Origin of the sequence: Aurantiacibacter spongiae (genome assembly GCF_003815535.1) — a bacterium.
GTDB classification, from domain to species: domain Bacteria; phylum Pseudomonadota; class Alphaproteobacteria; order Sphingomonadales; family Sphingomonadaceae; genus Alteraurantiacibacter; species Alteraurantiacibacter spongiae.
This window is the reverse complement of the sequence record NZ_RPFZ01000001.1, coordinates 845,489-903,159: the sequence shown is the minus strand read 5'-3', so window position 1 is coordinate 903,159 and position 57,671 is coordinate 845,489. Positions and strand designations below refer to the sequence as shown.

The following is a 57,671-nucleotide window of genomic DNA, read 5'->3' as shown; positions in this document are numbered from 1 at the left end:
CCGCAAGAACAAGCGGTCTTACACAGATGACGCGGGACGCATCCCGAAACTCGTGATGAGGACAAAACCGATGAAAAAGACAATTCTTACAACCGTATCGCTGGCCGCCCTGCTGACCGCAGGCCAGGCGCTGGCGCAGGCAAGCCAGTCGGACGTCGACCAGAACGGCACCGATAACGCCGTAGTCGTCATGCAGACCGGCAACGAGAACGTGAGCGACATCGATCAGGACGGCGAAGGCAATTTCGCCTCCGTCGATCAGGAAGACAACCAGCCCGGCATCGTCGGTTTCAGCGTACCGGCCGACGATTCCGTCATCGATCAGAACGGCGACGGCAACTTCGCCGACGTCGCGCAGTCCACTGCCGTCGCCGGCGGTCCCGGCAATACCTCCTCCGTCACCCAGTACGGTGTCGCCGGCGCGGCGGCGAGCAGCGGGTCGCCGGTGGTGGCCACGGCCGAGGGCGATTTCAACAATGCCGCCTATGTCAGCCAGCAAGCCGGCAGCGCGGGCGGACCCAATGTCGCGACCGTCACGCAGGGCGCCGATGGTGCTGCCGTCTTCGGCAACCTCGCGGATATCTCGCAAACCGGTGATGCCAACAGCTCGACGGTCGACCAGCAGGCGCTCGGCGCGAGCGCGTCCAACACGCAGGTCGGGTTCGGAAACACCTCCGAAATCACCCAGTCGGACGAGACGCTGACGCAGTCGATCGGTACCGCCTTCGATCCGGAAGCAACCGTGAACCAGACCGGCAACAATAACGGTTCGATCGTAGCGCAAAGCGCCCTCGGCTCGTCGCGCAATTTGCAGGCGACCGTTAGCCAGACGAATGACGACAACTTCTCCGACGTCATGCAGAGCGCGGGCGATCCGGGCCTGGGACTGAGCCTTCGCGCCAATGTGACCCAGACCGGCATGGCGACTTCGGACCTCGACCAAACGGCTAATGGCGGCGGCGCATCGCGCAACCTGAACGCCACCGTGGTCCAGGACGATTCCAGTTCGCAGATCATCCAGACCGCCAGCGGTTCGTCCGCCCGGGACCTGACCGCAAACGTCCGTCAGGCCAACGGGGCCGATTCGTTCATCTCGCAGACCGCTGCGGGCGATGACTCGAACAACATGGATGCGATCGTGACGCAAGACGGAGCCAGCGAATCGCGGATCACCCAGAATTTCGACAATGCCGGAGCGAACACGTTCGCCGCGACCGTCACACAGACCGGTGACGGACATCTTTCGGTCATCGATCAGGACGACAAGGCCCCCGAGAGCCAGGCCGATTCGAACCTGATCGCTACCGTCTTCCAGAGCGGAAACGGAAACGATTCGTACATAAACCAGGATAACAAGGCCGCTACCGCCTTCGTGACCCAGTCGGGCGACGACAACGATTCCGACATCCTCCAGGACGGTGCCGGTCTTTCCGCCAACGTCCTTCAGTCGGGTAACGCCAACGTATCCTACATCGAGCAGCTTGGCGGTCTGAACTCCAGCGTCGATGTCGATCAGCTCGGCGATCGCAACACGTCGAACGTCTATCAGAACTCCAATGCCCGCAACGACACCGCATCGGTTCGTCAGCTTGCATCGGGTTCGGATAATACGTCCACCATCACCCAGAACGGTGCGACGCCCAGCGCGCCGGCCTTCAACATGGCATCCGTCGAGCAGGGTGGTCTGTTCAACGACTCGTCGATCACCCAGTCGGGCGTGAACAACGAAGCCACTGTCGGGCAGTACGGCAACTACAACGAGAGCACCGTCACGCAGATGGGGTCGGGAATGGGCAACACTGCCACGGTAATGCAGTATTCCGACAACAACGTCTCCACTGTGACGCAGGATGGCTCGGGTAACTCCGCCACCGTGACGCAGGGCACGATGGCGCCCTAAGTCGCCCGCAGATCGCCGGGGCCGTTTCGTGTGGGGAACGGCCCCGGTTTTCGATGTATCCGGCTGCGGCCGGGGATCGCGTTCAAGATCTAGATCGAGTAGGATACGGCAATGAAAGCGGCTCTCTTCCTTCTTCCTTTCGTCATTTCCGGCCCCGCGACCGGGCTGGTTTCGGCGGACGCGGACGCGGAAGGTTGCCAGGGGAATTCGGCGATGACGAACAGGCAGGACGCGGCAGAGGCCGGCTCAACCACCATCATACGCAGCGGCGAAGGGCATACCGCCCACGTACTGCGCGAGGGTGACGGCACCGTCCGGATCGAGCAGCGCGGTAGCGACCACGCATCGCTCGCGGTGCAATCGGGTGACGGCAGCCATCTCGCCATCGAACAGACTGGCAGCGATGCGAACGCCGACGTTGCCCAGACCGGCACCTGCAATACGGCTACGCTCTCGCAATCGGGCAATGGCAGTACAGCGACTGTTTCGCAGAGCGGATCGGGCAACCGCGCCGTTGTGCGTCAGGGCGGTGGAGCCGACCGGTGAAAGCATTTCGGCTGAGCCTTGCCGCACTGGCGGCCACTGGCCTGATGCTGGGCGCGGCGCCGGTTCTCGCTTCGAACGGCAAGACGCCGCCAGGCAATCCGTGTGGCGCGGGACCGGGGCAGGGCACCGGCAATCCGTGCAACGGCAATAACGGAAACGAGGGTGCGAACGGCAATGCAAACAGGGAGCGGGTAACGGTCGATCCCGATCCCGCACCGTTCTCGCTCGAGCGTCCCGGGAACGACAGCGGAGCTTTCATCGCCCAGATTGGCAGCGGCAATATCGCGACGATCGGGCAACGCGCCTCCGTCCAATATGCCCGGATCAATCAGACCGGCGCCGACAACCAGGCTGTCAGCGCGCAGGAAGGCGGCGGGGCGCATTATGGCGCGGTCGAACAGGCGGGCAGTTTCAACGAACTCGACCTGGTGCAAGGGGGCGATGCCGCGCAGGTCGCGCTGTTGTCGCAGCTTGGTGACGGAAACAGACTGTCAGTAACCCAGCAAGGGTTGACGGAGGGAAACGGCGCTCTCGCCCGTCAGCTGGGCGACGCGAACAGCATCGAGCTTACGCAACTGGGTGACGATAACCAGGTCATGCTTACGCAGAACGGTTCCGGAAGCGCGATGACGGCCAATCAGCTGGGCACCGGAAACCAGCTGATCTGGACGCAGAACGGCGACAACCTCTCGGACCTTCGGATTACGCAGGATGGCAACCAGGCGATGCAGGTCACGCAGTCGCGATGACGAACCGGTTGATCCTTCCGGTCTCGATAGTCTGCCTGGCCGCAGCGCCACTCGCCGCGCAGCAAACCGATGAGCGCGCGCGACTGGACGATTTTGCCATCCCGGTGGAGCAGGATGCGAACAATACGCGGATCGACCAGCTGGGCGATCGCGGCTCTGCCGTGGTGCCGAGCGCATCTCAGTCCGCAAGGGATTTGACAGCGCCCGACGCGGGCAAACCGGCCAAACCGGCCTCCGGCCCGATGCGCCAGGTTTCTTCGAGCGACACGCGAACCGACGGTGAGCAACTCGTCGATCCGTCCAGATCCCGCGAAACCGCTGCTGCCTCCGTATCGAGTGCAGCCGACAGTCGGCCGGACGGTGCCGGGGCTATCCAAGGCAGTGATCGCTGCGATCCTTCGCCAGAGGTCGAGCGTGATGCGCGCTGTGCTGCAATTCTCGAAACCCGTGCCGCCGAGTTCGATGCGGTGGAACCGCCCCGCCTCAGCGCCGAGCAGGTGCTCCTCGCCGGGCAGGGCGACCGCGCCGACGTGCTCAGCAGCTATTCGAGCGAGTGGCGCGTGGCGCTGGCCCGCGACAATCCCGACGCCGACACGCGCAGCACGCAGGAGCTCGCCTCGCTCGTATTCGATCAGAATCCGGGCGCGCTCACCAACTCCGCCGATCCGGTACCCGAAGCGCCCGCCGAGTTGACGGCGATCCTCGAGGCGTTGCAGATCGACCTGCCGCCCTCGACCGGGCAGTAAGGCGGGAAAGGGGCTGGATGAGCGCACGGCACTCCGCAACGGCCCCAGCCCGCGCCGTCCGTCGCCAGCGCAGCGTACGCCCTGCAGGGCACGGCGCCTTCCATCCTTCGCGGACTCCGCCCGACTGGCGCAGGCACCTCGTCGTTCCCGCCGAACATCCTGCGCCGGAAAAGGGGGGCGGCGGTCTTTTTCAGCTTGTCGCGGGATTGCTTACCGGCGGCAGTATCGTGGCGCTGGCGGGGCTCGTCCCATCCGATCCTGGTCCGGTCATCGTTCTGCCGGCTGCGGAAAGCCAGACGCAGGCTGCGGGGCCACGGCCCGAACAGGTCCGGACGCGGCCTTCGCCGAGTGTCGCTTCTGTGCAGGTGACATCAGCCGACGAACCATCGAGGTCGCCGCGAAAGGTGCGGTCCGTCGAACAGATTGAAAAGCCTGCGTCGTCCACGTCGCCGGCGCCCCTGACATTCGCAGCGTCCGATCCGGAGGGGCCGATCCGGATCGTTCTGCCCGATGCGAAGCCGTCGCGCGAAGTCAGAGATGCAGGCGTTCAGGCGATTGGCGAACTGCCCGACGCGGCCCCGCTTCCCGCCCCGATCGCGCCAATGCCACCTGCTCGGCATTCACCCATGCAAACCGCGCGCGAGATGCGCAAGGTCGATATCGACCAGCTTACGCCCTCTCGTCTCGCAGTCGTGTCTGCCTCAGACGCGGGACCTGCCCGTCTCGCGCAGGCCGACCAAATCGCCGAAACGGGTCCGCAGCAAATGGCGGCGGCATACATTCCGCAGCTAAGCGATGCCGAACTCGATCTCTGGCGGGCCGAAATGCCCGCGCAGCTGGCGGTACGATTGAGCGACACGACCATCGGCCAGGTCGCCTTTCGCGTCGCCGACAACAGGGGCATCGAGATACAGCTGGCCGGGCTGATTTCTCTGGTGGCAGAAAGTCTGCCTCCGGGTGAGGCCGAACGTCTGGCCGGGGCCGCGGCGGCGCAGGATTACGTGAGTCTCGACGAACTGGCTGCGCGGGGCCTGCCCATGCGCTATAACGCCGCGTATGACGAGTTGCAGTTCGCGCTTTAGCCGCGGCGCACGCCCTGACGCCGAGCACGTCCGATCAGGCGGGCGGGGTCTTGCTTTGTGCACCGAAGGTGCCATGTCCTAAGGACGCGAGTTAGCGCTACCATAGACAGGAAAACGAGGAAAACCGAATGAATCAGGCCAGCCCGGAAACCTTTCGCGCCTTCGAAGCCGCTACCGGCAAACCGATCGAACCCGACTACAGTTCGAGCACGCTCGAGGATGTCGAGCGCGCCTGCGCGGCGGCGGAAGGTGCGTTCGACACCTATCGCGAACTACCCGCAGACAAGCGCGCCAGCTTCCTTGAAGCGATCGGTGACGAAATCATGGCGATCGGCGACGACCTGCTCGAGCGCGCGCACAAGGAAAGCGGCTTGCCAATGGCTCGCCTCACCGGGGAGCGCGGTCGCACGGTGGGCCAGCTCAAGCTGTTTGCCGAAGTCGTGCGGGAAGAGCGGTGGCGCGGCGTGCGCATCGACCCCGCCTTGCCCGATCGCGAACCCGCGCCGCGGCCCGATCTACGCCTGCGGATGATACCGCTCGGGCCGGTCGCAATCTTCGGCGCATCCAACTTCCCGCTCGCCTTTTCTACCGCCGGCGGCGACACCGCCTCGGCGCTGGCTGCGGGATGTCCGGTGGTCATCAAGGGGCACCCGGCGCACCCCGGGACCGACACGATGGTTTTCGAAGCAATGAAGCGCGCCGCCAGCAAGACCGGAATGCCCGATGGCGTGGTCAATCATCTGACCGGTGCGAGCAACGAGATCGGCGGAGCGCTCGTGCAGAATCCGCATATCGCTGCGGTAGGCTTCACCGGCTCGCGCGGGGGCGGCCTTGCGCTCCAGCGCCTTGCTCAGCAGCGCGACGTGCCCATCCCGGTCTACGCCGAGATGTCGAGCGTCAATCCCGTCGTACTCATGCCCGACGCCCTGGCAGCAGACGCCGAAAAGCTCGGCAAGGGTTTCGTAAGCTCGCTGGTCATGGGTGCGGGCCAGTTCTGCACCAATCCGGGGCTGATCCTCGCCATAGACGGCGACGATCTGCGGACCTTCGAAGCCGCCGCGGCGGAGGCCCTGAAGGGGCAGAAGGCACAGACCATGCTCACGACCGACATCGCCAAGAGCTATTCCGAAGGGGCGAAGCGGCTGTCCGGCGCTCCGGGTATCGAGGAACTCGCCCGCGGCGAGGCAGGCGACGGCGTCACCTGCGATGCGGCGCGCCTGTTCGCAGCGAGCGGAGCGGCCGTCAAGGATCACCCCGAATTGCTGGAAGAGGTGTTCGGCGCGTCGTCCCTGATCGTGCGTTGTGCCGATATGGACGAGTTGCGCGATCTTCTGCGTGACCTTGAAGGCCAGCTTACCGCGACGCTGTACATGAAGGACGGCGATGCCGAGGAAGCCGCGACGCTCGTACCGATTCTGGAGCGCACGTCCGGGCGCATCCTCGTCAACGGCTGGCCGACCGGCGTGGAGGTCGCACACGCCATGGTACATGGTGGCCCCTATCCGGCGACCACCGATGCACGCACCACATCCGTAGGCACGCTGGCGATCGACCGCTTCCTGCGACCGGTAAGCTACCAGGCTCTTCCGGAGCGATTGCTGCCTGCCGAACTGCGAGATGATTCCTCCGCCCCGCGAATGGTCGATGGCAAGCCTGCTTGAATGCCGGTATCGGCACCAGGTTCAGGGTCCGCTCGCGGATGCGGGCGGACCCCTTTTGCCAGGCCCCGATAATTTCGTTTGCGGCTCCCGGTTCGCGTCTCTAAGGTAGCGCTACCATGAGCGGCGAAAAACGCCGCCCGGCGGGAGGGATATTTTCGATGGAAGCGACAACTAACCGCGTCAACATGGCGCTGATTTCGGCGATCGTGGCGGTGGCGACGATCGGCGGCCTGCTGTTCGGTTACGACAGCGGCGCGGTTAACGGGACGCAAGGCGGCCTGGTCGCCGAATTCAACCTTTCGCCAGCCGCGCTCGGCTTCACCGTGGGGTCGCTGCTGATCGGCTGCGCAGTCGGTGCGTTCTTCGCAGGCCGGATGGCGGACCTCATCGGGCGCCGGAAGGTAATGATTGTCGCGGCAATGCTGTTCGTTATCGGCGCGCTGGTGCAGGGACTGACGGAGGTGCATACCTTCTTCGTCATCGCCCGTTTTGCCGGGGGGATGGCGGTCGGCGCGGCATCCGTGCTCTCCCCGCTCTACATTTCCGAGGTTGCGCCGGCAAACATCCGCGGCCGACTGACCACCATGCAGCAGGTGATGATCATCGGTGGCCTGACCGCCGCTTTCCTCGTCAACTACTTCCTCGCCCAGGCGGCGGGCAGTTCGCTCGGCGAGATCGGCGGGGCGCAAGCCTGGCGCTGGATGTATCTGGCGCAGGCGGTGCCGGCTGCCGTGTTCCTTATCGCGCTGTTCTTCATTCCCGAAAGCCCCCGCTATCTGGTGAGCAAGGGCAGAATCGAGGAGGCGCGCGGCGTTCTCACCCGCCTGTTCGGCACCGATACCGCCAACCGCAAGATCGGCGAGATCGAGGCGAGCTTTGGCGATCATCACAAACCCCGCCTGTCAGACGTGACACGCAAGGGCACGATCTTCCGCCCGATCGTATGGGCCGGCCTGCTACTGGCAACGTTCCAGCAATTCGTCGGCATCAACATCATCTTCTATTACGGCGAGACCTTGTGGAAACTGGCTGGTGTATCGGAAGAGGTCGCGCTGGAGCGCAACATCATCTCCGGCGTCGTTTCCATCGCAGCAGTGCTTGCCGCCATGGCCGTGATCGACAAGATCGGACGCAAGCCGTTGCTCATGATCGGGTCTCTCGGCATGGCCGCGACGCTGGGGGCGATGACCTGGGCGTTCAGCGGCGCGGGTACCGATGCGGCGGGCAATCTCATGCTCGACGAGAACACCGGCTACATCGCCCTCGTGGCGGCCAATCTCTACGTCATCTTCTTCAATGCCAGCTGGGGTCCGGTCATGTGGGTGATGCTGGGCGAGATGTTCCCCAACCAGATCCGCGGCAGCGCACTCGCCGTCGCCGGACTGGCCCAGTGGGCGGCGAACTATCTCGTCGTCCAGAGCTTCCCGTGGATGGCGGACAATCTCGGCCTGGCGACGACCTACGCGTTCTACACCGTGTCCGCGATTGTCAGCTTCTTCCTGGTGAAAAGCTTCATCAACGAAACGAAGGGCAAGGAGCTGGAGGAAATGGAGGGTTGGGAAGACCCCGTCTCCGCTGGAGACGCCATCGTGCCGGCGACCCGCATCGACTGAAGCGCGAAGCGCGCCTATCGTCTTTCGCATGAGCGAACCAGCCCGTCCCCCCTTGCGTGTCGTCGTCCTCGGCGGCGGGACGGCGGGGTGGATGACGGCGGCGGGGCTGGCAAGGTTGCTGCCCGGCATGGCGAACGTCCAACTGATCGAGAGCGAGGATATCGGGATCGTCGGCGTCGGCGAGGCGACATTGCCGCACATCCGCGGTTTCGTGGAGCGGCTGGGCATTGACGAGGCCGCTTTCATGCGCGCCACCCATGCGACCTACAAGCTTGGCATCGACTTCCGCGATTTCGGGCGTCTGGGCGAAAGCTACATTCACCCGTTCGGCAGTTTCGGAGAGGAAGTGGCTGGCGTCGGCTTTCACCACTGGTGGCTGCAATTGCAATCGCAGGGCATGGCTGGCGATCTCGGAAACTACTCACTGGCTGTGGCGGCGGCACGGGCCGACCGTTTCGCGCCGCCAGCAGGCGATGCGTCGCTCGCGAGTACGTACGGTTACGCCTACCAGTTCGATGCGACCTTGTTCGGCCCCTTCATGCGCGACTTCGGTCTTGGCATCGGCGTTGCTCGTCATGAAGGGCTGGTGATCGAGGTCGAGCGCGATGCCCAGACGGGCGATGTCACCGCCTTGGTGCTCGAGGACGGGCGGCGGATCGAGGGCGATTTGTTCGTCGATTGCTCTGGGTTTCGCTCGGTGCTTCTGGGACAGGAGCTGGGCGAGGAATGGGAAGACTGGACGCACTGGCTTCCCTGCGACCGGGCCGCGGCCATGCCATGCACGCATGCGACCGGCGCCATTCGTCCTTACACCACGGCCACCGCCATGCCGGCCGGCTGGCGCTGGCGGATCCCGCTCCAGCACCGCATGGGCAACGGCTATGTGTTCGCCAGTTCCTTCACCAGCGAGGACGAGGCGTGCGAAACCATCCGCAGCGCCGCGGACGGTGAACCGCTGGCCGACCCGCGTATCCTGCGCTTCCGCCCGGGACGGCGGCGTCGTTCCTGGAGTCATAACGTCGTGGGAGTGGGACTGGCGAGCGGCTTTCTCGAACCGCTCGAAAGCACCTCGATCTACCTCGCACAGATGGCGATCACCTATCTGATCGAACTGTTTCCCGAGGGCCCGGGCATCGACCCGCGGGACCGGAACGAATTCAATCGTCTGGTTGACATGGAATACGACCGCGTGCGCGATTTCCTGATCCTTCACTACCACGCGACCACCAGGGACGATTCCGATTTCTGGAATCATGTCCGCACGATGACGGTGCCCGACAGTCTCGCCGACAAGATGGAGTTGTGGCGGCGTGCGGGCAGGATAGAGAAATATTCGGACGGGTTGTTCTACGATGCCAGCTGGATCGCGGTCTATCTGGGGCAGGGCGTGTTTCCAGAACGTCACGACCCCCGCACTTCGCTGGCCGATCCCGCACGCGTTGAAGGGGCGCTCGAGAGGTTGAAGCGCACCATCGCCGACCATGTCGCCGCCATGCCGGCTCACGCCGACTACCTGCATCGCGAAAGCGCTCGGTTGGCCGAGGAGGCGTGAGCGCCGCGCGCGAACCGCTGCGCCGGGTGGTTGTTGCCGGCGGGGGCCAGGTGGGAGTTCTTTGCGCCATCGCCATTCGCCGCGCGTTACCGGCGTGCGAGGTCGTGGTTATCGGGCTGGCCCCCGAACAGAGCGCTTTTGCCGACCGCTCCGCTACTGCGCTACCCTTCACCAACCGCCTGCATGACCGGCTTGGCATTGGCGAGGATCGCATCATCCGCGAAGCGGGCGGGAGCCATCGGCTCGTCGAGCGTTTGATAGGGTGGGGCGGGGAAGGTCAGTACGAAACACTGTCCTATGGCGGAGCGTCGAACCCTGCCCAAACGACGCGGTTCGCGCGGGAGTGGGGCGGGGGCAAGCAGACGGGAACGGTGTCGCGTTCGCCCGGATCGCTTGCCGAAGTGCTGGCCGAGGCGGGCCGCTTCTGCGTGCCTCCAGGCGATGTTTCAACGCCGCTGGACGAGGTCGATTACGCCCTGCGCTGGAACCCCGGCGCGTACAGGAACATCCTGATTGCCGAAGCCCGGTCGATCGGCGTCGCCCATGTGCATGGTGATATCGCCGCGATTCAGCCCGGTGACGACGGTGGGATCGCCGTCCTCTCTATTGCCGGGCAGGGAGAGTTGGCGGCCGATCTGTTCGTCGATTGCAGCGGACCCGGTGCCGCCCTCCTGTCCGTCCTTGCTGGTTATGAAACCCAGGATTGGACAGCTTACCTTCCCGTGCGCCGCATGATGATCGCCCCGCCCGGTCAACCCATGTTGGCGCTGGAAGATCGCACGACGTTGCTCGCGGAAGGGTGGCTGAGCGAGTTTGCCGGGCGGGACGGTTTGCAGGTCGCGCTCGCGATGCCGGACGGTCTGACACGGGAAGCGGCGATCCGCACCCTGCAGAGTGAGCCGGCTGAAGAGATCGCGATCTCCCCCGGGTGTGCCTCTCGACCCTGGCTCGGAAACGTCGTCGCCATTGGCGATGCGGCGGCGCGCTTCGAACCGCTCGGTCGCTGCAACCTCGACCTTGCGCATCGCCAGCTCGACCTGTTGCTCGAATTGCTGCCCGGCCGCGATGTCGAGCCCCGCGAGCGGGCCGAGTACAATCGGCGCGCAGGGCTCATGGCCGATGCCATGCGCGATACGCTCGGCATGGCCTATGCGGCTCCAGGGGCGCGCAGGGTATTTGGCGACACGAAGCGATCCGATGCGCTCGCCACGACACTTGATCAGTTCACGCGCCGTGGGCGGTTGCCCACCCGTGAAGAAGCGCCGTTCCTGTCCCGGGAATACGTCGGGCTACTGACGGCGCTGGGATTCGCAAGGGGTATCCCGCCGCAGTCACGCACGGCCGATCCGCGGGAGGGGGAACAGGCGCAGTCGATGTTTGCGGCCAAGGCGCGCGCCGCGCTCGAATACGCGCCGCCCTATGCGCAGTGGTTGCAGGCGGCGCTCAGCCCAGCGCCTCGCGGATGATCTGCCGCATCCGGGTGAACAGGCCCGGTTCGGGGGCACCGAGCACGCCTTTTGCCCGCTCGGGCAGATGCGCGGCAGGATCACCGTTCGCTTCGAAAACGTAATGCTCCAGCATGCCGCGCCACACCGCGCGCCGCGCGGGCGGCAGGTGACGATAAGCGAGGATCGCGTGCAGAAGTGCATCGTATGGGCCGCCGACGCCTTCGGGCTCGCCCTCGTTCCACCAGTAATTGACGAGCACACTCAGCGGTTCGAGCGATTCCACCCCGTGCCACCAGCAATAGGGAATGTAGATCGCATCGCCCGGCATCAGCGTCGCTTGCGCTGCGTGTTTCCAGGCCTCGGAAAAGCGCGGATGGGCGACCAGGTCTGGGGCATCCATGTTCACCATGCTCACCGGCGTACCGGCGGGCGTCAGTTCGAACGGGCCGGGATAGAGATTGCCGATCTGGTCGGGGGGAAAGAGGGTGAACCGCCGGCGTCCTGCGACGCAACACGCGATGTTTTCCTTCACGTCGTAATGCGGCGCTACGCGGATGCGGTTGCCGATCCAGATGCGCGGAGAAACCCGTGGCAGCAGATGCAGCCGGTTTTCCCGGGCGAAGTGCGGCAGGAGCTGCGAAATGTCTTCCGACTGCACGGCCATGCCCGGCGGATCGGGCACATGCCGGGCTAGTAGCAGGTCGGAGAGGAACATGGGAAGATGACCCTGTCCCGTGACGAAATTGAATCCCGTCAGGTCAGCATTGTAAAAGAACCGTCCGTGCTCCCCGGGTGGTGCCGCGATCGCGGTGACCGGCCGCGTTGCCGGGCCGGATGTGAGATAGTCGACGAAACGCTCGTCGCCTTCGCGCGCGGCCGCGACGGCGGGCCAGTCAGACACGAGACCGCGCATGACCACCGGTTTCCCGGCCTGCCTCACGGCGGCGAGGCGGGCGGCGTCTACAGGCTCCTCGATCTCCTCGATGGCCGATGGCGGGGGCGGGGCGGTCAAGCCGTGATACGCCGCTCGCGCGGTATCGCGCTGCCATTCTGGGCGAGGAACTCCTCCTGCGTCGGCATCTGGGACACGGTGGTCGCGATCACCTCGCGGATATGGCCGAGGCGGCGACGTGTTTCATCTTCATCCAGCAGCGCGGCGGCCGGATGATAACCGCGCGCCTGAACCCCCTGACCGACCATTACCGACAGCCAGCTTGTTTCCGTGAAGAGTTCGTTATGCTCGCGGATCACCCGGCCCGAGCTGCGGAACATGGCGAGCTTCTCCTTCAGTCCATCGGGCGGATCGAGATTGCGGCAATACCGCCAGAAGGCGGTGTCGTCGCGCTCGCTGGCGAGATAGTGCAGCACGAGAAAATCGCGAATATCGGTATAGGCCTCTTCGGTTTCGCGGTTGTAACGCTCCATCTCGACCGGGGCGAAGGCCGTTGTCGGAAACAGGCTCATCAACCGGGCGATGCCGGCCTGCACCAACTGGATCGCGGTGGATTCGAGCGGCTCGAGGAAGCCCCCCGCCAGCCCCAGCGCGACGACGTTCTTCTCCCACGCCCGCTGCCTCAGACCGCCTGTAAACCGCAAGTGCCGAGGCTCGGCGAGCGGGCGCCCGTCAAGATTGGCGAGCAGGATGGCGGTTGCCTCGTCCTCGCTCATGTGGGTTGAGGAATAGACGTGCCCGTTGCCGATCCGATGCTGCAACGGAATGCGCCATTGCCAGCCCGCAGGACGCGCCGTCGAGCGGGTGAGCGGTTCGTTCGCGCCTGCGAGCGTGCAGGGCACCGCTACCGCCCGGTCGCATGGCAGCCAGTCCGTCCAGTCGGTAAACGGAACGCCAAGCGTCTGTCCGATGAGCAGGGCGCGAAAGCCAGAGCAGTCGATGAACAGCTCGCCCTCCACCCGTTCGCCGCTTTCCAAGGTGACCGCGTCCACGTGACCGGTTTCCCCGTCTTGCGACACATCGGTCACGCGCCCTTCGATCCGTTTCACGCCCTGCGCTTCGGCGCGGCGCCGCAGGTATCGGGCGTACAGACCGGCGTCGAACTGGAAGGCGTAGGACAGGCGGGCGAGCGGCGAATTGGGCTGATCGGGTCGAGGCCACAAGAATTTCCCCGCCTTTGCTGCTGCGACGGCTATGGAATAGTCGTCCAGTTCCGCTGCCTCGCCCAGCGCGCGTCCGCGGAGCCAGAACTGGTGAAACTCGATCCCCTTCATGTCGATGCCGTAGCTGCCGAAGGGGTGGACGTAGCTGTGACCGAGCCGCAGCCAGTCGACGAATTCGATACCCAGCTTGTAGGTAGCGTGGGTCTCGCGCACGAACTCGCGTTCGTCCACGCCCAGCAACTTGTTGAAGCCGATCAGTTGGGGGATCGTCGCCTCGCCGACCCCGACTGTACCGATCGCGTCGCTCTCGATCAGCGTGATCGTTAGATCGGGAAGCTCGCCCATGATGCGAGAGATCGCCGCGGCGGCCATCCACCCGGCGGTGCCGCCCCCCACGATCACGATGCGGCTGATGGGATCCCCGTTCATCGGAACCCTCCCGTAGCGTGGAACGAGGCAAACGGAGCCGGCGAAGGTGGCGCGCCCGTCGGACCCTCCTCGTGCCAGGCGCCGGCCTGCCGCAGGAACTCCTCCTGCGTCGGCAATCCCTGCGCCGTGCGATGATAGGCCTCACGCATTTGCGCCATCGCCGATGCGACGCGGTGCTCGTCCAGCGTGTCGGCTATGGGATCGTAGCGGTCGGGCCAGACATTCTGCCCGAGCATCACCGCGATCCAGCTGGGCTCTGAGAAAAGCTCCGCATTCTCGCGGAAGATACGACCGTGAAGCCGCCAGAGCGCCATCTTGCGCGTCAGGCTTTCCGGCACGTCCATTTCGCGAACGTAGCGCCAGAACGGCGTGTCGTTCCTTTGCGTCGCCTTGTAGTGAAGGATGATGAAGTCGCGCACATCCTCGTACAGCTCACGCATGCCGCGATTGTACTCGTCTCGTTCGAGCGGGCTGATCTCCCGCTCTGGGAACAGTGCGAACAGGCGGGCGATGCCGTTCTGGATGAGGTGAATGCTGGTCGATTCGAGCGGCTCGATAAATCCAGCGGAAAGGCCAAGCGAAACGACGTTGTGGTTCCACGCCTTCCTGCGCATTCCCGTCACGAATCGCAGCAACCGCGGATCGGCTAGCGGTTCGCCCTCCGCATGATCGCGCAAAGTGGTCTCGGCATCGTCGGCGTTGGTGTAGGCACTGCAGAACACATGGCCGTTGCCGGTGCGATGCTGAAGCGGAATGCGCCATTGCCAGCCGGCGCCATGCGCGGTGGCGCGGGTAAAGGGCGGGGGGCTTCGGGTGTTCGCCGTAGGCATCGCCAGGGCCCGGTCCATCGGCAGCCACCGGCTCCATTCCTCGTACCCGGTTTCGAGCGCCTCTTCGATCAGCAGGCCGCGAAAGCCTGAACAGTCTAGGAATAGGTCGCCCTTCACGACCTCGCCGCCGTCCAGTTCCACACCGGTCACATCGCCGTTCTCTGCGTTGCGGTGGACGCGAACGATGCGCCCTTCACGGCGGCGGGTTCCCTGTTTCTCCGCCATCTTGCGCAGGAACGATGCGTACAGGCCGGCATCGAAATGAAAGGCGTAGGCGATCTGTGACACGAGCGATTGCGCGCCGGGCGCGGGCCGTCCGAAACGACCGGCCGCGGCGGCGGCCGTGCTCATGGAGAAGTCGGCTATGGAGCGGGGTCCGCCGCGCGCCGCCTCGCGCAGGAACAGCTGGTGGAACTTAATTCCGTGCAGATCCTGGCCATAGGTGCCGAAGGGATGGAAATAACGGTCGCCCAACCGCCCCCAGTTCACGAATTCGATGCCCAGTTTGAACGTGCCGCGCGTGGCGCGAAGGAAATCATTCTCGTTGATGTCGAGCATGGCGTTGAAGCTGGCGATCGGCGGTATGGTCGCTTCTCCGACCCCGACCGTGCCGATGGCATCCGATTCGACGAGCACGATCTTGCGCCGTCCGTTGTCGAAATAGCGCGACAGGGCCGCGGCGGCCATCCAGCCCGCGGTTCCGCCGCCCACGATGACCACGCGGTCCACGGCGTTGATGTTAACGATACCCTCGCTGTTCGTCATTCCCGGCCTTGCTACCCCTCCCGGACACGCCGCGACATAAATGCCGCACCTTTCCTAAACTTTCAAAGCACCGCTTGCCAAGGAATGTTCGCGCCAGTAGGACACCACCGTTCAACGTTTCAAGCGCCGTGCCAAATTATGGTAGCGCTAACATGGGGAGGAGAGGTCTCTTGACCAAGGCGATTACTCATCGTGACGGCGACCACGCCGCTATCGAAATGACGTTCCGTAAATATCTGCGCGCGGGTTCCTCGCTGGCTGTTCTGGGCAGCCTGCTGGCGGGCCAGGCGGTCTACGCGCAGGACAACCCCGTTACCACCGAGACGGAAGAGGCGGGCGAGCAGGTCGGCGATACGGCCGACAGCAATGTCATCATCGTGTCTGGCATCCGGCAGTCGTTGGCCAATGCGCAGAACATCAAGCGCGACGCCGATACCGTCGTGGACGCCATCACCGCCGAAGATATCGGCGCTCTGCCCGATCGCTCCGTGACCGAGGCGCTGCAGCGTGTCCCGGGCATCGCGATCAACCGCTTCGCCGGATCGAACGATCCCGATCACTTCTCGGTCGAGGGTTCGGGTGTTACCGTTCGCGGCCTCAACTTTGTCCGGTCGGAATTCAACGGCCGCACCGCGTTCGTCGCGGGCGTGAACGGGCAGGCACTGAACTTTGCCGATGTGCCGTCTGAACTGCTCGGTTCGGTCATCATCGCCAAGAACTCGACCGCCGAACAGATCGAGGGTGGTCTGGCCGGCACGGTCAATCTCATCACGCGCAAACCGTTCGATCGTTACGGTTTCCATGTCGGTTTCAGCGCAGAACTGAACTACGGCGACTTCTCCGAGGAGTGGACGCCGAACGTATCCGGTCTCATCAGCAACACCTGGGATACCGGCATCGGCACCTTCGGTATCCTGGCGAGCGCGTCCTACTCGCAGATCAAGAGCCGGGCAGACGGCCTGCAGATCGCCAACTACCAGACGCGCGACGGTCAGCTGGTGCGTGCTGCCAACACCGGCAACACCTTCATCTGTCGCAACCCCCTGCCTGCGCAGACCGACACCATGACGCTGCCGCCGCCCAACGCCGCCTGCGGCAATTTCGGCAGCCCGGGCGCCGACGGTTTCGCCGATTATGCGGATTACCGCGTCGCGCCGGTCGGCGGCCAGTTCCGCACCCAGAACTTCGATCGCAAGCGCGACGGTATCGCTCTGTCGGCGCAGTACGAAACGACCGACCGGCGGACCAGCGTGACGGCGGAGTTCATCCGCTCGCACACGACCAACGACTGGGGTGAATATACCTACGAGGCCGCACCCGACCTCACGGAGTATTCGACCTATCCGCTGGGCTGTCAGCAGAACGCCAACGGCCCGAACCAGATCGACGATCAGGGGACGATCAATCCCGACGACGAGACCCCGCCGCGCGCGCAGTGCCCGGTCGGCGGCTTCCAGGACTTCGTCTATAACGAGGACAACCTGTTCCAGTCGGGTTATATCGTCGATGCCAGCAACGGCTGGCGCGGCCAGGTAGACAATTACGATCCGTCTCCCGGCCAGGGTTCGCCCTACGTGCCGATCGGCGGTTCGCAGTATTCGCTGGCTCGCCGCGGGGTCGCCGACGAGACGACCAACGAGGATTACAGCATCAACCTGCAGCACGAGTTCAGCGACCGCCTGCGGGTGGAGCTGGACGCGCAATACGCCACTTCCCGGCGCCAGAACCTCGACTTCTCGATCTTCGGATCGAATTTCGCGGATTCCGAGCTGGACATTTCCGGCGACCTGCCCGTCGTGCGTCCGCACAAGCCGCAGTTTCTCGGTTACGACTGGTCACAGCCTTCGCCCGCTTTGGCGAATGCAACCGATTTCGGATATTTTACCGATCCGCGCTTCCAGTTTTGGCGTGCGGCGATGGATCACTCGGAGGACAGCGAGGGCGATCAGTATGCCTTCGCCGGCGATCTGGAATACGAGTTCGGTGACGATGCGTTCATCCGCCGCGTCAAGGTCGGCGCACGTTACGAGGAACGCGATCAGACGGTCCGCTACACCACGTATAACTGGGGCATGCTGAGCGAGGTGTGGTCCGGTAGCCGACCGATCAACTTTGCCGATACCGATGCCAGTGCCAGCGAGTTCTACGGCTTCCCGAACTTCTTCCGGGGACAGACGCCCGGTCCGATCGGAGCCTACTATTACAGCGGCGAACCGGCGGCCGATTATCAGGGGGCGCTCGATTTTGTTGCCGGCGTTCAGGACATTGCGCGTCAGTACGGTGCATCTCCGACCTTCATCCCGCTCGCGCAGCGCGACGGGACGATCGACGGCACACGGTACACGGCGCCCGATATCCAGGATGTCTCGAGCCAGGACTACGCGGCCTATGCGATGCTCAGCTTCGGCAGTGACAACGTCTTCAACGACATGCGACTGTCCGGCAATATCGGCGTTCGCTGGGTCAAGACCGACCTGTCCTCGACAGGCGCGGTCGGTCCGGGCACGCAGGCTGGCCTCAATATCGCGCAGGACTTCGACACACGCTGTGCCGAACGCGCGGTGCCGGCCGAACTGGGTGGCGGAACGGCGCGTCCCGGCGGGATCTGTACTATCGGCCGTGATGCGTATGTCGCCTTGCAGAATTTCGTCGATGGCAGCCTCATCACCGAAACGGTCGACAACAGCTACGACTACTTCCTGCCGAGCTTTAACCTGAAACTCGGGATCACCAACGATCTGATTGCGCGCTTCGCGGTTTCGAAGGTTCTGACGCGGCCGGAAAACAGCTACATCCGCAACTACTTCACGCCGGCGATCGACGTGACGGGCAATTTCACGGGGCAGGCGGGCGATCCCACGCTGCTTCCGGCAACGGCCTGGCAGTTCGATGCAAGCCTCGAGTGGTATTTCGCCCGGGTCGGGTCGTTGACGTTCAATGCCTTCTACAAGGATATCAAGAACTTCTTCTACAACGAGACCCGGACGGAGCAGATCGTCAACAGCGCCGGCGACAGCCGCGACATAACGGTTCGCGGTCCGGCAAACTACGATGGCAGCGGCAAGATCAAGGGCTTCGAGGTCGCCTATCAGCAGACCTTCGATTTCCTGCCCGCACCGCTGGACGGTCTGGGCGGCTCTGCGAACTACACCTATATCGAGAGTTCGGGGCTTCCCAACACCTTCCTCAATGGCGGGACGACGGTCACACCGTCGACCGTCACGCCTGGAAACCTGCCTCTGGAGCAATTGTCGAAGCACAATTTCAACGTGGCCGGTTTCTACGAGAAGGGGCCGCTGTCCGTTCGTGCCGCATATAACTGGCGCTCTCGCTTCCTGTTGACGGCGAGCGACGTCATCTTCCCCTACTACTCGATCTTCAACGAGCCGACGGGGCAGCTGGACGCATCGATCTTCTTCAACATCAATGAAAACCTGCGGGTCGGTGTGCAGGGCGTGAACCTGCTTAACGAAGTGACCGAGACGACCCAGGCCTACACCGGCAATCCGGATGACCTGGCGCCGCGCTCGTATTTCATGAACGACCGCCGCTTCTCATTCATCCTGCGGGGCAATTTCTAGGCCGCTCTCCCATTGGGCCTGGATATGAGCGGGCCGCCGGACCGATCTGGTCCGGCGGCCCTCTTTTTTTGAGAAAGATGCCTCGCGAACCTCGAGGGCACAGAAAAACCGCCGGACCCGGGGCGAGGGTCCGGCGGTTCTCGTGCCGTTCCGGGGGAAACCTGGAACGGCTCAGCCCCTTGATCGCCTCAAGCGGCCGCCAGCGCCGCGGCAATGGCGTCGCGCATGGGCTTCGGACGATAGTCGTTGTCGTATGGCGCCCCACGAATTTCGAGTCCATCGGGCCGCGCTGCCTTCTCGAAATCCTGAAGCCAGTTGAACCGGTCCACCATGCCCCAGGCGAGGATGTCGTCCAGGTCGTCGTCATATTCGAGCATCAGGTCGAAATAGCGGCGGGTATAGTCGGCAACCTTGGCGTCGCGCTGCGCAATGGGGGCGGGCAGGGCGGAATCCTTGACATCGAACTCGGTGATGAGAAGTCGCAGACCCATCCCCGTCACCTCGTCCAGGAATGCGCGCCACTGCCTTTCGGCATACGGACCGACCCCGGTTGCGGGATCGATCTCGAACATCTCGATGTGCGACTGAATTCCGAGCGCATCGACAGGCACCCCCCGTGAAACCATGCCCTCGAGCAAGCGCAGGACGTCGGCGCAATGGTTCTGGTGCTGCGGTTCCCAACTCATGTAGTCGTTATAGACCAGTTGCGCGTCCGGCATCGCATCACGTGCAGTTCGAAAGGCAAGGTCGATGACCGATTCCGGCGTTCCCATCGCACGGCTCAGGCTGGTTTCCATGGTAGCGCGCGCATCGTGATCGATGGCTTCGTTGACGACGTCCCAGCTCTTGATCTGGTCGCCGTAGCGGCGCGCCACGGTGCGGATGTGTTCGCTGATCAGGCGTTCCGCCTCCGTCGCCGGATGCGCTCCGAAGTCATAGGCGTTGAGCCAGGCAGGGAACCATTCCGGACGATGCCACAACAAGGTGTGGCCGCGCAGTTCCATCTCGTTGGCCCGCGCCCAGGCGGCCACGGCATCCATCCGCGCGAAATCGTAAGTCGCCGCGTCGGGGCGAGTCGCCTGCCACTTGAGTTCGTTTTCGGGCACGACCAGGCCGCATTCGGCCTTGATCAGCGCCGAATAGCGCGGGTTCTGAATCGATCCGGCATCCACGTTGCCCGGTGTTGCGGCAATTGCACTGCCGAAGCGCCGGCCCCGACGCCGCGCCAGCGCGTCCAGGCTTGGCGTCGGAACATTGTCGGCGACCGCGGCGCCCGGACCGGATGACGATCCGGCCCAGCTTGTGTCGCCCGCGCATGCCGCCAGGGGCAGGGCCGCCAACCCGGCAAGCGCACCGCGGCGGTTCATACGGAAACTGTCTGTCATGTGGGTATCCTGTTTGCGGCTAGTCCGTCATGGTCAGCGTGACCTCGGTCACGTCGGCCGAGTTGGGACCAACCATCAGTGTGAAAGTGCCCGGTTCGGTCACGAATTCCATGTCGCGATTCCAGAAGCGGAACGCGTCGGCACGGATCGGAATATCCACCGCGCGCGTTTCTCCCGGTTGCAACGTCACCCGTGCGAAGCCCGCGAGCTCCTGGACCGGCCTGGTCACCGAACTCACGTCATCGCGCAGATAGACCTGCACGACCTCGTCACCGGCCAGATCGCCGCTATTGGTGACGGGCACGCGCACGGTCACGCCCTGACCACCGGCAATGGTATCGGATGACAGCGTGGGCGTACCGAAAGCGAACTGCGTGTAGGACAGTCCGTAACCGAACGGATAGAGCGGATCGGTGGTGTCGAAGAGGTAGCCGCGCTGGGCGCTGGGTTTGTGGTTGTAGAGCAGCGGAAGCTGCCCGACATTGCGCGGCACGGTAACGGGCAGTTTGCCACCCGGATTGACGCGACCGAACAGGGCATCGGCAATCGCATTGCCCTGCTGCTCGCCGGCGTACCAAGTTTCCAGGACAGCGTTCGAATTTTCGGCTACGTTAGGGTAGCTGGGCGGTCGTCCGTTGACGAGGACGGTGACAATGGGTTTGCCCAGCGCCCGCAACGCGTCGAACAGGTCGTTCTGCTGTCCGACGAGATCGAGGCTCGTCCGGTCGCCCAGATGCTCATCTGCCCAACCTTCGCGACTGGTCTGTTCGGTATCGCCGATGAACAGGATGATCGTGTCGGCATCGCGCGCGGACTCGACCGCGGCCGCGATCATCCGGGCGTTTTCTTCCGGATCGGCGAGCTGCACCTCGTCTTCCCACCAATCGTCATCAACGGTAATGGCGACGCCTGGCGCATGTACGATCTCGGCGCGGTCGCCCACGAGAGCGCGGATGCCGTCCAGCGGGGTCACGGTGTTGCGCGGTATCCCGTAATAGCCGCCGAGCCGAGCGACGTCGGCATTCGGACCGATGACGGCGATAGTCGGACGCCCTGCGCCCTCCGGCATGGCCAGCGGCAACACGCCGTCGTTCTTCAACAGGACGAGCGATTGTTCCGCCGCCCGCCGCGCGAGAGCGATGCCCTGTTCGGTATTCGAACGCATGGCAGGCCCGGTGTCGGTGACGAAGGGCATCTCGAACAGCCCGGCATTGAACTTCATCGTCAGGATGTGCCGCACCGCATCGTCGATCTGTTCGGGCGTTATGCGACCGTCGGCCAGCAGTTCGTCCAGGTGGGAATAGGCAGCGCCGTCCGGGAAATCGACGTCCACCCCGGCCCGAAGCGCCAGCAGGGCGGCACCGGCGACATCCTCGGCGACGTGGTGGCGGGAGACCATTTCCTCGATGGCAAAGTAATCGGAAACGACTGCGCCCTGGTAATTCCATTCGCCGCGCAACACGTCGTGCAGCAGCCAGCGATTGGAGTGGCTGGGAATGCCGTCGATCTCATTATAGCTCGCCATCACGTTACGGATCGCGGTGCGGTCCACCACCTGCTTGAACGGGGGGAAGAACATTTCGCGCAACGTTCGTTCGGAGATTTGCGCAGGCCCGATATTCGTTCCGCTCTCGGGCTGGCCGTGACCGGTCATGTGCTTGAGCGTGGCGAGAACCTGCCCTTCGCCGAGCACCGGGTCGGTTCCTACGCCCTGCAAACCTTCGACAGCAGCAACGCCCATCTCGCCCACGAGGTAGGGATCTTCCCCGAACGTCTCCTCGATCCGGCCCCAGCGGGGGTCGCGGGCGACGTCGACCACGGGGGACAGAACCTGGTATACCCCGCGCGCGCGGACCTCGGATGCGATGTAGTCGTTGACCTCGCGAACAAGATCGGGGTTCCAGCTGGATGCGAGGGCGATGGACTGCGGAAAACTGGTCGCGTCCTGCGCGGCAAGCCCGTGCAGCGATTCCTCGTGCGTCAGAACAGGAATGCCGAGCCGAGTGTTTTCGCGTGCCCAGCGCTGCAGCGCGTTCACGTAACGGATCGATTCTTGGATCGAACGCGGAGGAGTGGCCCGCGGCGATCCCGGCCCTGCCTGGTCCGATGGACGGGTGAAGAACCCGATGCCATCGGGGTAGAGCTCGCTCGCCTTTGCGGGATCGAAGAAATTCGCCTCGTCCTGGATTGCTGCCTTGTTGGTCCAGGTGCTGATCATCTGGGCGAGCTTTTCCTCCATCGTCATGCGGGCGAGGAGATCGGCGACGCGCTGTTCGGTCGGAAGGCTCGCGTTCCAGTAGGGCGCGTCGGCCATGGGCCGTGCAACTTCGTCGGTCATCGCGGCGTCCTGCGCCATCGCGACCGGGGTGATCGGACCGGTCAGCGCCATCAGGCCCACACTCGCCGCAAGCGCGGCGCGCAACATGGTGTTCATCGAATATCCTCTCCCGAACGGGCGCAGCGTACTTGACTGCCCCGGCTCCTGTGGTAGCGCTACCATGATGGTGGCCCACATGCTTGTCAACCAGCTTGAGGCGGTTCACCGTGGAGGGGGAGACTGCCGGTACCGTCGTCCCGGAAGTGGGCGAAATCGAAGGACATGTCACGCGTACTTGCTGCCATCCGGAAACCGGCGCTATGGCCGACACGATGAACGCTGACGGCAACTCGAAGGAAACGTCCTCGCGCACGCGTCGCGGGTCGCGGCGCGGTAATTCCGCGCCTACCATCGGTGACGTTGCACGGGAGGCGCGGTGTTCGCCAATGACCGTGAGCCGCGTAGTGAACGGGGAAGGCAATGTTCGCGAAGAAACGCGCGAGGTTGTCCAGGCGGCGATCGCCAAGCTCAACTATTCGCCCAACCGCGCCGCCCGCAGCCTGGCGGGCGCGGAGCAGGTGCGCGTGGCGGTGATGTTCGACAACCCTTCGGCCTCCTATCTCAGCGAATTTCTCATGGGGGCGCTAGAGGAAGCGGGTCGCAGCGACCTGCACGTCGTTGTCGAAGCGTGCGAAAATCCGGCAGACGCACTGCCACTTGTTCGTCGGCTGGTCGACGGCGGTATTCGTGGATTCATCCTTCCGCCCCCCCTGTGCGACGATCAGCGGGTGCTCGATCTCGTGACCGAACTTGACGCGATTGCCATCGAGGTGGGACCCGGCAAGGCCACCGGATCGAGCGGCGCGGTTACGATCGACGACTTCCAGGCCGCTTACGACATGACGCGTCATATCATCGGACTCGGGCATACGCGCATCGGCTTCATCATCGGCAATCCGGAGCAGGTGGCAAGCGGCCGGCGTCTAGACGGCTATCGTGCGGCGATGGCCGACGCCGGGTTGGAAGCGGATGACGACCTGATCGTCCAGGGTCGCTTCACTTATCGCAGCGGAATGGCCGCCACGCAGAAACTGCTTGCACTGCCGGACAGGCCGACTGCGATCTTCGCTTCGAACGACGACATGGCCGCCGCCAGCGTCGCGGTGGCGCATCGCAACCATCTTGACGTCCCCAACGACATCACCGTCTGCGGGTTCGACGACACGGCGATGGCCAGTACCATCTGGCCCGAACTCACTACCGTCAGGCAGCCGATCCGTGAGATGACGGCGTGGGCGGTGCAGGCCGTCGCCCGCATCATGAAGGCGCGGCGATCGGGAGAGAAGGTCAGGCCGGAGATCAAGGTGATGCCGACCAAGTTGATCCGCCGGGAATCGGACGCCGGTCCCAGTCTCGCGCGGACATCAGCGGACACCCTGGCGGCGAACGGTGCGCCACGAGCTCAAGCGAGAAATGCCTGACTGCATGACTGACGAGACAGAAAAGCCCGCCCGCCGACTGCGCAGCCGCGACTGGTTCGACAATCACGAACGCATGGACATGACCGCGCTCTATCTGGAGCGGTTCATGAATTACGGCATCACGCCGGAAGAACTGCGCAGCGGACGACCGATTATCGGTATTGCGCAGTCCGGCAGCGACATATCGCCCTGCAATCGCATACATATCGAGTTGGCCAGGCGCGTGCGCGACGGTATTCGCGACGCCGGCGGCATCCCGATGGAATTTCCCGTCCATCCGATCTTCGAGAATTGCCGCCGTCCGACTGCCGCACTCGACCGCAACCTGCTTTATCTCGGGCTCGTCGAACTGCTGAACGGGTATCCGATCGACGGCGTCGTGCTGACCACGGGATGCGACAAGACCACACCGAGCCAGATCATGGCGGCAAGCACGGTCGACATTCCCGCCATCGTCCTGTCGGGTGGGCCAATGCTGGACGGCTGGCACGAGGGCGAACTGGTCGGCAGCGGCACGGTGATCTGGCGCAGCCGCCGGAAACTGGCGGCGGGCGAGATCAGCGAAGAGGAGTTCCTCGACCGCGCCACCGACAGCGCGCCATCGGCCGGACATTGCAATTCGATGGGAACGGCGAGCACCATGAACGCCGTCGCCGAGGCGCTCGGCCTCAGCCTGACAGGCTGCGCGGCGGTACCCGCCCCCTATCGCGAGCGGGGACAATACGCCTATCGCACCGGCCAACGTATCGTGGAGATGGTGCGCGAGGATCTCAAACCTTCCGACATCCTGACGCGAGAGGCTTTTCTCAATGCCATCGCACTCGTCAGCGTGGTCGGCGGATCGTCCAATGCACAGCCTCATATCCAGGCGATGGCGGCTCATGCTGGCGTTGCCCTGAATCCGGAAGACTGGCAGGCCCACGGCTACGATTTGCCGTTGCTCGTCAACATGCAGCCGGCGGGCGAATATCTGGGTGAACGGTTCCACCGGGCGGGGGGCGTGCCGGCGGCGTTGTGGGAATTGCTGCAGGCGGGCAGGCTCCACGGTGACGTCGCCACCTGCACCGGTGCAACAATGGCGGAAAACCTGTGCGGCCGGGAAAGTCACGATCGCGAGATGATTCGCCGCTTTGACAATCCGCTGATGGAGAAGGCCGGCTTCCTCGTCCTGTCCGGAAACCTGTTCGATTTCGGCATCCTCAAGACCTCGGTCATCTCCGACGAATTTCGTGACCGCTACCTCTCCCGTCCCGGCCGGGAAGGCATATTCGAAGCACGTGCCATCGTGTTCGACGGGTCGGACGACTACCACCGCCGCATCAACGATCCCTCGCTCGATATAGATGAGGATTGCATCCTGGTAATTCGCGGTTCGGGCGTCATCGGCTGGCCGGGCAGCGCCGAGGTAGTCAACATGCAGCCGCCCGACGCCTTGATCCGGCGCGGGTCGCAATGGCTACCGACGCTGGGGGACGGCCGGCAGTCGGGCACCAGCGACAGCCCCTCCATCCTCAACGTTTCTCCCGAAAGCGCGGCGGGCGGCGGGTTGTCATGGCTGCGCACCGGCGACACGATACGCGTCGACCTGAACGAAGCGACGTGCAACGCGCTGGTCGACGACGAGGAGATCGCACGGCGCCTGGCCGAAGACCCGGCGCCGCCGATCCCCGAAAGCAATACGCCTTGGGAAGAACTTTTCCGCGAAAAGACCGGCCAACTGGGCGAGGGCGGCGTGATGGACTTCGCACTGAAATACCGCGGGACCAGCCGGAAGTTGCCGCGACACAACCACTAGAGCGGGCCGTCGGCCTCGATCCTCAGCGCGATTGCCGCTGCCGCGCATGAGGGGAGGGAGATCATTTCCCCCGGTGCGCGATTGAGGGCGTCCGGCGTGTGGCTGATCGGCTCGATGCACAATGTCGGCTCTTCCGTCGGCGAGAAGACGTGGCAATGGGGCGCACCGAACGCCCTGAGCCGAATCGCTCCTAGCCGGTCGCTTATCGTGGCCGTGCCAGTCCAGTCGACGAAGCAGTTGTCGACCAGGCGTTCGGGTAGCGCCGCGCCGGCGGTAAAGTCAGCCACGTGGCTTGCATCCTCCACCGATCCGTCGGGGAGAAACTCCTCGTCAATTCCCATCATGCCCCGCGCTTCGAAAGCCACGACGGTCTCTGCGCCGCGGCGAAAATAGGGATGCAGGCCCAGCCCCATCGGGGCGGTCCGATCCGACCTGTTTTCCGCCAGCAGGCGAATGGTGCACCCGTCCTCGTCCAGCGCGACGTGCTGATGCGCGCGGTAGGGCCAGGGCCATTCGCCCGCCGCGTATTCATCTTCCATAAGGGCGCTGTGGCGATCCGAGCGAACCGTTCGCCATTCGCGTCGCCAGCCGAAGCCATGCAGCGGATGGCGCTGGGGCGGCAGGTTGGGTTCCAACCGCACCGTGCTCCCGCCGAAATCGAACTGTCCCTCGGCTACGCGGTTGCAAAAGGGGACGAGCGGAAAGCAGGCCGATTGAAGAACGTCATCGCACTCAAGGGTCGTTTCGCGCAAAACAGGCAGGTCGCCGCAGGTCAGCGAAACAAGAGAACCACCGAGCTGCGGACGAAGCACCGCTCGCCATTTGCCGGCGCGCAGTTCGATCATGTCGGACCGGTTCGGGGGAGCACCGCTTCAGCGTGTTGCCGGATTAGCGCCAGCATGTCGGCGTCGCTGTCGAAGTTTCCGTACCAGCCCTGGGGCTCGTGCGGGGGATCGCCCATGTAGGCGCGGTCGCCATCGACGAAGCGGTAATCGCCATGCTGCGCACGGGCCTCACCGTTCCAAGCCCAGAAATTACTGCCGACAAGCGGCCCGCCGGAACGCACCGATCGTTCGACCGCATCGTAGATCGTGGCGTAGAAGCGTTGTCGGAACGTGGTGCCGGCGGCGGGATCGTAGGATTCGCCATCGCGGGGGAAGCCGAACTCCTCGATCACCAGCGGCTTTCCGAGCTGCCCGGCAAGGCGTTCGTGCGCGGCGATGTATTCGTGGGTCAGCCCGCTGCCTTCCGACCAGGTGCCCGACAGGTCGTCGCCATCCACCCAGCCCCAGTTGAGCGGCCAGATATGCGCGGTGAGATAGTCCATCTGACGGTGGGCGGTAAGCACGATGTCCTCGCTACCGTTCGTCGCCTGCGTTCCCTCCTGCCCCAGTGACACGAGATGGTGCGGGTCGAGCTCGCGGATATGACTGGCGCTGCTTTCGATCCAGTCGCGATAATCGGCGACGTTCGCGGCGATAGCCGCATCGCTTCCGCCGGGGCGCGGTTCGTTGGCCAGCTGCCAGCTGAATATGGCGGGATCCTCGGCATATGGACGCCCGGTAATCGAGTTGGTGCGCGACACGATGCGGTCCAGATGGGCGGCGTAGAGTTCGCGCGCTTGGGGGTTGGCATAGAAACGTGCCGTCGCGTCGGCGAATGCGGGCCAGGGGTGCGCGGGATCGCCCATGTCCATGTACTCGCCCGTTGCGCGCCAGAGCAGCGTCTGCAGGCCACCCGACCATTCCCAGAAGTTGGAAAGGACCAGCACCGCGGTCATGCCGCGGCTGCCGATCTCGGCCATCGCCCGGTCCAGCCCTTCGAACAGCGCGGGATTCGGCGAACCGTCCGGCCGGGTGAAGCCGGGTTTGATCGAGTTCGTGAGCGGGCCTTCCTCGGCCGATGCCATGATCCTCAGGTTGTTGATCCCGAGACTGCGGAGCCGATCCAGTTCGCGTCGAAGCCGGTCGCGGTCCCCGAACGGCGCATCGGCGGCGAGCCAGGCGGCATACCACATGTTCGCGCCCACGATCCGGTAGGCCAATCCGCCCCGCGAGAACCCTGCGCCGCTCCGAACGACGATAGCGCGACGCGGGGACCGTGATAGGGACGACGGTGACAAGGTGGTGCAGCCGGCCAGCGAAATCGCGGCTGCCGATGCGAGTAGCCCGCGCCTGTCGAACTTCACGGTTGCGCTACGGGCAGTTCGAAGCCGGGCACCGGCAGGCCACGCTCGTCGTAGAGATTGATGAGCGGAGCGTCGGACCAAGCGTGGCGCACCCGCGCCACCGGTCCGCCCTGGTCGGTACGGATCAGCATCGTGTCCCCCTGCAAGGCGGGCAGTACGAAGCGGCAACTCTCTTGCATCTCCCCGCACAGTTCGACGCCCAGACCGTACGGACCTCCGATGGCACGCAATCCACCCTCGACGCCGCTCAACCGGAGGCGAATGGTGTCGCCCGTCAGAACCGCGCTGTCAGGCATGGGCATGGGTTCGCCCTCGGCGGCCATGGCCAGTCGCTTGCCAAGCACATTCTTGTTGGCGGGGTGAATATCGGTCGGCTCTCCCAGGTCGGTCGCGGCGACCAGCGCCGCGTTGTCGTCGGCGACAACGGCGTCGAGCTGTTGCTGCCGCAGCTCGGCCCAGCCGGAGGCAACGGGTTCGGCCTGCGGCGTGCCCCATCCGGCCAGTTGCACGACCATCATTCGCGCCTGATCACCGAACTGCCGTCGCCATCCGGCGAAAAGTTCGCGCAGACGGTCGGCGTATCCGGGTTGGCCGACATCGGCCTCCCCCTGATACCAGGCGACTCCCTTGACCCGCATCGGTCCGATCGGTGCGATCATGGCATTGTGCATGACTCCCGTGCCAACCAGGGCATCCCACGGCGCACGGGGCGGTGCTTCGTCCGTGCGCATCACGGCGTAGTCCCAGTCCGCGCCCAGCGGAACGGCATCGCCGCCATCGCCTGGCGAAAAGAACAGTCGGTCTGGTCCGGCGTAGAAGCCGCCGGTGTCCCAGGCATTCCAGGCGGCGATCAGGACTTCGTTCTTGCCAGCCTTGAGATCGGCGGCCGGCACACGATAGGTTCGCTCGGTTCCCCAGCCGAAGGTATAGCCGACGGGCGCCCCGTTGACGAAGGTCATGTCCAGATCGTCGATGGCACCGATGGAAATGCTACCCGCCGAAGCCGCTTGTTCGGGCGTCAGCGTAAAGGTCTGGCGCAACCACACCAGCCCGTTGGGGTTGGTGTCGAGGCCGGTGCCAGTCCATTCGTTCCAGAACGAGAACTTCGGGATCGGTCGCCAGTCGAGCTGCGCGCTGTCCTTCCACGGCTCGCTGCCTCCCGATACACCGCGATACCAGTCATACCATTCGGGCGCGAAGGAGCGCGCTGCCGCGAGTGGATCCTGATCGTATTGCCGAAGCCGGGCGAGAGGCTGCTCTCCGTAGAGGATACGAACCCCTTCGGGCGAAAGCCATGCATTGGCCGCGCTGCCACCCCAGCTGGAATGGATGAGGCCGACCGGAACGTCGGGATGATCGGCGCGCAATTGCTTGCCCATATAAAAACAGGCTGCGGAGAAATCGGCGGCAGTATCGCCGCTCGCAGCTTGCCAGTGCGCTGCTTCCCCGAATGCGTGAACAGGTGTGGAAGCGGTAACCTTGGGCACCTGAAGCAGGCGAAGGCCCTCGTCGCCGGCCATGCGCAGCTCGTTGCTGACATTCAGCGCGCGCACCACCGGCAGTTCCATGTTGGACTGCCCCGAGCACAGATAGACATCACCGACCAGAACACCGGACAGCCGGGCAGTTCCGGTCGGATCCGACACGGTAAGCGTCATGGGCTCGCTCGCCGCATCGTGCGAGGAAAAGGTCAGGCGAAAGCGACCGTCGGGCCCGGCCTGCGCATTCGCGGTGTCGTCGCCCAGCGTCCCTTCGACGCGAGACCCCGGTTCGGCATTGCCCGCAACCTCGATCGGCAGATCGCGCTGTAGCACCATTCGGTCGCCATAGCCTGCATCCAGCACCGGGGTTGCCTGCGCCGTGCCACCGAGAGCCAGGAATCCGACAAGAGCAAACGCGAGCCTCATGCCAGTTCAACCAGCGGCTGGACGAAACCCGGGGCGGGAGCGTCGAAAGCGAACAGGCTACCGGCCTGTGGAAAGCGTGTCATGTCATCGGGCTCCATATTCTTGGTTGCGCTGGTCACGAAGGCAGTGGAAAGATCGGTTCCGCCGAACGCCAGCTTGGTCACGTCCCGGGCCGGTATCGCGACCGTCGCCGCCAGCGTTCCTTCGGGGGAATAGCGCGCCACGCGCCCCCCAAGGTAAAGCGCGGTCCAGATGTACCCCTCGGCGTCCACTACCGGGCCATCCGGGTAGGCACCGGGGAAGTCGCGGGAGGTATCGACAAGGAGGCGCGGCTCGCCAACCCCATCCGCCGTAAGGTCGGCGACGTAAATCGTCCTTCCCAGGGTGTCGGTGAAATAGATGAGGGAGCCGTCGCGGTTCACGGCCGGACCGTTTGTGATCGTGATGCCGGATGGACCAGCGGGCCTGATCTCCCCCCGATCGAAAACGTAGAACCGTCCCGATGACAGCTCTTCTTCGTCGTGCATCGTGCCGAACCACACTCGGCCCCACGGATCGGTGCAGGCGTCGTTGAGGCGATTGGCCGGGCTTTCCCCCGGTATGTCGGCAAGCTTGTCGAAATCCCGCGTTCGGGGATCGAAGACGTGCAGACCGTCCTTCAGTCCGCAAAGCAGCGCGCCCCCGTTCGCCGGCAAGGCCCAGCCGATCTGGTCGGGCGCTTCGACGTGCGCATTGCTGCCCGTGTCCGGGTCGTAATGCCATAGGTGCCGCCGCTTGATGTCGACGAACCAGACGATCTTGCGCGCATGATCCCACACCGCCCCTTCACCCAGCAGCGCCTTCGTATCGAGCAGCTGGCGAACGGGCAGTTCTATCTCCATCCGGCGTCGACCCAGTAATTGTGAGCCGTGCAGTAGCGCGCATCGTCGCTGGCGAGGAACAGCGCCATGGCGGCAATGTCGACCGGGTGGATGCGCCCGTCCAGGCATTGCGCAGCGACAATCTCCGCCTCGCCTTCGGGCGTGTACCACTTTTCCTGCCGTGGGGTCTTCACGTTGCCCGGCACGATCGTGTTCACCCGAATGTTCGCCCGGCCCAGTTCGCGCGCCAAGCTGCGGGTCAGTCCTTCAATGGCTGCCTTGGCGGTCTGGTAGATCGTCAGGTCTTCCAGGCCCAGATGCCAGCTGATCGAGCCCAGATTGACGATCGAGCCACCGCCGGCCTTCTTCATCGCCGGCACCACGGTTTGAGCGGCGAAGAACTGGTGCTTGAGGTTCACCGCCATGCGGTCGTCCCAATAGGCGCTGGTGACGTCGGCAATCTTGTGCCGGTCGTCGTTCGCGGCATTGTTCAAAAGCACATCGCAACCGCCCATTTCCCCGACAAGATCGAGGATGGTCGAGGTGTAGGCTTCGGTATCGGTTATGTCGCAGGGGCGGAAGATCGGCGCGTGATCGGCTTCCGCCAGCGCCTGACAAACCCCGCGGCTCGCGTCCTCGGCCACATCGACAAAGGCGACCTTCGCCCCCTGCCTCGCAAATCCCTCCACAAGGCCGGCGCCGATGCCGGACCCGCCGCCGCTGACGATAACCCTCTTGTCGCGCAGACTGGGATAGATCGCAGCCTTGCCGGCAATACCCAAATTCGCTTCCGCCATGCGGATCACTCTCCCCGTAAGTAAGGTGCCGATACCTTCGTCCGGCCGTTTATATCCTGTCCACCAGTCCGCGCTGTGTGAGGTTGCGGACGAATTCGCCGATGCCGCACGTCCAGGACGGGGCATCGCGCGAGGTCGTGACGGTGTTGCGAAGGGTGCCGATCCGTTCGGAACGGATAGTCACGCTGTCGCCCATCTTGTGGGTGAAGCCGGCGCCCGGCTCGTCCCGATCCTGGGTCGGAGCGAACAGCGTGCCACAGAACAGCACGAACCCATCGGGATAATGATGTTCGGACAGGCACTGGCTTACCAGATCCGCCGGATCGCGGCTGATCTGCGCCATCTCGTTGCGGCCTTCGAGCCGGTAGCCTTCCGGTCCTTCTATCGTCAGTTCGACATCGGCACCGCGCACGTCGTCGAGCGTGAAATGGTCGTCGAACAGACGGATGAACGGTCCGATCGCGCAGCTTGCCGTATTGTCCTTCGCCTTGGACAAAAGCAGGGCCGAGCGTCCTTCGAAATCGCGCAGATTGACGTCGTTGCCCAAAGTCGCACCCAGTATCGCGCCTTTCGCGTCGCATACGAGCACGACTTCGGGTTCCGGGTTGTTCCAGCTGGAGTCGGACCTCACCCCGATAGGCGCATCGTGGCCGACCGAAGAAAGCACGGGGGATTTTGAGAAGATTTCCGCATCGGGGCCGATGGCGACCTCCAGATATTGGGACCACATGCCCTTGTCGATCAGCGCCTGCTTCAACTGCATCGCTTCGTCCGAACCGGGCACGACCGAACGGATCCCGGACCCGACCGTGCTTTCGAGTTCGTCCCGGATTTCCATAGCCCGGGACGCATCGCCGCGCGCCCGCTCCTCGATGACGCGCTCGATCGCGGACAGGGCGAAGGTAACGCCGCTGGCCTTTATGCATTGCAGATCGATGGGGGAAAGCAGCGACCATCCGGCGGGCAGACCGTCGGCCAGCGCGCCAATCTCCGCCCCGCCTGCGAACTGGCGACGCGCAATGGCGCCCGACACCGTGGCAACCTGTCGGGTCAGATCGAACAGGCGCCCACCGCGTAGGGCTATGACGCATGGTCCGTCGGGCGATTGCGCGCGGCCGATGAATGTGCCCTCACCGGCATCGGCCGGCAGGATGGAAATCAGGTCAGTTGACATTGCGAGCGTTGTTGCCCTCTCCCTTGATAGCGCTACCATATGAACGCAAGCGAACATTCGCAAGGCGAAAGCGAGAGGTATGAAGCACTTCGACGCACGGTGGCGCGCCATGGTATTGGGAGCTTCCGCATGTCTGTCGGCCTCAGCGGTATCCACGCCCGTTCAGGCCGGCCCCACGGCGCGGTTCGAGCGATTCCATTACACCGCGCTGGACACACCGCCGCCGCCGGAGGGCATGTTCCGCAATCCCGTTCTGCCCGGCTTTTATCCTGATCCCTCCATCGTGCGGGTGGGGAAGGACTTCTACCTCGTCACATCGACATTCGGATGGTTTCCCGGCTTGCCAATCTTCCACAGCACCGACCTCGTAAACTGGAAACTGATCGGCCACGCCATCGACCGGCCCGGGATGGTCGATCTCGGGCATAGCAGACTGGTCGCGGACGGCCTCTATGCGCCCGCCATCGATTATCGGAATGGTCTTTTCGTCATCTTCAATACATGCGTTCGGTGCGGCGGAAATTTCTTCGTTACCGCGCGCGATCCGGCTGGACCGTGGTCCGATCCGATATGGGTGGACATCGGGGGTATCGATCCGTCGCTGTTCGTCGACGAGGACGGACAGGCCTGGGTGATTAACAACGATGCCCCTCCCGGCGATCCGCTTTACGAGGGGCATCGCGCCATCTGGATACAGCCGATCGACCTGGCGAGCGGTGAAGTCACCGGCGAGCGTACGCTGCTCGTGAATGGCGGCACCGATCTGTCCACGCAGCCTGTCTGGGCTGAAGGACCACATATCTATCGCATGGGTGGCTGGTATTATCTCAGCGTCGCCGAAGGCGGCACGATGGATCAGCATTCGCAGACGATCTACCGCAGCCGCAGCGTCACCGGACCTTACGAACCCGGGCCGGTCAACCCGACGCTGACACAGCGCGACCTGCCTGCCGACCGGGCCGATCGGGTGGAAGCGACAGGTCATGCCGACATGGTTCGGCTGGACGACGGAAGCTGGTGGGCGACCTTCCTCGCCATGCGGCCGTTCACCGGCATGTCGACCCTTCTTGGCCGCGAAAGCTGGCTCCTCCCGGTCGAATGGACCGATGGCTGGCCCCGCGTCCTCGCTCCAGGAGAGCCGGTCCCACTTATCTCCACAAGACCGGATTTGCCGGAGGGCGCAGGGACGGACTGGTCGCGCATTACGGACGATTTTTCGAACGGCAAACTGGCGCAGGACTGGCTGGAGGTTCGCAATCCCGCCCCCGTGCAGTGGTATGCACTGGACCGCAGTGCGAATGCGCTGTTGCTGGTGCCGGGCGCCGACGCGGCAAGCGGGCCGGGTAAACCGCATTTTCTCGGGCGACGGATGCGCCACCCTGCGGCGAGGTGGACCACGCGCCTGACCTTCGCCCCTTCGGGCAAGGGGGAGGGGGCTGGCCTTCTCGCCATGGCCAACGAAGAGAATTTCCTCCTCGCCGGCATCGAGATGCTCGATGGAGAAACGCAGATCGTCGTGCGGCGGCACGATCTGGCCAGCGATCCAGAAGAGGGCGTCCTGATAGCCTCCTCGCCGTTCGCGGGAGGGAATACGCCGGTTGACCTGCGACTGACCATCCGCGACGGGGTGGCCGACATCGACTGGCGCGTTGGCGAAGGCGGGTGGAGGACACTCGCCCACGCCATCAATATCGAACACATGGCTTCGGCCCATTCGGACCTGTTCGCAGGCGTGGTTGCCGGCCCCTACGGCTGGGGCGCGGCGGACTAGTCTTCGGGCAGGCCCATTGCCGCCAGCATGCCAGGTAGCCACTCACCCTGTTCGCGGTCGTAGAAGGGGAAGGTATTGGCATAGGCCCAGGTACAGATGCCGACCCCCGTTCCCTCGAAGGCCTCGCGCACCGCGCGGTGATACGCTGCGCGTTCGGCGGTCGGTATGTGCCGGTCATAGGCGCCGGTTTCACCCATGAAGGGCAGCTTGCCGGTCCGTTCGGCATAAGCTTCCACCTTGGCGACGTCCGCCTGCAACTGAGCCATGTCCTCGGCGCTACCGAAGCTGCGACCGGGCGGCGGTGGCGACGGCTCGACCCAGCTTGCGCCCTGATGAGTGAATTCGAACGGGGCGTAATAATGGAACGTCGGATAGACGTTGGGGTCGTCGGGCAGGCGCAGCGTGGCGAGCGAATCGACGCCGCTCCACTCCTCGCCGCCGATGATAACCGGCCGGGTCGGGTTCGTAGCGCGCACCGCCGCCAGCGCCGGCGCCAGCGTGGCCAACAGATTGCTGTCGTCGAACTTGTTGTGCGGCTCGTTTTCCAGCTCGAACCAGAGCCGGTCTTCAGGATAGTCGGCAAAGCGCTGCGCGATCTGTCGCCAGACCCCGCCATGCCACGGCGCAACCCCGGCCGGATCTTCGTGGATCGGGTTGAAGTGGTGGCTGTTGAGGATGACGTTGAGGTCGTTTGCGAGCGCCCAGTCGACGGCTTGCTGAACCTTGTCCATCCAGGCGGCGTCAATGGTGTAGAGAGCAGTGGGGGATGATTTGTCGTCCCAGCGAACCGGCAGGCGTATCGTCGTGAAACCGGCCTCTTTGATGTGCCGGAAGTCGGTTTCCGACAGCGGCGCGGGCGGGGGCGGCGCATCGGCGGAAAGCTCCAGCGTGTTGCCGATATTGATGCAGGTGCCAACCGGCAGGGACCGCTCCGTCACCTGCGTTGCCGAATTCGCGGAGGGCGGCGTCTGCGCGGCGCAGCCGGTAAGTATCAGCGCAGCGAACGCGGCAAGGTGCGGGAATTTCGACATGATCTTTCTCCTCATTTGCTCGACAGAACCTGCACCAGGAACTGCCTGATCTGTTCGTCTCGTTGCGGCGAAGGCGGTCCGTTCACACCACGCGCGGGCAGTGGCAGGTGATCGGCGGCAGCCTGTGCGTCCTCGCCGAACACCATATGATCGAACCATGCGCGCCATGCTTCGCGCTGCGGCGCAGGCTGATCGCGGATCGTCAGCATGGCGTGTACCATCGCCAGGAAACCGCCGCCGCGCACGGCATCGTTGTGCCAGTAATTCACGAGGATGCCGATCGGATCGGTCGCGGCGACATGATGCCACCACAAGGTAGGAATGTAGATCGCGTCACCTGGTTCGAGCTCGGCGAATTGCGCGCTCGCCTGGGCTTCTTCAAACCGCGGGTAACGGTCGGTATCGGGGGCGAGCGGATCGACCATGCTGACCGGTTGTCCCGCCAGCGTGACGTTGAGCGGCCCGACATAGAGGTTTTTCGTCTGCTCCGGAGGGAAAAGCGTGAAACGACGCCTGCCCAGCGCCACGACCGCGAAATTGTCCGACAGATCGAAATGCGTCGCCACCTGGGTCGCGTTGCCCAGCCAGACCCGCGTGGTCGGCTGCGTCGCCCGGTCGAGCAGGGGAAAGGGATGCACTGCCTCGAAACCGGGCAGATGCGTTGCTGCTTCCGTCGCGCCGGCATAGATCGCGATGGGTTCGGGTTCCGCGGCTATCTGCCGCAGGTGCCCGGCGAGCTGGGACAAGGTTCCGTGCTGCTTCTGGAAGTTGAAGCCCCGCATGTCGGGGGCGTAGAAGAAGCGACCGCGTTCGCGCGGCGGGGCCATCATGATCTCGGTCGGCGCGCCGCTATCGAGGCGTTCGAGATACGCGAGCGCCGCATCCGCGCTTTCGCGCCCCGCCTGCACGATCGGCCAGTCCGCCGCGATCCCCCGCAACACGACAGGGCGGTAGTGCGGCCGGATCTCCGCCTCGAACGTCGCGAGGTCGGGAGGAGAAATTTCCCCGACTGGCGTCATGCGCGCTCCGTCCGGCAAAACCTTAGTCGCAGGGAAGCACCACTTCCGCATCGGTGCCCAGCCGCACCTCGCCGATGGCGAAGTCGGTGGTGCCCGTGGTCTGCAGCACGAAGGGCTGGTTGAGATCAGTCATGTCCGCTCCCTTCGAGCGCAGGCACCTGAGGGGGATGCCATACCGCACGAAACCGTCCGTTCGCGGCATCGCGAAGCTGACCATGCCGCTCGTCGTCTCGCCCGCCGCGCCCAGCATGGCGCTGTCGGGCGCGTCCATCGTGTTGAGCGTGACCAGCATCAGTACGTCCGCATTGGTTTCGCGGTCGAGATCGACCGGCTCGAAATTGCGCAGGACGACCGATGCCGTCCCGTCCTGTATCGTGAAGCGCCGCGCGCCTTCCTGCACCTGGAAATCCGCCGCGCTCACGCGCACGCGGCCTGATAGCGCCTCCGCCGGCACGGTGGTCACCCGGGTCTGGGCGTCGCCCTCGTTCCCCTCGACCAGCAGGGACCAGCTTGCCGCCGGACGTCCGGCGGCGAACCAGGTCCGCGTGTCGGCGGCGGCGGCGGTATCGACCTCGGCCAGGGGCGTCCACGCCGCGGCAGGGGAACCGTAGGTAAGGCCGTAGCCGAATTCGAACAACGCTCCGTCGTCCATGTCCGGCGTGCGCGGCCAGTCTGCCGGTAGCTTGCCGGTAAAGTCGAAACGGGGATTGCCCTCCCCGTCGCCGACTAGCACGTCGGCAATACCTTCCCCTTCGCTACCGGGCAGCCATGCTACGACGAAGGCGTCGGATGCGTTGAGCGCGGGGTTCACGTAGAGCGGCCTGCCGGTGATCATCAGTGCCACGACCGGAATGCCCTGCGCCCGGAGGCGTGCCATCGTGGCGTAGGGGCCGGTCAGGTCGGCATCGAGCGCCAGCGTTTCCCGGTCGCCCTGGAACTCGGCATAGGGTTTCTCGCCGAAGACAACCACGGCGGCATCGGGGCGCTGGGTAAAGCTGCCATCGGGCGAAAGCTGCACGCTGCCGCCTCCGGCCTCGACCGCCAGCCGAAGGCCGGCATAGATCGAGGTCGCGCCCGGGAAGTTCGAATTATCGATACCTGTCCCCTGCCATGACAGCGTCCAGCCGCCGGATTGGCGGGCGAGGTCGTCCGCGCCCTCTCCCGCGACCAGCAACCGGCCACCGGGCGCGAGCGGGAGGACATTCTGGTTCTTGAGCAGGACAAGAGACTTGCGCACCGCCTCTCGCGCGACGGCGCGGTGTTCGGGTGAACCCAGCGTGTCGAATTCGCCGGACAGAGGCCGGGTCGACGGAGCGCCCGCCTCGAACAAGCCGAGACGCATCTTCACGCGCAGAATACGCGCCACGGCTTCGTCTATACGGGACATGGGAATGGTGCCGGCCTCGGCCCGGGCGAGCAGATCGTCGTAGATCGGACGCCAGCTGTCAGGCGCCATGTACATGTCGATTCCGGCCATCAGCGCCTGAGGACAGGATTCGTTGGTGCATCCCTCTACCTGTCCATGCGCGTTCCAGTCGGACACCACGAAGCCGCCGAAGTCCATGCGGTCCTTCAGGACGCCGGTGACGAGGCTGCGATTGCCGGTCATCTTGCGGCCCTGCCAGCTCGAAAAGCTGACCATGACGGTGGCAACGCCTTCCGCGATCGCCGGACCGTAGGGCGCACCGTGGATGTCGCGAAGTTCGCTTTCACTGATGGAACTGTTGCCCTGGTCAACGCCATTGTCCGTGCCGCCGTCGGCTAGAAAATGCTTGGTCGAAGCGATGACGTAAGGACCGGAGAGCAGATCGTCGTTGCTCGGCGGACCCTGCAGGCCGCGCACCATTGCGCCGACATAGGATGCGACGAGGTCGGGATTGGACGAATAGCCTTCGTAGGCGCGGCCCCAGCGATAATCCTGCGGCACGGCGACGGTCGGCGCAAAGGTCCATTCCTGTCCGGTGACGCGTATTTCGGCGGCGGTTACCTGCCCGATTCGCTCGACAAGGTCGGGATCGCGCATCGCCCCTAGGCCGATATTATGCGGAAAGAGCGTCGCGCCGATGATATTGGAGTGGCCGTGAACGGCATCGGTTCCCCACACTACCGGGATGCCGACCCCGCCGTCGCTGGTGTCGACCGAACTGGCGTAGAACTCGTCTGCAGCGCGCAGCCATTCGGGAGCGGGAGCCAGATCGTTGCCATATGGGCCGCTGTTGCCACCCACCAGGATCGATCCGAGATTGTAGGTTCTGACATCCTCCGGCGTCACGCAGCACAGGTCGGCCTGCACCAGCTGGCCGATTTTCTCGGGCAGCGTCATGCGTGCCAGCAGGTTGGCGATGCGGGCCTCGTGTTCCGGATTGACGGGCACGGGATAATCGTAGGCCGGCCAGATTTCCGGATGCGCTACGCCGGCGCCGCTTTCGCTGGAGACTTGCGCGGAATCGCGAACCGTCGCGCACCCTGCGAGAGCTGAAGTCGCGAGTATACCGGCGGCAATCGCAGACAGGCTGGCGCGCGGTGTGTGCATAAAACGTCCTCCCCGTAGTCTCGGCATGATATGCCGGCTCGTTCTTATGTGAGCGTTATCATTACCGGCGCGGCGGCTGATGTCCAGAGAGAAAAGGATAGTCGGTGGCGGATATGCGCGTTTGCAGAAGACGGAATGTGCGAAGCGGCGTTCCAGCAGCGGTCGCGCGCCGGACACTTATGGTATCGCTACCACGAGGTTGTCTCGCTATGTGGAACAGGCATCCTTTCACCGATCGCTACCGAGGTGGCATATCGGCAGGCCATACGAAAACTGCCGGCCCGACGAAGTCGGCCCGGCAGTTCGAAAACCCTAAGATAGATCGCCGCGCCAAGGGCGACCGACAAATCAGGACGTAGCGGACCCACCCATGCTTACGGATCCATCCGAGCCCGGCTCGTAATCGAACTCGACGTTACCCATGCCACCCTTCACGTCGAGTACGACGGGAGCGGTCCATTCGCGCTTTTCGGAGTTGGTCTTCATATTGGCCATGGTCGTTAAATCCTTGTTACGCCGTGTTTCGTTGATTCGCCCTACGAGGAGCTAAAGCACTCGATCGCCTACGTAAAGGGCAGATCAGCTTTTCGTTCCGGCCATTGTTCCAATGGCGGACCGCCTGTCACTAATTTGGCACTATTTCACGCTTACGAGTGTTCGCTCGTGCAAGTCGCCCAACAAATGTTCGAGCTGTTCCCGGCAGGTTGCTTCCGCGACATCGTATTCGTCCTGCATTGCCGCGACCAATCGGTCGAACCGGTCGACATCGTCCAGCAATTCCCAGGCGCGGCGTCCGGTTTCCTTCAGGCTGTAGAACTTGCCGTTGACGATGTGCAGGAGAACAAGCTCGTCGTCGACGACGGTTTCCACGAAATTGTCGGTTTTCCTGATCGTGCTGTCGTTGCGCAAATCCAAGTTGAAGCTCCCTGCGTCGTTCGTTCGTTCTACCGGTCGTAACCGAGTTCTTCCATGACGTCGCCATTGACGTCCCAGATTGCGTTTCGCTGGCGTTCACTCAACATCGCCAGCCCGTCGCCGGCGCGCCCGCTCCTGAAGAACCGTCGGGCCTTCTCGGGACGTTCGCTGAAGCCTACGCGATCCTCTCGCGTGCGCAGTATCTCGAAGGATGAGCGCTCCACGGCGGCGGCAATTCGCTGCGGATCGTTCTTCTCTTCCAGGTCGAGGAAGTCGGCGATGCTCGCGAGTGCCTTTCGGGTATCTGTCAGCATGTCCTCGTAGCGCACCACGAGGACGGGGATGGCATGCTGCGACGTCCAGCTTCGGTAGTGGCCTTTCCACCCCAGCGTGCGCTGCCGCAGTTGCGACTTGGCCCCGCCCGCCATGATATGATCGGGGTTGTTGATCTGCTTCACTGCCCTGTCGAAATCGCCATGTCCCTGATGGCTCGCATAGGAAACCGCCACGTCGTAGGGGTGGCGGACGAGATAGACCGCGCCCTTGCTGACCTCGGCTGGGAACAGCGGTCGGCCGTCGCCGCAATCGTGATAGCCGTCGTGAACCTTGACGAACAGATGCCGGTCCGCTTCCGCCGCCAACTGGCGATAGAGCCCCGGGCGGGCCAGGTCGATCTCGTCGTCGGTCAGGTCAGAGGAGGGAAGCCCCGTCAGGGCATCGAAGCCCGGTCGGTTCGACGATATCGATCCCGGCAGGGCGGCAAAGGTTTCCTCGTCCAACGGTTCGGTCGCCATCAGGTTCGTGAGGAGTATGCGGGTCCAGGTGTTTCCCGATTTCGGAAACGAGGCGAGCCAGGAAATCCGGTATTCGTTGTCCGCTCCGTCGCCTTCGACCCCCATTTCAACCCGCCCCGCCACCGCGCTGCGTCCGGGTCTCGAAGCTGACGATCCAGTCATGCAGGGCCTGCGTGCTGCGAGGAAAGACGTCTCTTTGCATGGGCCGGTCGAAAGTCTGCACGTGAACCGCGGCGATCAGGCGCGCGAGCACGGTGTAGAGTTTCCGCGTTCCCATGATCGCACTCGCGAGACGAACGCGGTAAACGCTGTCGCGAAGACTCTTCAATGCGACCGCGCCGGTGACGGGCGCGATCTCGATGGGTTCCCTGCCCCGACGGGTGTTGGTGTTGCGCAACAGCGTCAGGCTTGACAGGTGGCCGCTGGAGTTTTCGATCGGGGTGCGCGGAGCGGCGAAGAATTTGCGGAAGTCGGGTTGGTCGCGCACTGCGCCAAGCCGCACCGAACCGGTCAGTTCCAGCGCATCTTCCCACAGCTTCATGTCCTTCTGACCGGCGAAGCAGACCGCTTCGTGCGGGCCGATCAATTCGGGGTCGATGATGAGCACGTCGTCGGTGAAATAGGACAGGCCCCTGTCCGACAGCGCCGCCGCCAGCGTTGACTTGCCGGCCCCGGAAATACCGGTGAAGGCGTGCACCCTGCCTTCGTGGATGACACCGCTCGCGTGAAGCGGGATGAGACCACGCTGGTAGCACAACGCGCCCCAGGCGGTGCCGAGCAGGAAAAGGGCTACGTCCCTGTCCGAAGCGCCGCCGCGCGCATAGACAATGCGTCGCCCCCCCTCGACCAGATAGCTCGCTCCGTTCGGAATGCGCAGCAGGAAGCGGTCCCCGGCAACCTGGTACGCGCCGCCCTCGCTCGAAACGTCGGCGAGGCTCGCGGGCACTTCGCCTTCCTCCACGGTTACATCGCCGCCGCTATCGCGCAGATAGGGGGCGACCCGGCTGCCCAGATCGAGGTCGGCGGTCACGGTGAAGGGTGTGTCGTTCATCAGTTCTTGCCCTCGACCCAGTTGATGAAGCGCGACATGCCGATCATCCGCCCGATCCCGACCATTGCCAGCACGTAGTCGGGATGGTCCGAAGCATCCAGCGGGGTCTTGTCGGGCCACGTATCCAGCAGCTTGCGCAGTCGGGGGATGTCGAACCGGCCGGCCATGACGGGGTCTTCGGCCGCGCGTTCTATTTCCGCGCGGTAGCGATCGATATCCTTGGTGAACCGTGCGTGCCAGTCGGCCGCCTGACGGCCGCGCGGGGCGGTCAGAATCTCGCGCGGGAGCCGGTCAGCCATCATCCGCCGGATCAGCCAGCGATCCTGTCCGGGGCGCATGAACTGCTCTTCTGGAATCGCATAACAGAATTCGGTCAGCCGCCGGTCTCCCAACGGATCGCGGCCATGCAGGCCGTGCGCGCTCTGCAACGCCATCCGCATGAGCGAATTCTGTGCCCGGTTGCCATTCATCGTCATCAGGTCGCGAAGTTCGCGCGCGCTTCTGATCGTGCCGTAACTGTCGTCGCGGCCCATCGCCTCGGCCCGTTCGTCGACCTGCATCTGTGCGGCATAGTCCGGATTTATGGCCGAAAAGCCGCGCCAACCCATGTGCATCGCGTCGCCGCGAAACCGTGCAAGCGCCTTCACCGCGGACGGCGGCAATTGCGGCTGGAAGACGTAACGCCAGTAACGCTTGGCCATTCCCTGCCCGATGGTCATCGCGCGCAGGTGCGCATGCAGTTCGGCCCAGCGCCCCTCGCGGAACAGCTGCGGGTAGATGCTGCGATTGCTGAACGAGAGAGTCCGGTTGCCGCTTTGCCCGCCGAGCATGACATTGCGGCCGGAAGCCAGCACGCGCTGCCGGATCGCCACGCTCCAGTGCAGGTTGTTCCACCCCGGCAAAGGCATCTCGGCAAGCCGTATGACCTTGTCGAGTTCGGTATCGAGCGCCATACCCTCGCTGTCGACGAACTCGACCTCGAAGTCGGGATACATGCCAGCCAGCGCCTTAACCGGCCCCGATTCGTCGCCGATGCGACTCTTGCCGAAGACCCTTCCGTCCCAGTCCTTGCCGGGAACGTGCGTGAAACCGAGCAGCGGGTCCGTCAGGTCGTGAACGTCGCGGTGCAGGGCGTCGAGCGCGTAGACCGCGACGGTCGAGGAATCGAGACCTGCGCTGACCGTGCAGGCCGGCGTTCGCACCGCCCGCATGTGGGTATCTACCGCATCGCGGGTCAGCGCGTCGGCGGCTTCGACGTACTCTTCGTCACGCACGAAGCGGACCGGTTCGACGGCGCCGACCTCGTACCAGCGGTGCTTTTCCACCGCACTGCGCGAGACGGCGATCCAGTGGCCCGCGCAAAGCAGCGAGATGCCCTTGAAGAACGTCTGCTCGGCGTCTTCGAGATTGAGGGTCAGGGCATCGGCGACGTGTTGTTCGTCCACCTCGCGCGGAATGTCGGGCAAGGCGAAGATACCCTTGGGGGCGGACGCCATGACGAACCTGTCCGGTGCGACGTGATAGACGAGCGAGGGAGCCATCAATGGCGAGGTCGCAGCGAACAGGGTCTGGCGTTCGGCGTCGCAGGCGATGAAGGCCCAGTCGCCCTCCAGCCGGGGCAGGGCTTCGCGCCCCCAGGCGTTCCAGGCGCGGTGTGCCAAAGCGCCGTCGGACATCGTCTTCGCGCGCTGAGATTCTATCCCGAGCGCATTTTCCAGATCGCCGCGATAAGTCAGGAATCCGGAAAAGACGAAACCTGCATTGCCCGACATGATAGGCTGCTGATCGAACCGGTCATGCGGAGTGAAAAGCGCCGCCTGGCCCCAAGTAAGGCCGAAATTGTCGAGCCGCCGGTTTTCCAGCTTGCGCTTCGCATGTATCCGCAGGGACGCGGCCATCCGGTCCACATCGTCTTTCGCGACAGGCGCGCCATCGCGCTGAAAAATGGCGGATATGGCTGACATTGCGCGCCCGCATAGTCTGTGCGCGAGCGGGGCGACAAGGTTTTATTGCCTGCGTTGCCGACAAACGCTCTAAGGCTTTCACGATGCTGAAAATCTCGCCCGCGAACCGACGATTGGCGAAGGCCCTGACACCCGCGCTGGGTTTCGCTCCGGAAGACGGGGCATTGGGGCCGATCGATCTCGACCTGGCCCGTTACGCCCATTTCCGGCACCGCGTCGCCCCATTGCTGCACCACGCAGTGGCTACCTGCGGGATCAGTGCGGAGGAGGACGCGGCACGGTTCCTTGAGCGGCAGGCCGCGCGGAATGCGCGCCGCGTCCTCCAGCAAAAGGCGGCGGTAAGGCGCTTCGGCGATGCGCTCGACAGGGCGGGCATCGGCTGGCTCGAGGTCAAGGGCTGGCACCTTGGCGACAGCCTCTATCCGGCCGCGTCGCTGCGCCATGCCAAAGACGTCGATTTGCTCATCGAGCCCGGCCGCGCCGAAGATGCGATCACGCTCGCGGCAAAGCTCGGCTATCGCGGATCGCAAGGGGGCGGAAACGGCGAGACACTCGATGTCGAACATTCGCGCCAGGTTTTGCGATACCACCGTGAGACGAGCATCTTCGACCCCGCGTCCGGCGCGGAGATAGAGATCCACGCGCACCTGTTGAGCGATGCCCCCCCGGGGTGGCGTGATCCCCCTACGAGTTCGAGCAAGGAGGAGAGGTCGCAAACGCTGCGCCGACCGGACTATGTTCTCTACCTGATTACACACGGCACGGCGACCGGATGGAAGCGGATGAAATGGCTCTGCGATCTCGCGCTGCTGGCATCGGGCGTGGACTGCGCTACCCGGAAGCAGGCAATTGCGCTCGCTCGTGAACTCGACGGGCTTCCTGCCCTGTGTGCCAGTTTCGATCTGCTGCGCGAACTGTGGCCGCAAGCCACCGACGGGCTCTGGCTACCCCTCATCGCGCCGGACGAATGCGATGCGAAAACGATTCGCTCCCACCGTGCCGCGTTCATTCGGCAACTCAACGAGGAAAGCGAACCGTCAGCACCGCTGCGCTATGCCCGGCACCTCGGGCTGTTGCGCGATCCGCCAGTCTTCGGAACGCGCCATCCCTCCTTTTGGCGTCAGCTCCGCCGCACCTTTGCGTTGCGGCAGTTATGGAGAGGCTGATACGCCTGCAAGCAGCATGAGACCGTTTCGCACCCTTCGTAAAGTCGCATTCCGCGCGGAAATCGTCGGCGCGCTGGCCTGGGCGCGCTTTCTCATCCGTTTCGTCGCCATGCGGCGCTGGAGCCGCCTGCTCGGACCGATAGATGGTCAGGCGCTTGCGGTGTCCGCGCCTCCTGTCTCTCCCGCTCAGGCGAAACAGGCACGCGACATCGGTCGCATCGTACGCCGCACCGCCGCACGAATGCCATTCCGTGCCGTCTGCCTGCCTCAGGCGATGTCCGCCCGATGGCTTCTGCGGAGACGCGGCATTCCCTCGCGTATCGTTATCGGTTCGCGGCGCGGTGATTCTCGGGAGGGGCTGCTGTTCCACGCCTGGCTGATGGTTGGCGAGCAGGTCGTAACGGGGCAAGACGAACGTGATGCCTTCATAGATTTTACCCGTCGCGGCATACCCCTCGATGCCCGCTGAACCGATTTCGGGAACGCGAGCCATCGGTGGCTTTCGCGATCTTCTTGGCGCGATCGTAGCTTTTGCCGGTCCGAACCTTCCGGGCACGCTTACGGTGGTGGCCCTTGGTGCTCTTCTCGACGGGTTCGGCATCGTCATGCTGCTGCCGGTAGTGGAAACGGTGTTCGCGCAAGGGGACGGGGAGCAGACGGGATTGACCGCCGACCTGACTGCCTGGCTTACCGTGCACGGAATAGACACGGTCCTTGAACAGCTCGCCGCGATGGGCGCGGTCTTCCTCTTGCTGGTCGCCATTAGATCCGCCGTCCTGCTGAAGCGCGATGTCGTGCTGATGGAGGTTTCGCAAGGCTTCACCGATCATGTACGGCGCGACTTCTTCGCTTTGCTGGCCGACGCGCAATGGCCTGTCATCAAGAGTTATCGCAAAGCCGATCTGCTCAACCAGATGACGACGAACATCGGACGACTAGGTCAGACCATGAGCATCCTGTCGAAGGGGCTGGTCACGCTCGCGCTCGGCATCGCCTGTCTCGCCGCCGGCTTTGTCGTATCGACGGCCCTCGGTATCATGCTGGTCGCCTTTACTCTCGCCGGTCTAGGCAGTGCCGTCGTATGGAGTCGCCGCAGCCGGGCTCTGGGATCCCGTTTGACGCGCGCCAATCGCGGCATCATGCACGAGACAACGCTTTTTCTGGACGGGCTGAAGGCGGCCAAGGCAGCGCGCGCGGAAGAGGAACTCGCCCGCCGTTTCGCCGCGCGAATTGCCGAAAGCCGGGAGGTGCAGGTTTCCTTCGTGCGCCAGCAGTCGCGCTTGCGCAACGCCATCCAGTTCATTGCCGCGTTGGCTGCCTTGATGGTCCTGCTCCTCGGGTTCGCGGTGTTCGATCTTTCTGGCGGTGAATTGCTGGTCATGGCTGCGATCGTGATGCGCCTATCCCCTAGCCTGGTGACGACCTTTGGGGGAATGCAGCAAATCGCCCACGCGCTGCCTGCCTTCAGTTCGATCCGGGAGATGGAGGCGAACCTGCTGGCTGCGCGCGAACTGGCGCAGGACAACGAGAAAGCCGCAGTCTCGTCATTCCCGCAGGACGCTCCGCTCACCTTGCGAAACTGCCAGGTCGTCGCTCCCGGCGGGGCGGTTCTGATCAGGGCGGAAGCGATCAGCATTCCTTCCGGATCGCTCGTCCATATCGGCGGACCTTCGGGTGCCGGAAAGTCGACTCTCGTTGAGCTTATCGCCGGCCTCCAGCTGCCGGCGACCGGACGGGTAATGCGCGGGGACATTGCCCTTGGCGAAAGCACCCGCGCGGCATGGCAGCGCCATATCGCCTTCGCTCCACAGGAACCGTTCCTCTTCGATGGCACGGTACGCGAGAACCTGCTCTGGCCGCAACTCGACAGGGCGGCGCGAATTCCGGACACGGTCATTCGCCAGGCGCTGGATCAATCTCACGCCGCGGCCATCGTCGACGGTTTGCCAGAAGGCCTAGACGAGCCGCTACTCGATGGAGGTGCCCGCCTGTCGGGCGGCGAACGACAGCGTCTGTGCCTCGCCCGCGCATTGCTGCGTCCTGGGAATCTCCTCGTTTTGGACGAGGCGACCTCGGCGATGGACCCTGCGCTTGAACGCGCCGTGGTCAGCTCGCTCAAAGCCGATGCGGCGCGGCGAACGATAATCATGGTATCCCATTCGCAAAACGCACGCGATCTGGCCGACATTCGCATCGCCGTCGCCGGGGGGGTCGCCGAAATTGTCAGCTTCGATCACCGGTCGGCCGCCGGGTAGGGGGCGAACGCGGTCTTTGCTTTCGCGCCGCCCCGCGCTAGGCCTTGCAAGTGACCGAAAACCCGCGGACATTGCCGGACCCGAAGGTTGCCGGCCTTATCGCCGACAGCCCTATCGCGTCGGTCATCAGCGATCCGCGTCATCCCGATAATCCGATCGTCGCCTGCAACCGGGCCTTTATCGAACTGACCGGCTATTCCGAAGGCGAGATACTCGGGCGCAACTGCCGATTTCTCGCGGGCGAGGGAACCGAACCCTGGCTGACCGAGGCATTGCGGCAGGGTATGCGCGAGGCGAAACCGGTCATGGTCGAGATACTTAATTACAAGAAGGATGGGACACCCTTCCGCAATGCCGTCGTCATCGCTCCGTTGATGGATGACAACGGCGAACTCGAATACTTCTACGGTTCTCAGGTCGAGCTGGCACCACAGGCGCGATCGCCGAGCCTGACGCTCCGGGCGCGCGCGGCGCAGAAGATCAAGGATCTCTCACCGCGGCAGAAGGAAGTGCTGCAGATGGTCGCTGGTGGCCTGCGCAACAAGCAGATCGCCTACGAGCTCGGACTGTCCGAAAAGACCGTCAAGATGCACCGTGGCATCGCAATGGAAAAACTGGGCGCGTCGAACAGCGCGGACATGGTCCGAATGGCGGTCGAAGCCGGTATCTGACGAAAAGCTAGGGCAGTCGCGAGTGACGCGTCGCCGCGACGACCGCTTCGGCGGTAGGATTGCCGAGAGAAACCTGTCGCCCATTCGGAAATCCGATCGTCGCGGCTGATGCACGCCGGGATCCGTCGCGCGCCCTGAAGGCGTTTACGAGCACCCGCGTTCCTGGCGGAAGAGAATCGCGTTCCCACCCTCGCCGACGCATGGCCGCGGGCGTTCCTGCCTCGATCCGCCATTCCTCGATACCATGATCGGTCTGTACCGCGACGTGGATCCAGCTGTGCGGATTGACCCATTCGAATTTGGTGACGCGTCCCTCGAGCCGGATTTGCGCGTTGCGATCGAACTCCGCGGCGAAGGAATGGTGCGCCAGCGCGCCGCCCGCGATGGCGCTTGCGGCGAAAGCGGCCAGCGCCGTTATTCGGCGAAAGATCGCGAACTGAGACTGGCGGCTTGCGCGGGACATGCCGACGCGCCTACCAACCCTGCGCCCGATAGTCGATGAACGAGGCGAGAGCGGGGGCGCGAAGTGGAAGATTTCCTGTTCGAGATGACGAGCTGGCTGCGCACGACGCGCCTGCTCGACTTCAGCTTTGCCTTGCAGGACGGCGCCGTGAGCCGGATGCTCGTCGGGAACTTCTGGGTCGTTCCTACCGTGCAGGTCATTCACCTGCTTGCCATCGGAACCGCCTTTGCAGCCATGCTCATGCAGGTTCTCAGGATGAACGGACTTTCGGGGGATGGCCTGACCATGCGGCAGGTCGCGAATCGTTTCTCGCCCTGGGTGTGGTGGGGGGTCGCCGTCATCGCCCTCAGCGGCGTCGGTATGATCGCGGCGGAGCCGGTCCGCAATCTCGTCAACGCGGTTTTCTGGGTGAAGATGGCTCTGCTGGCGCTCGCACTGGGGGCGAGCTTCTATCTTCAAAGAGCCTCGCTATCGCGTTCGCTCGGGCACGCCGGTCGATGGACTGCCGGCAGCGGCCTTCGCTTCGTATCGATCATGGCCATCGTCTTATGGATTTGCGTCATGACGGCGGGGCGATGGATCGCCTACGCGCCGACGTAGGGCGCACTGGCTCGTGCAACCCGAACCCGGCACCATCTGGCGGACGATCGAAACTTGGCGACCGGCCACTGCGCTGGCCGAAAGCCTGTGGGCGTTCCCGGCGGTGGAGACGATGCACGTCGTGGGACTGGTGACGGTTTTCGGCACGATTCTCGTGGTCGACCTGCGGTTGATGGGTCTCGCTTCCCGGACCACCGAGGTGAAACGTCTGATGGGCGATGTTCTACCGTGGACTTGGAGCGCTTTCGCACTGGCCGCGCTTAGCGGGCTGGCGATGTTTGCCAGTCACGCTTCGCTGTACGTTGCGAATCCGTGGTTTCTCGCGAAGATGGGCTTGCTGGCACTTGCCGGGCTGAACATGGCGATATTTCAGTTCGCAACGACCCGCAGGGGGCACTCCTTACCGGCCGGGGCGACGCCGCCACATCGCGCGCGAGTCGCAGGGGCGTTGTCGCTGGTCCTCTGGGTCGCAGTGGTGTTCTGCGGTCGGGCCATCGGCTTTACCCTGGGCATCTATTCCTGATCCCCCGGTTCGATGGCGTAGGCCTCGTGACACTCCATGCACGCGACGAACAGCGAATACCCGCTATCCATAAACAAGGCATCCGCGTCGCGAGCGGCAACCGATGTTTCCACCCGCTTCCCCGCAGCGCTCAATCCCAAGGCAAATTCGGACCAGTCCGGACCACGGTTCCTGGCGTAGCGTGACTGCCGCAGAACGGCGCCCAATTCCTGTAGATCGCGGCTGGCATCGCGGACGGCGTTCCACTCGGCATCGCTACGGGGGCGCCATTCACGGTTGACGACCTTGCCGCCCTCGAGTTCGCTAGCGGCCCCGGTCGAACTCCACACGATTTGCGCGGCGGGTTGAACGCGCGAGGTCATCAGCGCCTGAACGGCAGCGCGCTGTGTTGCCGGTTCCGCCTTGCAACCGGAAAGGGCTACCGCGGCTGCCCAGACGACGACGTGCATTTTTGGCATGGGATCAGCGTACCGCGAGGTGATCTGCGTCAATATCGATAACAATGTCGGCACGCGGTGGCATTTCAGCGAGCATGTGGCGGGTCAGTCGCTCGAAATACGCGCAGAAGCGGATGACGCCGGCGTCATCCATCACTTTCGGCGATTCCGGACATCTTTGCGCGAGCTTTCTTTCCTGGCGGCGACGATTGGCAACGACCTGGTCGAAATCCGCGACCCGCAACATCACAAGGACGTCTATCTGATCGAACAACCGGCGGTATTCCTCATCGAGTAACCGGTTGACGAGGCCACGCCAGATACCATCCGGGTCGCATTCGGCTTCGAGCGCGTTAACGGGGTGGGCCAGGTCCACCGCCCGTTGTGGCATCGCGCCAACGCACCATCCTTCCAGGAGCAGAATGTCCACGGGGTGGGTGACCATCACGCTGTCGTCGGATCGATCGTCGAGAGCCTTGTCGAAGCGGGGGAGGGCAAATCTGCGCCCGGCACGAATTCGTTCGACGATTTCTAACCCGATCCCGACCGAGTGCGTCCCCGGCGGCCCACGGGTAGCGAACAGCGGGTGAACCCCGTCGGCAAGCCGTCTGCGCTCCGCTGCGCTCAGGTACAGGTCGTCAAGCGAGAGTGTCACGGCGCGAAGTGCTCGCTCTCGCAGGAGCAATTCGAGAAACCGGCATGCCGTGGTCTTGCCCGAACCTTGCGGACCGGAGATTCCGATGACCAGCGACGCGCGCGGGATCGCCGTGCGTGCGATTCGATCGGCCAGGGGCCGCCAGTGCTTCTCGACAGTCTGGTGATAGTCGGCGGGCAGACCTTCGGCGGCGACGAGGGCGGATACGGGATCGGTCACGCAACGCGGTCGGGCAGATCTGCCCCTCGCGCAAACGCCTCGATGTTTCTGAGCGCGCGCATGCCCATTGCCCTGCGTGTCTCGGCATCGGCGCTGCCCAGATGCGGCAGCAGGACCACGTTGTCGAGATCGAGCAGGGCCGGCGGCACAAGCGGCTCTTCCGGAAACACATCCAGCCCCGCCCCTGCCGGATGGCCCGAACGCAGCCCCGCCGCCAGCGCATCGTGATCCACGACCGAACCGCGAGCGGTGTTGATAAGGAAACTGCCCGGCTTCATTGCCGCGAGCGCGTCGGAGTCGATCAGGTGCCTTGTTCCCTCTCCGCCCGGAACATGGATCGAGACGAAGTCACTCTGTTCCAGCAGACCTGCAAGGTCCGGACAGAAGCGGGCGCGTGTATCGCGCACAATATCCCCGCCAACCTCGTGCCGTGCGTGGTAGAGGATCGTCATGCCGAACCCGCATTGCGCGCGCTTCGCCAAGGCTTGTCCGATCCGTCCGAAACCGACGACACCCAGCGTCTTGCCGCTGACCGCGCTACCGACCAGATGGCGCGGATGCCATCCACTCCATTCGCCGGATCGAACCATCCGCTCACCTTCGCCGGTGCGTCGCGCGGCCATCAGCAACAGGGTCATTGCGAGGTCGGCGGTCGCGTCGGTCAGGACGCCGGGCGTGTTGGTAACGGCGATACCCTTCGCCTTCGCCGCGTCCAGATCGATGTGATCGAAACCCACGCCGTAATTGGCGATGAGCCGGCAGCGGTCGGCCTCGTTGATGAGATCGGCGTCGATCGTATCGCCCACCGTCGGGCAAAGCACGTCGTATCGCGCCATTGCATGTGCGATAAGGGATCGATCGAGGCTGCCTTCGTCGTCATTCAGGACCGTGTCGAAGCGCGAGGTGAGAGCCGCCTCGACCTCGTCAGGCCATTTCCGGGTAACGAAAACGCGCAGATCCGTCATCGCGCGTTTCAAACATCATCCAGCCAGCCGCCGCCAAGCAGCATCAGCAGTTTGGCGTCGATGGCCAGTCCGCGTTGGCGCGCTTCGGCTACCACCTGCCCCATGTGCGCCCGTTTTACGCGGCGCACGGTAATGTCTTCTCCCTCCACGCCGCCGCCCGGGCCGACCCGTGTTAGACCGCTTGCCAGAAGAAGCGTGAACCCTTCGCTGGTCAAACCAGGACTGGAAACGAATTCGCCGCAATTCCGCCAGGAACTGGCCGCGTAGCCGGTTTCTTCCTCGAGTTCGCGTCGGGCGGTCGCCAGAGGATCCTCGTCCGGGCCACTGTCGTCGTCGCCTATCAGGCCTGCCGGAAGTTCGAGGCTTTGGCGGCCCAACGGTACCCGATACTGCTCTATGAGGACGATCTCGTCCGCGTCGATCGGAACGATGACGGCGGCGCGGATATTGCGGGCGCGGCTGACATATTCCCATTTGCCGCAGGTCTTGGCGACGATCCATTCGCCCCGCCAGGCGATCTGTTCGGTCTCGGCCATTGCGGATCGCTAGGGCAGCGTCACAACTCGATCAAGCGATCGGGCAATTCGTTTTCATCATCCTCGGCGCGGGGGAAATGCTGCGACAGGATCTGCCCGACGTCGCGTACCCCGGCGGCGATGCCTTCGGCCGTGCGGCCTTCGCGAATTTCGAGAAGCATATCGGCCATTGCTTCCCCCCAGACCTCGGGCGGTACTATCTGAGCGATGGGTTCGTCAGCGACGATCTCCGCCCGGTGTTCGCGCATCGAGAGATAGAGGAGCACGCCCGTGCGGCCGTGCGTGCGGCGTTCCGCCCCGACCTTGAAGTGGCGCACGGCGTGGTCTCGGACCCGCTGCGACTTGGCCGGACCCGGAATGGCCGCAAACCGGATCGCGGGCACCAGCAGGAGCAGCCAGCTTGCGGTAAAGGCGACGAGACCCAGCGCGATGGTCATGCTGGCTGTTTCGCCGGTCGACCAGTCGTGCCCCCACCCGGCGAAATGGCTGTCCCAGAAATCGAGGAAGGGTTGCGGAAAGGCTGCAAACGCACTCATGACCGTAAATGTGATGGCTGCCGCCCAGGTAAGGGCGATGTCGGAATATCCATCCGAAGCGGCCGTGATCACCGGCACGATCTCTCCGCTCGTCGTCAGTTCGGCCTGCTTCACCGCGTCGGATACGATGGTGTGCTGGCGTTCGTCGAGCATCGCCATGCTCACCACCCCCCCGACGCGCCGCCGCCGCCGGACATGCCGCCTCCGAAACCGCCGAAGCCGCCGCCTCCGCCCCCGCCGCCGAAGCCCCCGCCACCGCCGAAGCCTCCGCCCCAGCCGCCACGACCCGATGCACCGCGCGCGATTGCCTTGCCCGCTTCCCAGAGCATGATGTCGCCCACGACCCCGCCAACGCCCGAACGGCGATAGCGTCGCCGCCGCCCCCTGCCGGACAGCATCGGCAGAATGAAGAAGAAGAACAGGAAGCCCAGCCAGATCAGCGTGCCGATGGGAAAGCCGCCATCGCTGCTGCGCCGGTTCTGTTCGGCGGCCTGTGCCGCCTCTTCGATAGCGACAGCGTCCTCCGGACTGTTCGCAAGATGGCTCAGTATGGCGTCCACCCCCTGCGTCACGCCCGCATCGAAATCGCCAGCCTTGAAACGGGGCGTGATGACATCGTTGATGACGCGGCCGGCCATGATGCCGCCGAAATAGGGGTGCAGACCGTAGCCGACCTCGATCCGCATCTTGCGCTCGTCTCGCGCGATCAGCAGCAGCAGACCGGTGTCGCGCTGCTCTCCGCCGATGCCCCATGTTTCGAACAGGTTCGTCGCATAGGGCTCGATCGTGCTGCCACCCAGATCCGGCACGGTGGCGACGATGATCGCATTGCCCGTCTCCCGGTTGTATTCCCGCAATCGCTGATCGAGACGTACCTCGGTGGCCGCCGAAAGCATGTCCGCCCCGTCATAGACCGGCCCATCCGGTCTGGGGGGAAAGTCGTACGTCTGTGCGTTTGCGCCCGTGGCATTTGCAGCGGAGAGCCATACGACTAGCAGGACTGCGAGCAGGCGTATCACCTCAATTGGCCGCCGCGGCCGGCTCCCGCGCGGATTCGTTGTCGTTGCTGGCCGCGCCCGTAGCGCCACTGCGATCGCCGGTGATTCCGCTCATGTCGACCTGCGGATTGCCCTGCGCCGCTTCGTCCGCCTCGAAATATTCCAGCGGCTCTGCCCCGTGAATCACGTTCGCGCCAATCGTGGAAGGAAAGGTACGGATTTCGGTATTGTAGTCGCGCGCCGCCTCGTTGTAGCGCACCCGCTCCGTATTGATGAGATTGTTAGCCTCGTCGATGGCCACCATCAGGTCCGCGAAACGCGGTTGGCTGGCGAGCTGGGGATAGTTTTCCACCACCGTGCGGAGCTGGCCCAGGGCTTGCGTAAGCTGGTTCTGCGCGTTCTGGAAACGCTGGAATTCCTCCGGGTTGGAAAGATCGTCCGTCGTGATGTTGATCGAAGTCGCGCGCGCGCGGGCGTCAGTGACTTCGGTGAGAATGTCGCGCTCTGATATCGCGGCGGCCTGTACCACCGAGACGAGATTTGGAATGAGATCCGAACGCCGCTGCAACGCGCTTTCGACATTGCCCCACTGCGCCTTCGCCGCTTCTTCCTTCTGCGGCACCGAATTGATGCCGCACGAAGCCAGAACCAGGGAACCGAGGACAAGAGCGGCCATGCGGAAGATAGGCTTGAACATCGCAGTATAACTCCGGGTCTATCGTGTATTAGACCTATAGCACGGTGTTCGCCGCAAACAAGCGAAGGCAGGGACTAGGCGTAAGCGCTCGAGGATGGCACGGACGGTCCGAATCTACCGAAAGGCCAGAGCAATGTTCAACGAGTTCAAGAAATTCATCGCCCGCGGAAACGTGCTCGATCTGGCGGTGGGAGTCATCATCGGCGCGGCCTTCGGCAAGATCGTGACGTCGCTCAACGAAAGCATCATCATGCCGATTATCGGCTGGATTTTCGGCGACGTGGATTTCTCCAACTATTTCATTCGACTGGGGCCGATCCCCGATGATTACGCAGGCAGCGTGCAGAATTACGCGCAACTCAAGGAAGCAGGCGTACCGATGATCGGATACGGCGATTTCATAACGCAGACGGTGGACTTCCTCATCATTGCGATAGCTCTGTTCATGCTGATCAGGCTGGTCAATCGCGTGCTCGACGAGATGCAGGAAAAGCAGAGGGAAACAGAGGATTCTTCCAAGTCCGACGAAGTGCCGACCGATCCCCAGCTCGACGTGCTGAAGGAGATTCTGGCAGAACTGAAGAGCTCTCCGGCCGATCCGGCCCCTTCACATTCGGCGTAAACGCGCTATATCGGACTTGCCGGCTTCGGTCGGCTATGGCGATAAATTGCGGTGTGCAATAGGCACAGCGGACCCGGGGGCAGTACCCGGCGGCTCCACCAGAACAGGCAATTCCCCGCCAGTTCTGACGGGGCCGAACCAGGATCGACGTGTGTTGAAAGGCACTGTTTTCGCCCGGGTTGAGAAACCCCGTAAAAAGCTCAAAACACACAAGTGCCAACGATAACGAAGCACTCGCCATCGCTGCGTAATTTTACGTCCTAACGGACTGAATTACAAAGCTAAAGCGCGGTTGGACCCACCGGGCAACAGAAGCGGATACCGGGGGCCCGGGGGAGCCTAGCAACAGAATCCCCCACTCATTCCATCACGGCCCGGAAAAGGGCGGCAAGGGTCCGGTCGGGCTCAGTCGGTATCGCCGCGCGTGCGCGCCGCGACCTTCTCCGCCTGTTCGAACTTCAGACAGTCGAGTATCTTCGCGCCGGCCATGAAGACCGCTCCGGTGCAGGCAAGGAACAGGGCCCAGCCGCCCCATCCGGGGTATTCGTGCAGGTAGGCCGTGCCGCGCGCCGTCGCGCCCAGCGCGAGCGCGTATATAATGAGGAAGGCTTCCCACCGTGTCTTGATGACGAACAACCGTGCGACCTTGCGAAACATCCGGACCCTTTCTTAACCCGCTGCATAGCAAATGCCGTGCCAGCCGCGGCGTTCCGGGAAGGAGCGTGGTTAAGAACGGGGCGGGTGTAAAGCCACCCGACGGTTGCGTCCCGAACTCAGACGAGTTCGGAAAGGTCCAGCGCACCCAACAGCCGGCGCCGCGCCTCCTGCACGGTTCCGGCAAGCTCCTGCGACCCGATCTGCGTGGGGTCGATATGGTCGGGCCAGCATTCGGCAATGACGGCTTCGATGGCGCTGGCCTTTGCCTCGTCGAGCATGAAGCGCTGATCGACGGTCGCAGGGTCCGCCACGACGCGCAGCCTCAGGCACGCGGGGCCGCCGCCATTGGCCATGGACTGCCGCACGTCGACGACCTTCACGTGCCGGATCGGACCGTTGCCCTTCAGCATGTCCTGCAACCAGGCCCAGACCGCTGCGTTCGCCTGGCATTCGGAGGGCACCACGAGCGTCTGTTCGCCCGAAGGCGGGGTCAGCAATTGAGCGTTGAACAGGTAGGAGGAGATCGCGTCCTCCAGGCCAATCCGGTCGGCCGGCACTTCAACGATCTGCAAGCCCGGGCAGGCGGTCCGCATGGCGTCGTAGGCCGGATCGGGATCGGCGAACGCCTGTTCGTGCGCGAACAGCACCCGCTCGTTCGCCACGGCGACGACATCGTTGTGGAAGGCGCCAGCGGCGATCGCTTCCGGGTTCTGCTCGATGAAGAGCGCGCGGTCCGGATCGAGCCCGTGCGACCGGGCGACGATGCGGCTGGCCTCGATGTGCTGGCGGGCGGGAAATCGACCTCCGGGCCGACCGTAGACGAACACTTCCGCTCCCGGCTCCGCGTGAGAGGTCGCGAAACGCATGTGGTTGGCCGCTCCCTCGTCTCCGAAACACGGTGGAACCGGTCCGTGTACGGCGAAATGCGCCTCGTCGGCGAAGGCCACGCGCAGTTGCGCCAGCGTGTCGGGCCATTCGTGGGTCCGATGCGGCATGGTAACAAGGTTCGCCACGGTCAGATGGCAGCGCCCGTCGGTGGTATCCGGGGCGGGGCTGACCGTCGCCGCATTGGCTGTCCACATGGAAGAGGCTGACCACGCGCCGGCGAGCAGCGCCGGATCGGTGGATGCGTCCACCGCCAGCTGTTCAAGCCACGCGGCGTCGGGGCGGGGAAGCGGCAGCAGGAAGCCCTGCGCCATGCCCATCGCCATATTGGCACGCATCTTGGCGATGCCCTGCAGGGCGGCGGCACGGGGAAAGGATCGCTCGCCGGCATTCTTCGTCGCAGCCAGATTGCCGAGGCTCAGCCCGGCGTAATTGTGGCTGGGGCCGACGATACCGTCGAAATTGATTTCGGTGAGTGTCACGCGTTCTCCCGGGGATTGCGAACAGGGGTCAGATCCGTTCGCCGGCGCATCGCGAAGACGCGCGGCACAAGCGGTCCGCAGCGGATAGGAAAGGCTTCAACGCGGTATGCTCCACACCGTTTCGCCCTCGCCGATCCGCAGCAATTCCGCCGTCTGCGCGTCGATCGCCACGCCCTCGCCGCGCAGTTCGCGCGCGCCGTAGCAGCACCGGAAATCCGCCATCTCGCCCGCGGCGATCAACGCCTTCTCTCCCTTGGCCAGCCCGCAGTCGACTGTTTCGCCGCAATGCGCGCCGGCGATTGATC

Annotated in this window: 50 protein-coding genes and 1 other RNA gene (1 of these 51 cut by a window edge); 21 read left to right on the top strand and 30 right to left on the bottom strand. The window is 64.1% G+C overall.

Going from position 1 to position 57,671, the window contains the following annotated elements:
* Nucleotides 1–70 precede the first annotated feature (70 nt).
* The 9 genes from EG799_RS04430 to EG799_RS04390 all read left to right on the top strand — a co-directional run bounded on the left by EG799_RS04430 (nt 71) and on the right by EG799_RS04390 (nt 11,315).
* A complete protein-coding gene (locus EG799_RS04430) occupies nt 71–1,900 on the top strand; it encodes a beta strand repeat-containing protein (RefSeq protein ID WP_158611014.1) in 1,830 nt (609 codons plus the stop codon).
* Between the two features lie 111 nt (nt 1,901–2,011).
* Complete coding sequence (locus tag EG799_RS04425; RefSeq protein ID WP_123878912.1) at nt 2,012–2,446, top strand: hypothetical protein; 435 nt, start codon at nt 2,012–2,014, stop codon at nt 2,444–2,446.
* On the top strand, nt 2,443–3,195 hold the full coding sequence (locus tag EG799_RS04420; RefSeq protein WP_123878910.1) for a hypothetical protein: 753 nt from the start codon (nt 2,443–2,445) through the stop codon (nt 3,193–3,195). Before EG799_RS04425 ends, EG799_RS04420 begins: the two co-directional genes overlap by 4 nt.
* Nucleotides 3,192–3,941: a hypothetical protein gene (locus EG799_RS04415; protein WP_123878908.1), complete on the top strand. Its 750-nt coding sequence runs from the start codon at nt 3,192–3,194 to the stop codon at nt 3,939–3,941. Before EG799_RS04420 ends, EG799_RS04415 begins: the two co-directional genes overlap by 4 nt.
* A 626-nt stretch (nt 3,942–4,567) precedes the next feature.
* On the top strand, nt 4,568–5,023 hold the full coding sequence (locus EG799_RS04410; protein ID WP_123878906.1) for a hypothetical protein: 456 nt from the start codon (nt 4,568–4,570) through the stop codon (nt 5,021–5,023).
* A 128-nt stretch (nt 5,024–5,151) separates the two neighbouring features.
* The gene (locus EG799_RS04405; RefSeq protein ID WP_123878904.1) at nt 5,152–6,684 is read left to right on the top strand and encodes an aldehyde dehydrogenase (NADP(+)); all 1,533 of its coding nucleotides are present in this window, start codon (nt 5,152–5,154) and stop codon (nt 6,682–6,684) included.
* Nucleotides 6,685–6,842: 158 nt separating this feature from the next.
* Entirely contained in the window at nt 6,843–8,297 is a 1,455-nt protein-coding gene (locus tag EG799_RS04400) for a sugar porter family MFS transporter (protein ID WP_123878902.1), read from the top strand.
* A gap of 28 nt (nt 8,298–8,325) precedes the next feature.
* Complete coding sequence (locus EG799_RS04395; protein WP_123878900.1) at nt 8,326–9,849, top strand: tryptophan halogenase family protein; 1,524 nt, start codon at nt 8,326–8,328, stop codon at nt 9,847–9,849.
* Nucleotides 9,846–11,315, top strand: coding sequence for a tryptophan 7-halogenase (locus EG799_RS04390; protein ID WP_123878898.1), 1,470 nt, complete (start codon nt 9,846–9,848; stop codon nt 11,313–11,315). The genes EG799_RS04395 and EG799_RS04390 overlap by 4 nt, the downstream gene beginning before the upstream one ends.
* Here EG799_RS04390 and EG799_RS04385 read toward each other — a convergent pair.
* The 3 genes from EG799_RS04385 to EG799_RS04375 are packed head-to-tail and all read right to left on the bottom strand — an operon-like array spanning nt 11,293 to nt 15,436.
* Nucleotides 11,293–12,309 carry a cupin-like domain-containing protein gene (locus EG799_RS04385; RefSeq protein WP_199798266.1) on the bottom strand — a complete coding sequence of 339 codons (1,017 nt, stop codon included), beginning with the start codon at nt 12,307–12,309 and terminating at the stop codon, nt 11,293–11,295. The two genes, EG799_RS04390 and EG799_RS04385, sit on opposite strands and share 23 nt — an antisense overlap.
* Entirely contained in the window at nt 12,306–13,841 is a 1,536-nt protein-coding gene (locus EG799_RS04380; RefSeq protein WP_123878896.1) for a tryptophan halogenase family protein, read from the bottom strand. The genes EG799_RS04385 and EG799_RS04380 overlap by 4 nt, the downstream gene beginning before the upstream one ends.
* Nucleotides 13,838–15,436 carry a tryptophan halogenase family protein gene (locus EG799_RS04375; RefSeq protein ID WP_123878894.1) on the bottom strand — a complete coding sequence of 533 codons (1,599 nt, stop codon included), beginning with the start codon at nt 15,434–15,436 and terminating at the stop codon, nt 13,838–13,840. The genes EG799_RS04380 and EG799_RS04375 overlap by 4 nt, the downstream gene beginning before the upstream one ends.
* Nucleotides 15,437–15,606: 170 nt before the next feature.
* On the opposite strand from EG799_RS04375, the gene EG799_RS04370 reads away from it, so the two are divergent.
* A complete protein-coding gene (locus EG799_RS04370; RefSeq protein WP_234029012.1) occupies nt 15,607–19,017 on the top strand; it encodes a TonB-dependent receptor in 3,411 nt (1,136 codons plus the stop codon).
* A gap of 188 nt (nt 19,018–19,205) precedes the next feature.
* Here the strand turns inward: EG799_RS04370 and EG799_RS04365 are convergent, their stop codons facing one another.
* Nucleotides 19,206–20,402, bottom strand: a complete 1,197-nt coding sequence (locus EG799_RS04365; RefSeq protein ID WP_123878892.1) for an endo-1,4-beta-xylanase — start codon at nt 20,400–20,402, stop codon at nt 19,206–19,208.
* 19 nt (nt 20,403–20,421) lie between these two features.
* A complete protein-coding gene (locus EG799_RS04360) occupies nt 20,422–22,836 on the bottom strand; it encodes a glycoside hydrolase family 3 N-terminal domain-containing protein (protein ID WP_234029011.1) in 2,415 nt (804 codons plus the stop codon).
* Nucleotides 22,837–23,051: 215 nt separating this feature from the next.
* Between EG799_RS04360 and EG799_RS04355 the strand changes: the two genes are divergently transcribed.
* Nucleotides 23,052–24,200 carry a LacI family DNA-binding transcriptional regulator gene (locus EG799_RS04355; RefSeq protein WP_123882744.1) on the top strand — a complete coding sequence of 383 codons (1,149 nt, stop codon included), beginning with the start codon at nt 23,052–23,054 and terminating at the stop codon, nt 24,198–24,200.
* A 4-nt stretch (nt 24,201–24,204) separates the two neighbouring features.
* Entirely contained in the window at nt 24,205–25,995 is a 1,791-nt protein-coding gene (locus tag EG799_RS04350) for an IlvD/Edd family dehydratase (RefSeq protein ID WP_123878890.1), read from the top strand.
* Here the strand turns inward: EG799_RS04350 and EG799_RS04345 are convergent.
* The 6 genes from EG799_RS04345 to EG799_RS04320 all read right to left on the bottom strand — a co-directional run bounded on the left by EG799_RS04345 (nt 25,992) and on the right by EG799_RS04320 (nt 32,921).
* Entirely contained in the window at nt 25,992–26,840 is an 849-nt protein-coding gene (locus EG799_RS04345) for an aldose 1-epimerase (protein ID WP_123878888.1), read from the bottom strand. The genes EG799_RS04350 and EG799_RS04345 overlap by 4 nt on opposite strands.
* Complete coding sequence (locus tag EG799_RS04340) at nt 26,837–28,039, bottom strand: glycoside hydrolase 5 family protein (RefSeq protein WP_199798265.1); 1,203 nt, start codon at nt 28,037–28,039, stop codon at nt 26,837–26,839. Before EG799_RS04340 ends, EG799_RS04345 begins: the two co-directional genes overlap by 4 nt.
* Before the next feature lie 140 nt (nt 28,040–28,179).
* Entirely contained in the window at nt 28,180–30,090 is a 1,911-nt protein-coding gene (locus tag EG799_RS04335; RefSeq protein ID WP_234029010.1) for a sialate O-acetylesterase, read from the bottom strand.
* Nucleotides 30,087–30,971, bottom strand: coding sequence for an SMP-30/gluconolactonase/LRE family protein (locus EG799_RS04330; RefSeq protein ID WP_123878884.1), 885 nt, complete (start codon nt 30,969–30,971; stop codon nt 30,087–30,089). Before EG799_RS04330 ends, EG799_RS04335 begins: the two co-directional genes overlap by 4 nt.
* Nucleotides 30,962–31,747 (bottom strand): SDR family NAD(P)-dependent oxidoreductase, encoded by a 786-nt coding sequence (locus tag EG799_RS04325; RefSeq protein ID WP_123878882.1) that lies wholly within the window; start codon nt 31,745–31,747, stop codon nt 30,962–30,964. Before EG799_RS04325 ends, EG799_RS04330 begins: the two co-directional genes overlap by 10 nt.
* Before the next feature lie 49 nt (nt 31,748–31,796).
* On the bottom strand, nt 31,797–32,921 hold the full coding sequence (locus tag EG799_RS04320; protein ID WP_123878879.1) for a fumarylacetoacetate hydrolase family protein: 1,125 nt from the start codon (nt 32,919–32,921) through the stop codon (nt 31,797–31,799).
* Nucleotides 32,922–33,156: 235 nt separating this feature from the next.
* Here EG799_RS04320 and EG799_RS04315 point away from each other — a divergent pair, with 235 nt between their 5' ends.
* Nucleotides 33,157–34,692 carry a glycoside hydrolase family 43 protein gene (locus EG799_RS04315; RefSeq protein WP_158611013.1) on the top strand — a complete coding sequence of 512 codons (1,536 nt, stop codon included), beginning with the start codon at nt 33,157–33,159 and terminating at the stop codon, nt 34,690–34,692.
* Here EG799_RS04315 and EG799_RS04310 read toward each other — a convergent pair.
* The 8 genes from EG799_RS04310 to EG799_RS04280 all read right to left on the bottom strand — a co-directional run bounded on the left by EG799_RS04310 (nt 34,689) and on the right by EG799_RS04280 (nt 43,999).
* The gene (locus EG799_RS04310) at nt 34,689–35,723 is read right to left on the bottom strand and encodes a glycoside hydrolase family 5 protein (RefSeq protein ID WP_123878875.1); all 1,035 of its coding nucleotides are present in this window, start codon (nt 35,721–35,723) and stop codon (nt 34,689–34,691) included. The genes EG799_RS04315 and EG799_RS04310 overlap by 4 nt on opposite strands.
* Nucleotides 35,724–35,734: 11 nt before the next feature.
* Complete coding sequence (locus tag EG799_RS04305) at nt 35,735–36,742, bottom strand: cupin-like domain-containing protein (RefSeq protein ID WP_123878873.1); 1,008 nt, start codon at nt 36,740–36,742, stop codon at nt 35,735–35,737.
* Nucleotides 36,743–36,764: 22 nt separating this feature from the next.
* Nucleotides 36,765–39,275: a glycoside hydrolase family 3 protein gene (locus EG799_RS04300; protein ID WP_123878871.1), complete on the bottom strand. Its 2,511-nt coding sequence runs from the start codon at nt 39,273–39,275 to the stop codon at nt 36,765–36,767.
* A 348-nt stretch (nt 39,276–39,623) separates the two neighbouring features.
* Nucleotides 39,624–39,770 (bottom strand): hypothetical protein, encoded by a 147-nt coding sequence (locus EG799_RS13950; RefSeq protein ID WP_158611012.1) that lies wholly within the window; start codon nt 39,768–39,770, stop codon nt 39,624–39,626.
* Between the two features lie 141 nt (nt 39,771–39,911).
* On the bottom strand, nt 39,912–40,190 hold the full coding sequence (locus EG799_RS04295) for a PqqD family protein (RefSeq protein WP_158611011.1): 279 nt from the start codon (nt 40,188–40,190) through the stop codon (nt 39,912–39,914).
* 29 nt (nt 40,191–40,219) lie between these two features.
* The gene (locus EG799_RS04290; protein WP_158611010.1) at nt 40,220–41,089 is read right to left on the bottom strand and encodes a sulfotransferase domain-containing protein; all 870 of its coding nucleotides are present in this window, start codon (nt 41,087–41,089) and stop codon (nt 40,220–40,222) included.
* A 1-nt stretch (nt 41,090) separates the two neighbouring features.
* Nucleotides 41,091–42,035, bottom strand: a complete 945-nt coding sequence (locus EG799_RS04285; RefSeq protein WP_123878865.1) for a hypothetical protein — start codon at nt 42,033–42,035, stop codon at nt 41,091–41,093.
* The gene (locus EG799_RS04280) at nt 42,035–43,999 is read right to left on the bottom strand and encodes an asparagine synthase-related protein (protein WP_123878863.1); all 1,965 of its coding nucleotides are present in this window, start codon (nt 43,997–43,999) and stop codon (nt 42,035–42,037) included. Before EG799_RS04280 ends, EG799_RS04285 begins: the two co-directional genes overlap by 1 nt.
* Before the next feature lie 113 nt (nt 44,000–44,112).
* On the opposite strand from EG799_RS04280, the gene EG799_RS04275 reads away from it, so the two are divergent.
* Genes EG799_RS04275 through EG799_RS04260 form a run of 4 tightly spaced genes read left to right on the top strand, consistent with a single transcriptional unit; the run spans nt 44,113 to nt 48,091 of the window.
* Complete coding sequence (locus tag EG799_RS04275; RefSeq protein WP_158611009.1) at nt 44,113–45,165, top strand: nucleotidyltransferase family protein; 1,053 nt, start codon at nt 44,113–44,115, stop codon at nt 45,163–45,165.
* Between the two features lie 16 nt (nt 45,166–45,181).
* Entirely contained in the window at nt 45,182–45,634 is a 453-nt protein-coding gene (locus tag EG799_RS04270; protein WP_158611008.1) for a lasso peptide biosynthesis B2 protein, read from the top strand.
* Nucleotides 45,624–47,420, top strand: a complete 1,797-nt coding sequence (locus EG799_RS04265; protein ID WP_123878857.1) for an ATP-binding cassette domain-containing protein — start codon at nt 45,624–45,626, stop codon at nt 47,418–47,420. Before EG799_RS04270 ends, EG799_RS04265 begins: the two co-directional genes overlap by 11 nt.
* Nucleotides 47,421–47,470: 50 nt before the next feature.
* The gene (locus EG799_RS04260) at nt 47,471–48,091 is read left to right on the top strand and encodes a LuxR C-terminal-related transcriptional regulator (protein ID WP_181950871.1); all 621 of its coding nucleotides are present in this window, start codon (nt 47,471–47,473) and stop codon (nt 48,089–48,091) included.
* Nucleotides 48,092–48,098: 7 nt separating this feature from the next.
* Here the strand turns inward: EG799_RS04260 and EG799_RS04255 are convergent, their stop codons facing one another.
* Complete coding sequence (locus tag EG799_RS04255; RefSeq protein ID WP_123878855.1) at nt 48,099–48,554, bottom strand: DUF6152 family protein; 456 nt, start codon at nt 48,552–48,554, stop codon at nt 48,099–48,101.
* Between the two features lie 63 nt (nt 48,555–48,617).
* Between EG799_RS04255 and EG799_RS04250 the strand changes: the two genes are divergently transcribed.
* Nucleotides 48,618–49,154: a DUF6644 family protein gene (locus EG799_RS04250; protein WP_123878853.1), complete on the top strand. Its 537-nt coding sequence runs from the start codon at nt 48,618–48,620 to the stop codon at nt 49,152–49,154.
* A 13-nt stretch (nt 49,155–49,167) separates the two neighbouring features.
* Entirely contained in the window at nt 49,168–49,677 is a 510-nt protein-coding gene (locus EG799_RS04245) for a DUF6644 family protein (RefSeq protein ID WP_199798264.1), read from the top strand.
* Here EG799_RS04245 and EG799_RS04240 read toward each other — a convergent pair.
* From EG799_RS04240 to EG799_RS04210, 7 genes are read right to left on the bottom strand one after another with little or no spacing between them, the layout of a single operon-like run.
* The gene (locus EG799_RS04240) at nt 49,668–50,168 is read right to left on the bottom strand and encodes a hypothetical protein (protein ID WP_234029009.1); all 501 of its coding nucleotides are present in this window, start codon (nt 50,166–50,168) and stop codon (nt 49,668–49,670) included. The two genes, EG799_RS04245 and EG799_RS04240, sit on opposite strands and share 10 nt — an antisense overlap.
* Nucleotides 50,140–50,988 carry a kinase gene (locus tag EG799_RS04235; protein ID WP_123878849.1) on the bottom strand — a complete coding sequence of 283 codons (849 nt, stop codon included), beginning with the start codon at nt 50,986–50,988 and terminating at the stop codon, nt 50,140–50,142. Before EG799_RS04235 ends, EG799_RS04240 begins: the two co-directional genes overlap by 29 nt.
* Entirely contained in the window at nt 50,985–51,953 is a 969-nt protein-coding gene (locus EG799_RS04230) for a 2-hydroxyacid dehydrogenase (RefSeq protein ID WP_123878847.1), read from the bottom strand. Before EG799_RS04230 ends, EG799_RS04235 begins: the two co-directional genes overlap by 4 nt.
* An 8-nt stretch (nt 51,954–51,961) precedes the next feature.
* Nucleotides 51,962–52,489, bottom strand: coding sequence for an NUDIX hydrolase (locus EG799_RS04225; RefSeq protein ID WP_123878845.1), 528 nt, complete (start codon nt 52,487–52,489; stop codon nt 51,962–51,964).
* A gap of 20 nt (nt 52,490–52,509) precedes the next feature.
* Nucleotides 52,510–53,184, bottom strand: a complete 675-nt coding sequence (locus EG799_RS04220; protein WP_123878843.1) for a TPM domain-containing protein — start codon at nt 53,182–53,184, stop codon at nt 52,510–52,512.
* Between the two features lie 2 nt (nt 53,185–53,186).
* Nucleotides 53,187–54,044, bottom strand: coding sequence for a TPM domain-containing protein (locus EG799_RS04215; protein WP_123878841.1), 858 nt, complete (start codon nt 54,042–54,044; stop codon nt 53,187–53,189).
* 1 nt (nt 54,045) lies between these two features.
* On the bottom strand, nt 54,046–54,720 hold the full coding sequence (locus EG799_RS04210) for a LemA family protein (RefSeq protein ID WP_123878839.1): 675 nt from the start codon (nt 54,718–54,720) through the stop codon (nt 54,046–54,048).
* A 133-nt stretch (nt 54,721–54,853) separates the two neighbouring features.
* On the opposite strand from EG799_RS04210, the gene mscL reads away from it, so the two are divergent.
* Complete coding sequence (mscL, locus tag EG799_RS04205) at nt 54,854–55,342, top strand: large conductance mechanosensitive channel protein MscL (protein WP_158611007.1); 489 nt, start codon at nt 54,854–54,856, stop codon at nt 55,340–55,342.
* Nucleotides 55,323–55,665, top strand: a transfer-messenger RNA (tmRNA) gene (gene ssrA / locus EG799_RS04200). The genes mscL and ssrA overlap by 20 nt, the downstream gene beginning before the upstream one ends.
* Nucleotides 55,666–55,747: 82 nt before the next feature.
* Here ssrA and EG799_RS04195 read toward each other — a convergent pair.
* The 3 genes from EG799_RS04195 to EG799_RS04185 form a co-directional block, all read right to left on the bottom strand.
* Nucleotides 55,748–55,999: a hypothetical protein gene (locus EG799_RS04195; RefSeq protein ID WP_123878837.1), complete on the bottom strand. Its 252-nt coding sequence runs from the start codon at nt 55,997–55,999 to the stop codon at nt 55,748–55,750.
* Nucleotides 56,000–56,115: 116 nt separating this feature from the next.
* Nucleotides 56,116–57,366 carry an N-succinylarginine dihydrolase gene (locus EG799_RS04190; RefSeq protein ID WP_123878835.1) on the bottom strand — a complete coding sequence of 417 codons (1,251 nt, stop codon included), beginning with the start codon at nt 57,364–57,366 and terminating at the stop codon, nt 56,116–56,118.
* Nucleotides 57,367–57,462: 96 nt separating this feature from the next.
* Nucleotides 57,463–57,671: the end of an arginine N-succinyltransferase gene (locus tag EG799_RS04185; RefSeq protein WP_123878833.1), read on the bottom strand. 805 nt of this gene lie beyond the right edge of the window; 209 of the gene's 1,014 nt are visible here — the last part of the coding sequence; the start codon falls outside the window, past its right edge; the stop codon is at nt 57,463–57,465.

Coding starts and splice junctions, on each gene's coding strand:
- EG799_RS04430 (WP_158611014.1), top strand. CDS start 71: ATGAAAAAGACAATTCTTACAACCGTATCGCTGGCCGCCCTGCTGACC.
- EG799_RS04425 (WP_123878912.1), top strand. CDS start 2,012: ATGAAAGCGGCTCTCTTCCTTCTTCCTTTCGTCATTTCCGGCCCCGCG.
- EG799_RS04415 (WP_123878908.1), top strand. CDS start 3,192: ATGACGAACCGGTTGATCCTTCCGGTCTCGATAGTCTGCCTGGCCGCA.
- EG799_RS04410 (WP_123878906.1), top strand. CDS start 4,568: ATGCAAACCGCGCGCGAGATGCGCAAGGTCGATATCGACCAGCTTACG.
- EG799_RS04405 (WP_123878904.1), top strand. CDS start 5,152: ATGAATCAGGCCAGCCCGGAAACCTTTCGCGCCTTCGAAGCCGCTACC.
- EG799_RS04400 (WP_123878902.1), top strand. CDS start 6,843: ATGGAAGCGACAACTAACCGCGTCAACATGGCGCTGATTTCGGCGATC.
- EG799_RS04395 (WP_123878900.1), top strand. CDS start 8,326: ATGAGCGAACCAGCCCGTCCCCCCTTGCGTGTCGTCGTCCTCGGCGGC.
- EG799_RS04380 (WP_123878896.1), bottom strand. CDS start 13,841: ATGAACGGGGATCCCATCAGCCGCATCGTGATCGTGGGGGGCGGCACC.
- EG799_RS04375 (WP_123878894.1), bottom strand. CDS start 15,436: ATGACGAACAGCGAGGGTATCGTTAACATCAACGCCGTGGACCGCGTG.
- EG799_RS04365 (WP_123878892.1), bottom strand. CDS start 20,402: ATGACAGACAGTTTCCGTATGAACCGCCGCGGTGCGCTTGCCGGGTTG.
- EG799_RS04360 (WP_234029011.1), bottom strand. CDS start 22,836: ATGAACACCATGTTGCGCGCCGCGCTTGCGGCGAGTGTGGGCCTGATG.
- EG799_RS04355 (WP_123882744.1), top strand. CDS start 23,052: ATGAACGCTGACGGCAACTCGAAGGAAACGTCCTCGCGCACGCGTCGC.
- EG799_RS04350 (WP_123878890.1), top strand. CDS start 24,205: ATGACTGACGAGACAGAAAAGCCCGCCCGCCGACTGCGCAGCCGCGAC.
- EG799_RS04345 (WP_123878888.1), bottom strand. CDS start 26,840: ATGATCGAACTGCGCGCCGGCAAATGGCGAGCGGTGCTTCGTCCGCAG.
- EG799_RS04335 (WP_234029010.1), bottom strand. CDS start 30,090: ATGAGGCTCGCGTTTGCTCTTGTCGGATTCCTGGCTCTCGGTGGCACG.
- EG799_RS04330 (WP_123878884.1), bottom strand. CDS start 30,971: ATGGAGATAGAACTGCCCGTTCGCCAGCTGCTCGATACGAAGGCGCTG.
- EG799_RS04325 (WP_123878882.1), bottom strand. CDS start 31,747: ATGGCGGAAGCGAATTTGGGTATTGCCGGCAAGGCTGCGATCTATCCC.
- EG799_RS04320 (WP_123878879.1), bottom strand. CDS start 32,921: ATGTCAACTGACCTGATTTCCATCCTGCCGGCCGATGCCGGTGAGGGC.
- EG799_RS04315 (WP_158611013.1), top strand. CDS start 33,157: ATGTTCCGCAATCCCGTTCTGCCCGGCTTTTATCCTGATCCCTCCATC.
- EG799_RS04310 (WP_123878875.1), bottom strand. CDS start 35,723: ATGTCGAAATTCCCGCACCTTGCCGCGTTCGCTGCGCTGATACTTACC.
- EG799_RS04305 (WP_123878873.1), bottom strand. CDS start 36,742: ATGACGCCAGTCGGGGAAATTTCTCCTCCCGACCTCGCGACGTTCGAG.
- EG799_RS04300 (WP_123878871.1), bottom strand. CDS start 39,275: ATGCACACACCGCGCGCCAGCCTGTCTGCGATTGCCGCCGGTATACTC.
- EG799_RS13950 (WP_158611012.1), bottom strand. CDS start 39,770: ATGGCCAATATGAAGACCAACTCCGAAAAGCGCGAATGGACCGCTCCC.
- EG799_RS04290 (WP_158611010.1), bottom strand. CDS start 41,089: ATGGGGGTCGAAGGCGACGGAGCGGACAACGAATACCGGATTTCCTGG.
- EG799_RS04285 (WP_123878865.1), bottom strand. CDS start 42,035: ATGAACGACACACCCTTCACCGTGACCGCCGACCTCGATCTGGGCAGC.
- EG799_RS04280 (WP_123878863.1), bottom strand. CDS start 43,999: ATGTCAGCCATATCCGCCATTTTTCAGCGCGATGGCGCGCCTGTCGCG.
- EG799_RS04270 (WP_158611008.1), top strand. CDS start 45,182: ATGAGACCGTTTCGCACCCTTCGTAAAGTCGCATTCCGCGCGGAAATC.
- EG799_RS04265 (WP_123878857.1), top strand. CDS start 45,624: ATGCCCGCTGAACCGATTTCGGGAACGCGAGCCATCGGTGGCTTTCGC.
- EG799_RS04255 (WP_123878855.1), bottom strand. CDS start 48,554: ATGTCCCGCGCAAGCCGCCAGTCTCAGTTCGCGATCTTTCGCCGAATA.
- EG799_RS04230 (WP_123878847.1), bottom strand. CDS start 51,953: ATGACGGATCTGCGCGTTTTCGTTACCCGGAAATGGCCTGACGAGGTC.
- EG799_RS04225 (WP_123878845.1), bottom strand. CDS start 52,489: ATGGCCGAGACCGAACAGATCGCCTGGCGGGGCGAATGGATCGTCGCC.
- EG799_RS04220 (WP_123878843.1), bottom strand. CDS start 53,184: ATGGCGATGCTCGACGAACGCCAGCACACCATCGTATCCGACGCGGTG.
- EG799_RS04210 (WP_123878839.1), bottom strand. CDS start 54,720: ATGTTCAAGCCTATCTTCCGCATGGCCGCTCTTGTCCTCGGTTCCCTG.
- mscL (WP_158611007.1), top strand. CDS start 54,854: ATGTTCAACGAGTTCAAGAAATTCATCGCCCGCGGAAACGTGCTCGAT.
- EG799_RS04195 (WP_123878837.1), bottom strand. CDS start 55,999: ATGTTTCGCAAGGTCGCACGGTTGTTCGTCATCAAGACACGGTGGGAA.